Consider the following 57671-nt stretch of genomic DNA (forward strand, 5'->3'; position numbering starts at 1 on the left):
AAATCAGGGAAAATGACTGCTTGTGTGGTTATCTGAAAGGGAATATCAAGAGAAAGGTGAAAAAAGTAAAAAGATAAACCCACTTTTATCAAATTATTTTGAAAAGGTGGGTTTGTCAGTGGTCTGAGGCGGTGAATACCGCCTTATTTCTTACTGCATAAAATCAAATTTACTGCGTTGTGTTGCCCGCATTAGCAGGTTATCCGCACTTTCTTCCGCTTGTTTGCCGAATTTTTGCAGCAAGGATTTTTTTCGAGCGAATTTCACACCGATAACCGCTTTATCTTTAATGGCCTGCATAATCAAATCGTCACTGGTAGCAATTTCATCTACTAACTGCAATGCTAAAGCCTGCTGACCAAACCAATGTTCGCCAGTGGCTACTTTGTCGATATCCAAGTGCGGTCGGTTTTGCGATACAAATTGTTTGAATAACGCGTGGGTTTCTTCTAATTCTTGTTGGAATTTTTGTTTACCTTTTTCAGTATTTTCCCCCAGCACGGTGACAGTGCGTTTATATTCGCCCGCGGTCATTACATCCACATCTACGTCGTGTTTTTTCAATAAACGGTGTACGTTCGGCACTTGAGCCACCACACCGATAGATCCCACAACGGCAAAAGGTGCAACCACAATTTTATCCGCTACGCACGCCATCATATAACCGCCGCTGGCAGCCACTTTATCTACCGCCGCAGTCAGTTTGATGCCGTGTTGTTTTAAACGCTGTAATTGTGATGCCGCCAAGCCATAACCGTGTACCACACCGCCGGGGCTTTCCAAACGCAATAACACTTCGTCTTGTTCCGGTTTGGCTACGGCGATAATAGCACTGATTTCTTCCCGTAATGCAGTAGTTTCCGAAGCGGTGATATCCCCTTTGAAATCCAGCACATAGATACAAGGTTTTTTATCTTCTTCAATAGCTTCACCACGTTTGCGTTTGGCTTTCTCTTCTTTAAGTTTGAGTTTGTCGGCTTTTTTCCGGGCTTTTTCCGCCTGTTTCAAGGCTTCTTCCGATAAATGAAAATCCGCCAGTTTCTTGCCGTTTTCTTGATACTGCTCAGATAAATCAGTAAGCTGCAATTCGCCCTGCTGTTTGGATTTTTTCTCTTTTAAGCTGACAATCACGGCAATGCCGACAATAATCACCAATAATACGGTTAAAATTTCTAAAATAAATAAACCGTAACCAGTTAAGATTTCAGACCACATAACTCTTCCTTTGTTATTCTTTTGTTATTCTTTATTTCTTACGTTCAACCCATTTGCCGTCAAGATAATCCACAATCCATTTAGTGGCTTTGCCGTCTTTTTCGGATGTCACATATTGACGTTTTTCTTTGCGGCTGAAACGCACAATAGCGTCGTTGCCGTCCGGATCTTTTTGCGGTGCTTCGGCAAGATACTGTAATTTTTCCGGCAAACGATCACGATATAAATTGAGCTCCGCTACTTTTGGTGCACGGGTTTCACGGGATTTCGGAAAGTTATGGGCGGACATGAACACACCGCTGGCACCATCACGTAATACAAAATACGCGTCGGATTTTTCACATTTCAATTCAGGAAAATGCACAGGATCTTCTTTCGGCGGTGCGACTTCACCGTTTTTCAAAATTTTGCGGGTATTATCGCAGCTTGTGCAAGCCATATATTTACCGAAACGACCTAATTTTAAGTGCATATCCGCACCGCACTTGTTACATTCCACCACCGGACCGTCATAGCCTTTGATTTTAAATGAACCGTCTTCAATCACATAACCGTCGCAATTCGGGTTATTACCGCATACGTGTAATTTTCGATTGGCATCAATCAAATAGCTGTCCATTGCGGAATCGCACTTCGGACAACGTTTGCGTGCCATTAAGGCTTTGGTTTCCGTGTCTTCGTCTAACACGTTTAATAATTCCGCTTCCGGAATTAAATTTATGGTGGTTTTGCACCGCTCTTTTGGCGGCAAGGCATAGCCGGTACAGCCTAAAAAGACACCAGTGCTGGCTGTACGAATCGCCATTGCACGACTACAAGTCGGGCATTTGATTTCCGTCGGCACAAGACTGTTCGGCTTCATACCGCCTTCGATTTCATCTAATTCCGCTTGAGTTAATTGTGCTGAAAAATCTTTAAAGAATTGGTTGAGTTCATCTTTCCAATTTTTCTCACCATTGGCAATTTTGTCCAAGTCATTTTCCATATTGGCCGTGAAATCATAATTCATTAAATTGCCGAAGGATTGATTAAGTCGATCAGTGACGATCTCCCCCATTTTTTCTGCATAAAAACGGCGATTTTCCGTGCGAACATAACCACGTTCCTGAATAGTGGAAATAATTGTCGCATAAGTTGACGGACGACCTATACCGCGTTTTTCCAATTCTTTAACCAATGCTGCTTCCGTAAAGCGTGCCGGTGGTTTGGTAAAGTGTTGGGTCGGTTGCACTTTTTTCAATCTTAATTTTTCATTTAATTCCACATCAGGCAACACTTGATCTTCTGACGATTTACCCAATGCCGGTAAGACTTTTGTCCAGCCATCGAAACGCAAAATACGGCCTTTGGCTTTGAGTTCATAATCTCCTGCCGCCACAGTTAATGTAGTGGAATCATATTGTGCTGCCGGTAATTGGCAAGCCACAAATTGACGCCAGATCAAATCATATAAACGCACGGCATCTTTATCCATTCCGCTTAAACTTTCCGCCGATACATTCACATCAGACGGACGGATTGCTTCGTGTGCTTCCTGTGCATTTTCTTTGCTCGAATAGAAATTCGGTTTAGTCAGTTGATAGTCCGCACTGAAATGCTTACCGATATAAGCACGAACCATATTCAATGCGTCTTGGCTTAAATTAGTAGAGTCCGTACGCATATAAGTAATGTAGCCGGCTTCATACAAACGCTGTGCCAACATCATGGTTTTTTTCACACCGAAACCTAAACGGGTGCTGGCGGTTTGCTGCAGCGTGGATGTGATGAATGGTGCTCTCGGGCGGGAACTGGTCGGTTTGGTTTCCAGTTCAGACACTACATAATCGGAATTTTGTAAAAAATCCACCGCACTTTGGGCTTGTTGTTGATTTTTCGGCTCAAATTTTTTGCCTTTAAACTGTACTACATCAAGCTGTAACGGCTGTTTGCCGCTGTTAGCAACATCAACGGTCACTTCCCAATATTCTTCCGGATTAAATGCTTTGATTTCGCGTTCGCGTTCCACTAACAGCTTCACCGCCACGGATTGCACACGACCTGCGGATAAGCCTCGGGCTACTTTTTTCCATAACAGTGGCGACACCATAAAGCCTACTACACGGTCTAAAAAACGGCGGGTTTGTTGAGCATTCACGCGGTCAATATTAAGTTGTTCCGGCTTATCAAATGCGGATGTAATAGCATTTTTCGTAATTTCGTTAAACACCACGCGGCTGAAACGGCTGTCATCGCCGCCAATCACTTCACGCAAATGCCAGGCAATGGCCTCCCCTTCTCTATCCAAGTCGGTTGCGAGATAAATATGATCGGCTTTTTTAGCCAGCGATTTTAATTCGGATACGACTTTTTCTTTGCCCGGTAGAATTTGATAATTCGCTTTCCAGCCGTGATAAGGATCGATTCCCATCCGTTTCACTAATGCTGCTTGATCTTTTTCTGCTTTAATTTTTGCTTTTTCTTCCGCACTCAAGCCTTTTGTAGATATGGGTTTGGCTTTTTCTCCGGTGCTGGAACCTGCCATCGGCAAATCGCGGATATGCCCCACGCTGGATTTTACCACATAATTACTGCCTAAATATTTATTGATTGTTTTTGCTTTCGCCGGTGACTCCACAATCACTAATGATTTACTCATTATTTGTTACCTAATTTAATTTTGTGTAAAATTAATAGTCTGTTGATGTTTGTTTATTATTTGAGCTAATGGCTGAAAATAGCCCTATCCTTACGGGTTATGCTTAAATAATAGACAAGTATCAACAGCTCCTATAAATTGTGCTGAACAATAGCAAGGATTAATCATAATTACAACCCGAAAGGCAATAAAATGGATAAACTGAATGCAATTTCTGTGTTTTGTCGTGTAGTAGAAACCCAAAGTTTTACAAAAGCAGCTGAAAATCAAGGTATTTCCGTGGCCATGGCAAGTAAATTGATCTCTCAATTGGAAGATCAATTGAAAACCCGTTTACTGCATCGCACAACACGCAAAATTACGCCGACAGAAACCGGTCAACTTTATTATCAACGCTGCCAACCTATTTTAGCCGAACTGGAAGAAGCGGATTTAAGTATTAATGAAACAACCAACGAACTACAAGGCACATTGATGATCTCCATACCGCGGGATTTCGGGATTCGTTTTATTAGCCCTAATCTCTCAAGATTTATTCAGTCACATCCCAATTTACACGTACGAATCGAATTCAATGACAATAAAGTTGATTTAGTGGCAGAAGGCTTTGATTTGGCACTACGCATAGGGACATTAGCCGAAAATACCATGGTCGGTAGAAAAATTGCCTCTTCCAATATTCATATTGTCGCTTCACCGGACTATTTAAAAGAACGCGGTGTACCCAAAACACCTTACGATTTACAACATCATGATTGTTTATTATATGATTCAATCGGTGATCAAATTTGGTTATTTAATAAAGATAACCATACTTATGATGTCAAAGTCAGCCCTAAATTCTCTTGTAATAGCGGTATTTCTCTAGTCGATTTGGCAAAAGAAGGACTCGGTATTATCAGAGTTCCTTCCTTTTTAGTAGAAGAAGAACTGCAAGCCGGTTCATTGGTTGAAATTTTATCGGAATATAAACAGGACACCATTGACCTTAATTTTGTGTATCCGCACCGTCGTTATTTGCCTACCAAAGTCAAAGAATTCATGCGTTTTATCGAAGAATTAAAACAACAATACGGATATCAATAAATTATTCTAATATTGCGGGCGGCTGCCGTTTAATCCGAGAAAATCACCCACTTCATGTTCCAGTTGGCTCATGGCAATTAAGGCTTCTTGGGTTTGCCTGGCTTCTTCTTCGTCAATAATGCTCATGGCAAATCCTACATGCACTAAAACCCATTTGCCCAGCAAATTTTGCACATCATCGTCGCACACCAAAGAAATGTTCACTTCCCGTTGCACGCCGCAGACATCCACGGTGGCAAGTTGCAATTCATTATCACCGATTTTGACGATTTGTCCCGGTACGCCTAAACACATAAACGATCCTTATTTTAATTGGTCAGCATGTTTTTAAATATATGCCGACGATTTTCATTTTTCAAGCTGTTTTCCGTGTGCTGTTTTATCGGCAAGGATAATGCCATTGTTAAGCAATCTTTCGCAAGCTGCCGGGCTTGTGCATTAGTCAAGGATTTATCCAATGGCGAATGCAGAGAACAGCTGAGATATTGCGGGATTTCCGCCATGCCGCTGACGGTAAAAGTCAGTTTTTTGTAAGGCAATTCCACAATCAATTTTTCGCCTAACTCACGAATCGGCCATTGTTGTTGCGGCCCGGGCAAAATCACCAAACTAATCATCCAAGGAGCAACAATAGTGGTAATCCATTGATTTTCAAATAACACGGCTTTCGGACAATAACATTGCACTGCCGCATGAAAAAACGGCAAATCCTGCATATTTACGACAGTTTGTTCTATTGCCGCTTGCAATAAAGAGGACGGGTCGGTTTCAAACCCGTCGCAATAATCTGTAAGTGCGGTCTCTTTTTGCCATGTTTCCTGTTTTAGGTTTTCCTGTTTATACACGAATCCCCCACTGCTGTAAGACTTGGTTCAGCTGTTCAAAAATATGCGGTAGCTGATTTTGCACGGTTTGACTTAAACCGATTTTGGATTCTAAACTTTCCGGTTGAATGCCGATTAAACAAAGTTTTTTCGGAAATTCGTCCGTCAGTTTCAGTGCTGATAACACATCACACACGCCTAATTGGTGAGGTGATATTTTCCGTGAAAAAAATACCGGCACAGCGTTATCATACATCACCACGATTTCACCGGGTTGCCTGCCTGCCAGCACTGCATCAATGATGATCATATAATCGCGATTTGCCATGCAGTCCAGTAATTCCATGCCACATGTGCCGCCGTCTACAATATCAAAGTGCGGTGCAAAATTCGGATTTTTTTCCAAATCCTGCACAGCATAAACACCAATGCCTTCATCAGCCAACAACGTGTTGCCCACGCCTAAAATTAACGGTTTCATCCAATACCTTCGCTATAACACCTTAACTTCCGTCACTTCGCCATTTTCCGTATTCACCACGTGCACCGCACAGGACATGCAAGGATCGAATGAGTGAATGGTACGTACGACTTCCAACGGTTTCGCCGGATCCGCCACCGGTGTCCCGATTAAGGATAATTCATAAGGACCTAAAGCATCATCTTGGTTACGCGGACCGGAATTCCAAGTAGACGGTACTACAGCTTGATAATTTTCGATTTTTCCGTCTTTAATAACAATCCAGTGAGAAAGCATACCGCGTGGAACTTCACCGAAACCGACACCTTTAAATTCGCCTTTCATCGGGAAATTCGGTTTTAAATAAGCAACCGTGTCGCCCGTACCGATGTTATCCACCAATAATTGCCACTGTTGTTGCAAAATATCATTTAACACACAACAATGCACGGTACGGCCGATAATACGCCCTAAGGTGGAATGTAAGTCGTTTAAACCTAAATTACTGTTGGTTAAGCTGTCATATAACCCTTTTAATTCGGTAAAATGTTTCATGGTCATCGGCTCGCCGATGGTCACGTTGCACATCAAATAAGCTAACGGTCCCACTTCTACCACTTTGCCGTAGAATGACGGTGCTTTCACCCAAGAATATTTACCGTCTTCCTGCCAGCCGGTATATTTCGGACGGGTTAAACCGGCCCAAGGTTCCAATGTTGTATCGTCTTCATACCAAGCATGTTTACCGCTTTCTTTGATACCTTTTAACAAGAAGTCATCTTTATGATCAGAAATTGCACGGAACGTCGCCGTATCACCGTTTTCAATATAACCACCTTGCAAAACGAATTGTTTGTTTTCGCTATCTAACGGATATTCCGGCACGGTTAAATAATTGCCGGATGTTCTGCCAAGTTGCAGCCATTCGGGATAATAAGCCGCGATAATCGCCGTATCCACTTTATATACTTGATTAACAAAATCACTTAAGTTATCGATACAGGTCTTAACAAACATCAAACGTTCTAAATTCAGTACGGCTTGAGAATCTAAGTTGATTGGGTTTGCCACTCCGCCGATAGCCAGGTTTTGAATATGCGGCGATTTACCGCCTAACAAAGCCACCACGCGGTTAGCATCACGCTGACATTCAAGTGCTTGCAGATAATGGGAAACGGCGATCAAATTCACTTCCGGCGGTAATTTCATTGCCGGATGACCGAAATAGCCGTTGGCAAAAATACCGAGTTGACCGCTTTCTACCAGAGCCTTAATTTTATTTTGTACATTACGGAATTCATTTTCACTGTTGCGTCCCCAAGTGGAAACGCCTTTCAACATTTCTGCCGCTTTTGCCGGATCCGCTTGTAAGGCCGATGTAATATCGACCCAGTCCATCGCCGAAAGCTGATAGAAATGCACAATATGATCGTGCATACTGTGAGCGGCTAAAATCATATTGCGGATATACTGTGCATTCACCGGTACTTTAGCATTTACTGCATCTTCTACCGCTCTCACGCTGATAATGGCATGTACCGTGGTACACACACCACAAATACGCTGCATAATCATCCATGCACTACGGGGATCGGAACCTTTAACAATATTTTCCATACCACGCCACATTGTGCCCGATGACCATGCATTCGTCACTTTGCCGTCTTCAATTTCGCAATCGATGCGTAAATGCCCTTCGATACGGGTGATAGGATCGATTGTGATACGCTGTTTTGTCATAGATTCACTCCACTCATTTCTTTACTGCGAATCGCTTTTTCCGCAATGATATGTTCAGATTGCTCTGTATTGGCTTCTTTAAGTATCGGCAACACAGGGAATAAACGAATAATTAAAATATAAGCACAAACTTCGATAGATACGAAACCGATTGAAATCAATAATTCTTGTGCTGACGGGAAATATTGATAGCCGTTACCCGGATCATACATGATCAAGGAATAGTTCATCCGCCATAATGCCGCCCCCAGCAACATACTTAATGCAGAAACAAACAGCCAGCGACCGTCGGATTTTTTCTCCCCCAAGAATAAGGTCAACAACGGCAAAACCATCAACCAAATTTCCATCCAGAACATCCAAGCTTCAAATTTATGCCAGGTATCGCCGCCCATCACATAGTGCAATTTGTTGTGGTAGATCATCTCACCAAAACGGGCAACCAAGAACAAACCGATTAAAACCGCTGTAACTCCAGCTAACTTGGTGAATAAATGTCGCTCATCCGGCGTTTTACCGGCAAGCCCCGCACGCACTAAAGATCCTTCAAAAATCACAATAGAAAAGCCCATAATAAACGCTGTGAGCAAGGACAAAATCGGCAACACTTCATAACTTTGCCATACCGGATGCACTTTATGCCCGGCCACAATCATCAAAGATCCCATAGATGATTGATGCATCATCGGCAATAATGCCCCTAAGGCAATCACAAAGAACATGATTTTATTTAAGCGGTTAAACAATTTTTTCAAACCGAAATAACCAAGCCATACCGGCGCGAACTCTAATGTCACCACACCAATATAAATAGTCATACAAAGTGCGGTCTCAAATAACACAGAATTGGTGTTAAACTGCCCCGGCAAAAAGAAATACGGTAAATGCCAGTAACGCCCCATATCAATGGTAATGGATAAACCGCCAAGACTATAACCGAACAAGCTCGCCAGCAATGCAGGACGCACTAACGCATGATATTTCCCCTTATTGAAAATATACACCGCCCAAGCCAATGCCCAACCACCGCAAGCAAATCCGGTTCCCACCAATAAGTCGAAAGCGATCCAAATCCCCCAAGGATAACCGCCGTTCAATGCTGTGACGGAACCAATCCCAAAGAATAAACGTTTAACGATCAATAAAATACAAATAACGGCTAACGGAGCAAAGAAAAGTACTGCCGCACTGACTAATCTGCCCCCCACCGGACGTGGATTACTCATGATGTTCTCCTTCCTTCTCCTGTTCTGCCAACATTTCTTTGCGGTTTGCTTTCAATTTTTGAATCATTGCTTTGATCTTATCGCCGTGCATATTTTTGTAGGTCATCATACTTAAACCGGCTAAACCTAATAACGGTAATGCCATGCCGCGATATAAGAAATGTTGTAAATGCGCTGCGCGGGAACCGGTAGCTTCGCGTTCTAACGGCGGTAATCCCAGATTATCCGTCGGCACGGCACTCAGCACCAGCACTTGTGTGCCGCCACCTTCAAATTCACCGTAAATATGCTGTTGATAAAACGGTACAGTGCCACGGTAAGTATCCGTGCTGTTTACTGATTGGCGCGGATAGTCATAATCCGTACCGCGTAACAAACGCAAGCGACGTTTTGCTTCAGCCATTAACTCTTCGCGAGTGCCGAAAATAATTGCACCGGTCGGACACACATGACAACAACCCGGCAATTCGCCTTTATCAATACGTTCCACGCCTTTTTGATTGCATAATTCGCATTTGCTGATTTGTCCCAGCGGGTTGTTGTAGTCATATTTCGGTACATCAAACGGACAGCCCACCATACAATAACGACAGCCGGTACAAATATCCGGATCGTAACCGATAATACCGGTTTTCGGATCTTTGGTTAAGGCCTGCACCGGGCACACCGCTACACAGTTTGGATCCACACAGTGCATACATTGTTTTTTAATGTAAGCATAGCCATTTTGCAGTTGATCTTTATTGACACCGTCACCGTCCGACCAAACTTGGATCACATTACGGGTGAACGGCGACAATTTATCATTGTTCGACCAAGTCTGCTCGCCATCAGGATTGACAGCCGTACCGTTGACATTCTGACATTCTGCCACACAGGCCTGACACCCCACACAAAGCGTGGAATCATACAACATTCCCACCGCACTTGAAGGCAACAGGTCCAAAGGTGTTTTTTCATCAGCATATGCCGTTGTCACCGGCACCATTCCGCCTATTCCTGTCAGCAAACCGGCTTTTAGAAATTTGCGTCTGTCCATATTAGTCACCTGAATGCGTTTGTTCGGCTCTCGCCGCGTTTTCCCGATCTAAACGAGCCTGGCGCTGTATGCTTAACTCTTTTAAGGTTACCACGCTCACACCGGCTAAAATCGCCGCTGCACCGCCTAATAAGGCAATCGCCGTCATGGACGCACCTTCGCCTTCGATGTTTTTCACATCAGGTTTATTGACTCGCGGTGTCGGATTTTCTACATTAGCTAATTGGAAAATATCTTTGGTAAAGCCGATGCCTTTTTCGTTACAACCATAGCACGGATGCCCAATCCCGACCGGCCAATTATTGCCGCCCACATCACAAAATTCCAATGTGGAACAGTTGCCATAGGTTTCCGGCCCTTTACAGCCCAAGTGATATAAGCACCAACCGTGACGATGGCCGTAATCGCCATATTCTTTGGCGAAACGCCCTGCATCAAAGTGCGGTCTGCGGTAGCAATTTTCATGAATCAAACGGTCGTAAGCGAATAATGGACGATTGAGTTTGTCCATTTCCGGCAGTTTTTTATAGGTTAAAATATAAGCCACTGTAGCTAAGAAATTATGCGGATTCGGCGGACAGCCCGGTATATTAATAACCGGCAAACCGGGAAGCACTTCTTGCAGGCTCACCGCACCGGTCGGATTACCACCACTGGACGGTACACCGCCCCAAGATGCACAAGAACCGATAGCAATAATTGCAGCAGCATCTTTAGCAGCATGTTTGATATGATCCACAATAGGTTCACCGGCAACCATACAATAAATGCCGTTATCTTTAATCGGAATAGAACCGTCCACCACTAATACATATTTACCTTTGTATTTTTCAATGGCGTTGTGTTTGTTTTCTTCCGCCTGTACACCGAAAGCTGCAGAAAGCGCTTCATGATATTCAAGGGAAATGGTATTTAAAATCAAATTTTCTAATGTCGGGTGAGTGGAACGCAACAATGATTCCGTACAGCCCGTACATTCCTGAGCACCGATCCAAATCACCGGTGGGCGTTGCGGACTGGTTAATGCGGTAGTCATTTCCGCACCGGCTTTAGCGCTTAGTCCCATGGTAGCCGCAAGTGCGGTACACATTTTCATAAAATCACGGCGGGATATGTCTGAGAGAGAGAGAAATAAATCGTTAGATACTTGCATATGCACTCCTAAATCCACTTACTTTTTATATGGATATTGGAAGTATAATACTTTCTTTTGTTATAAAAAAGATGATTTTAATCAAAAAACGGAATATTTACTCACATCTAGGTATATGTTTTATGTCATTAAAAATTAAAAAATCCTACCGCACTTTTATGCTATAATCTCAACAATTTTTCTAATAATAATGAGAAACAAAATGACGACAGAAATTCAAAAAATTGATCCCGATACAGCGATTGATCTGGCCTACGATATTTTCTTGGAAATGGCAGCGGAAAATCTCGATCAAGCGGATATCATGCTGTTTAACTTAGAATTTGAAAAACGCGGTGCTGTCGAATTAGTGGAAACATCCGACGATTGGGATATGGAGATCGGCACATTAATCGATCCTGATGAATATGCGGAAGTTTGGGTCGGATTAGTGAATGAACAGGATGAAATCGACTATATATTTGCCCGTTTTCTCATTTCCCACCGAGAAGAAGAACGAGAGTTTCATATTATTTGGAATGAATAATTTCTCTTTAAGAAAAAGAAAAAAGTCCGAATAAATCGGACTTTTTTATTGATTATTTTCAGAAATTATTCAACTTCTAAAATACGGCAGGTATTTGCGGTATCACCAATTTCCGCACCTTGTGTTAATAACACTAAATCGCCCGCAACTAAGAAACCTTTGTCTTTCAACAATTCAATTGCTTCTTGAACACCTTGAATTGAACGGCTAGTCGCTTCACAATATACCGGAGTTACGCCACGGTATAGCGCACATAAGTTCAACGTTGATTCATTACGTGACAACGCAAAGATCGGTAAACCGGAACTGATGCGCGACATTAATTGTGCCGTACGACCGGAATTTGTCATTGCAATAATCGCACTTACACCATTCATATGGTTTGCTGCATACATCGCAGATAAAGCAACCGCTTCTTCGATAGTGTTGAATTTTCTGTCTAAACGGTGTTTAGATACATTAATGCTTGGCATTTTTTCCGCACCTAAACATACTTTAGCCATCGCCGCTACAGTTTCGGAAGGATATTGACCCGCCGCAGTTTCAGCAGAAAGCATTACTGCATCCGTACCGTCTAATACCGCGTTCGCTACGTCCATAACTTCCGCACGGGTCGGCATCGGATTGCTGATCATGGATTCCATCATTTGTGTTGCAGTAATTACAACACGATTTAATTGACGTGAACGACGGATTAATTTTTTCTGTACTCCCACTAATTCAGGGTCACCGATTTCCACACCTAAGTCACCGCGGGCCACCATGATAACATCGGAAGCTAAGATAATATCATCCATCGCCTCATCATCAACCACAGTTTCAGCACGTTCAACTTTTGCCACGATTTTTGCTTTTAAGCCGGCTGCTTCCGCTAATTCACGCGCATAATTCAAGTCTGCACTTGAACGCGGGAAAGATACTGCCAAATAATCCACACCAATGCGTGCTGCAGTTTTAATATCTTCTTTATCTTTTTCAGTTAATGCATCTGCGGATAAGCCGCCGCCTAGTTTATTAATACCTTTGTTATTGGAAAGCGGACCGCCCACTGTAACTTCCGTAAATACTTTCGCCCCTTCGGTAGCGGTTACTTTTAATTGCACACGACCATCATCTAATAATAAAATATCTCCTGGAACTACATCTTGCGGTAAGGTTTTATAATCTAAACCAACCGCTTCTTGATTACCTTCACCTTTTGGTAATTCTGCATCAAGAACAAATTTATCGCCGATATTTAAGAAAATTTTGCCTTCTTTAAAAGTAGATACGCGAATTTTAGGACCTTGCAAGTCACCTAAGATCGCGACATTTTTGCCTAATTTTTTCGCAATTTCACGTACTCGTTGCGCACGACCAATATGATCGTCCGGTGTACCATGGGAGAAGTTCATACGAACTACATTAGCACCGGCTGCAATAATTTTTTCTAAATTATTACCGCGGTCGGTAGAGGGCCCCATTGTACATACAATTTTCGTTCTTCTTAGTCTTCTAGACATTCGTTACTCCGTAAGTGACTTGTTTAATTATGGAAATAAAACTCAATGATATTTCTAAATGTTCTTAGAAATAAGAATTCGATCTATTATACGCTGAAATTAAAATGAGATCGAGATCACAAAATACGAAATTTACCGAAAAACCACCGCACTTTTTGTGATCTAGTGCAAAGAATTACGATCTAAGGCAAGACAATGCTCTGTTTTCACGTTATGATGAATAAGATTAATCACTAGCAATAAGGATGTAATTATGCAAAATTGGACACCTGATATGTGGCAAGCTGCCGGCATTGGGTTAATTATAGGGCTTATTATCGGCTATTTCTTCATTCGTTTTACCAAAGGTTCCGTGAAAAAACAAACTCAAACGGAATCCGAATTAAAACAAGTAAAAGCTCAAGTGGAAACACAAAAATCCGAATTGGAAAAACATTTTGCCGAAAGTGCCGATTTGTTGAAAACCTTAGCTCAAGATTACCAAAAACTTTATAAGCATTTGGCGGCGACTTCCACAACATTGTTGCCGGAATTGGCAAATAAACCGCTGTTTAATCAAAATCTGATTACTGATAATACACATAATTCGGCGGAGCCGGCAAATGTACCGGTCAAAGATTATTCCGAAGGATCTTCGGGTATTCTTAAGGCTGAAAAATAACGATTTCGGGGCAATGTTACATTGCCCTTTTTCTCGGCAATCCGTAAAAATTTCAAAAATCCTACCGCACTTTTTTTATTTTTCTTTGTCTTAGTCCTTGCAATTCGGATGGATATGCCTCACATACATCCTGCAATTTACTTTAAAAGGAAAGAACATGAAAAAAAGAAATTTTGTATTATCCGGGATCGCTCTCGGTTTAAGCGTATTAACGACTTCTGTGGCTGTTAATGCGGAATTACCGCCTTTACCTAATTTAACCGTGGGCAATCAAACTAGCGCACCAACACTGGCACCGATGTTAGAAAAGGTACTTCCTTCCGTGGTCACTATCGCAGTTGAAGGTCAACAAAAAGCCCGTTCGCGTATGAATGATATTCCGGAAGAATTTAAATTTTTCTTCGGCGATCAATTCCCCGATGCTTTTGGCGGCGGCAATAATGGCCGTAGTTTTAAAGGCTTAGGTTCCGGCGTAATTATCAATGCGAAAAAAGGTTATGTATTAACCAACAACCATGTAGTACAAGAAGCGGATAAAATTACGGTAACATTGCAAGATGGTCGTGAATTTAAAGGAAAAGTATTAGGGGCGGATCCTTTATCGGATATTGCTTTAATCCAAGTGGAAAAGCCGACGAATTTAACGGAAATTAAATTTGCCGATTCCGATAAATTACGTGTGGGTGACTTTACCGTGGCAATCGGTAATCCGTTCGGTTTAGGTCAAACGGTTACATCCGGTATTGTGTCGGCATTAGGCCGCTCTACCGGTTCCGACAGCAATAGTTATGAAAACTATATTCAAACTGATGCGGCGGTAAACCGCGGTAACTCCGGCGGTGCGTTAATCAATCTAAACGGAGAATTAATCGGCATCAATACTGCAATTATTTCTCCAAGCGGCGGTAATGCGGGAATTGCTTTTGCTATTCCAAGTAATATGGCGAAAAACTTAGCGGATCAAATTTCCGAATTCGGTGAAGTTCGTCGCGGTATTTTAGGAATCAAAGGCGGTGAATTGAATGCGGATTTAGCCGAAGCCTTTGACATTACCGCTAAACAAGGTGCATTTATCAGCGAAGTATTGCCGGGTTCCGCTGCTGAAAAAGCAGGATTAAAAGCCGGTGATGTGATCACTGCACTGAACGGTCAAAGACTCACTAGTTTTGCTGAATTACGTGCCAAAATTGCCACTTCCGGTGTGGATAAAGAAATTAATTTGACTTATTTGCGTGATGGTAAATCCAATGATGTTAAAGTGAAATTACAGCAGGATGACAATGCACCGACGGCAGAATCCGGTTCAATCCCGGCATTAGAAGGTGTGGATTTAACCAACTATAATGAAAACGGTCGCAAAGGTGTCGAAATCATAAATATTGCTCAAAATACGATAGCATCACGTTATGGCTTGAAAAAAGGCGATGTGATTATCGGTATCAATCGCGATAAAGTCGAAAACATCGGTCAATTGCGTAAAATCTTAGAGAGCAACCCCTCTGCGATTGCACTCAACATTCTACGCGGTAGCAATAATTTCTATTTATTGATTAAATAATCATATGCACTCAAACGGGCAAGTATTTGCCCGTTTTTTATGCCAACACTTCACAACTGGTGTAATGGACAAAATCGGTTTTACTGTTTCGGTAAAATAGCAGAAAAAAAGTCTCGGATCACACCGAGACTTGAACGTAGTTAAAGGACTACATATTTGAATGAATGAAAAAACATCAAATGAACATAGAGGATATTTACTACTAAAAAAACTGCCAATCGCCATTCACAGCCGAACCTAATACGCTAAAATCATTCTTAAAGACAGTGAGATTAGCAATTTTACCGACTTCGACGGAACCTAATCGGTCATCGACTTTAATCGCTTTGGCCGGATAATAATTACACATGCGTAATGCTTCATCGAGCGGAATATTCACTTCACGCACCGCATTTTTGAGTGATTCGATCATAGTGATGGAGGCACCGCTCAATACGCCATTGGCATCAACACATTTACCGTCACGGACATAAATAGTTTTGCCCACAAAGCTGAAGGATTCAACATCCGCTCCTGCTGCCGCCAATGAATCGGTCACGATACAAAGCTTATCGCCTTTTACTCGTTTAGCAATTTTGACATTAGCAAAATCAACGTGCAAACCATCTACAATAATGGCCGTATAAATATCATCGGAATCCAACACAGCCCCCACAACCCCCATTTCTCGACCTGAACTTACAGGCGACATGGCATTATGTAAATGAGTAGCAAAGGTTGCCCCTTTGGCAAATGCTTGTTTGGCAATCGCATAACTTGCATTTGAATGCCCTACCGATACCACAATGCCTTGTTTCACAAAATCAGGAATATATCGCGATGTCGGATTTTCCGCTGCAATGGTAATTTTGCTGATCACATGCGCATTGGCAAGAAGAAAATCTTTCATCTCAAGACTGATTTCTCGGATATACTGCGGCTGATGAGTGCCTTTTTTCTCAATGCTGATGTAAGGTCCTTCCAAGTGCAAACCTAAAGCCTGATTTTTATGTTTGGCTAAATAATCTCCCATAATTTTGACCGCACTTTTCATATCTTCGTCCGGTGAAGTAATAAAAGTCGGTAAAAAGCTGGTTGTACCCGATTTCAAATTGGTTTGCTGCATAATTTCAAGGGTTTTAACGCTGGTATCATCATTAAACATTACGCCACCGCAACCATTAAGTTGTAAATCAATAAATCCTGCGGTGAGATTATGACCGCCTAAATCCATTTTTTTCATTTCAGAGGGTACATCTTCTTCTCTGACTATCGCTGTAATTTGTTCGCCTTCCACTATAACGGCATAACCATATAAAATGTCTTTAGCAGTATAAATTACGCTATTTGTTAATGCATATCCCATTGTTTTATCCTTACTTTTATAACACGCTATGGATTGCTCTAGCTTCCAATTGAGTAAAATATTTTACGGTTTTTACTTTCAATTCTTGAGTCGCCGGTTCATCTGCGACAAAAATCGCATGGCGATGTAATTGTAATGCACTAATAGTCCATAGGTGGTTTACACTACCTTCGACACCTGCTTGTAACGCTAATGCTTTATTATGACCAGTAATCAATAACATTACTTCTTCGGCATCCAACAATGTGGCAACACCGATGGTCAATGCATATTTCGGTACTTTATTCACATCATTATCAAAGAAACGGGAATTGGCGATTAAGGTATCTTCCGTTAATGTTTTGATACGGGTGCGAGAACTTAAAGATGAAGAGGGTTCATTAAAAGCAATATGACCGTCCACACCGACACCGCCCATAAATAGATTGATTTTACCGTAAGATTTAATTTTTTCTTCGTAACGACGGCATTCTTCATCATGATCATCGGTATTACCGTCTAAAATATTAATATTTTGCGGTTGAATATCCACATGATTAAAGAAATTATTATACATAAATGAATGATAACTCTCAGGATGCTCTTTCGGTAATCCTACATATTCATCCATATTAAATGTCACCACATGTTTAAAGCTCACTTCACCAGCTTGATAAAGTTTAATCAATTCATGATAAGTTTTTAACGGCGTTCCACCGGTAGGTAAACCCAATACAAACGGACGCTCTGCCGTCGGATTAAAATGATTAATGCGATCCACGATATGACGAGCAGCCCATTTACTGACTTGATCCGCATTTTGTAATGGAATTAAACGCATATTCTTCTCCTTAGTTATCGGAGCATATGCCTATACCATACGCCCCTACAATTTAATTACAAAAATTTTTCTTTCAGTTCTTTCGCTTTCGCTAATTGTGCATCAGTCGCTTTTGCAGTCATTGGTTCGCGACAGAATCCTGCATTCACGCCGTTTAGTTTCAACAATTCTTTAATTGTCAAATATAAGCCGTTTGCCAAGATACCTTCGATCAAATCATTAGTTACATGTTGAATTTCCAATGCTTCCGCCACTTTGCCCGCTTTGGTCAATTCAAAGATTTGACGAGCACGCACACCGTTTACGTTAAAGGTACTGCCGATTGCACCGTCAACACCTAAAGAAGCGGCCGGTAGCATCATTTCATCAAAACCTGCCCAAATTAAATGATCCGGATAAGCTTTTTTCAAACGTTCTAATAAATAAAAGTCACCTGCCGTAAATTTCACGCCTAATACTTTTGGATTTTTATATAATTCGCCAAATTGTTCTACACCGATATTCACACCGGTTAAAAACGGAATGGAGTAAACTATCATATTATTGCCGGTTTCCGCAATAATGGTTTCATAATAATGTTTGATTTCCGGAAAGCTGAATTTGTAATAGAAAGGAGTCACTGCCGATAAGCTGTCATAACCTAATTCAGTGGCATATTTACCCAATTCAACTGCTTCTTTTAAGTTTACGCTCCCCACTTGAGCAATTAATGCAACTTGGTCTTTCACTTCATCTTTTGTAATGCGGAAAATTTCTTTTTTCTCCGCCGTAGAAAGCATAAAGTTCTCACCGGTACTACCGCCTACATAAAGACCGTCTACTTTCATTTTGTCAATATTGTAGCGAATAATCTCACGTAAGCCTTGTTCGTTGACTGAACCATCTTCATTAAATGCGACTAATAACGCACTAAAAATACCTTTTAAGTCTTTCATTTTTTCTCCTAATTAAGAAAATTAATTCACACGTTGTTCAATAATAACATTTACAGTTTTTTGTTTTGCTTCGATTGCTTTTACTTCTTCAAACTGAACAATCAAAGCATAAATCAAATCCAATACAAATAATTGCGTAATTTTGGTACCGATAGAATCCCCTTGTAATTGTCCTTGTCGGTTACCGTTATGCAACACATAATCCGCAATTTTAGTTATAGGTGAGCGTAAATTATGGGTAATCGCTACGGTTGTTGCCCCCACCGATTTCGCAATACTCAATGCTTGTGCAATTTCATTAGAATATCCGGAATGACTAATACCGATGACAACATCCTCTTTATTCATTAATGATGCCTGCATATACATAAAATGATTATTGCTGGTCGCATCAACCTGAATACCGATACGCATAAATTTATTCTTAGCATCTTCCGCCGTAATGCCGGAGGATCCCATACCAAATACAAACAACCGTTTGGATTGACGGATTGCCTGCACTACTTTTTCTAATTCATTAAAATCCAATAAATTAATTGTTTCACTAATCACATTGTTAATTACGGTTTGTAATTTCAATGCGATTTGTTGGGAATCATCATCTTTACTGATTTCAGTATCCAATAATAATTGCTCTTTTTGATCTTGAGTTGCCAGCTCGATAGCCAACTCCATTTTAAAATCACTGAATCCTTTAAAGCCCAAAGTTCGACAAAACCGAATAAAGGTCGCTTCACCGACATCCAACCAACGAGCCACACCAGACAATGATGTTTGGCTGATTTTATGCGGTGATTTTAAAATTTGCCCAGCAATACGTTTTTCCGTTTTGGTCAAACTGCTTTGTAACGCCTCTATTGTATTCAGAATGTTTCCGCTTTTATTAGTCGCCATATTTGACTCCTACACTTTATTGATTAATTTCTAGGCTTTTATCAGCCATTGCTTACCCCATACAGCAGCACCGATTAATCCTGCATCGCCGCCATATTGTGCGGCCTCTATCGGACAATAGTAAAAATGCGGCATTTGAACTAAATATTCTCTGACTAATGGTAAATAACCTTCCGCTAAACCGACACTGCCGCCAAGCACTACCTTTTGCATATCAAGGCTAATCACCAAATCGGCAATTAAATTTGCTATAGCTTTTGCCGAACGGTGCACAAGTGCGGTCGCTTTTTCATTATTTTGTCGAAATAACTCAAACACTTCTTTTGGGGTACAAGGATTATCCCATTGTTGAGCCGCCGCTTCAATAGCCCGTCCTGAAGCAATTGCTTCAACACAGCCTTGACGACCACAACCGCACATTGACCCGTTAGGATCCGCCAGACTATGTCCGATATGGCCGGCAATACCATTCGGTTCGGTTAATAATTGCCCGTTTAAAATGATACCGCCGCCAACACCGGTGGATACCGTAATAAACGTGAAATTTTGCACCGCACTTTGATCTTGCTCTTGATACTCGGCACAAGCTGCGGCTTGCACATCATTCAACAAAAATACCGGTTTATTCGTATGCCGGGCAATACTCTCTTTGAGAGGAAATTCAGCCAAACCACCCAAATTTTTTGGATTTAATGCGGTTAAAATGCCGTTGTTGATAATGCCGGTAGAAGCAACAGAAACATAATCAAATTGTTTATCATAACTTTCCACCAACTGTTTTAATGCTTCGTGCATCTCAGTGGCAGCATTATCTTGCGGTGTAGTAATTTGCTGACGTTGGGAAACCTGATTGTTTTCCACCAAAGCCGTTGCAATTTTTGTTCCGCCAATATCTATCGCTAAACAACGCATAATATGTTCCTTTTTGTTTTTACAGACGGCATATTACGCCGTCCGATTATTCCGACGATCTTTATTTTGCCGATTTCACCGCATCCGCAAACCAACTCACGATATGTTCCAAACGCGTTAACGCAGATCCCACAGTAACACAGTTTGCACCAATTTCAATAGCGGTTCGAGCCAATTCCGGCGTATTGTAACGTCCTTCAGCCATCACAAAACAGCCTGCCGCTTTCAAATCTTTTACTAACTGATAATCCGGTTCATCCGGCACTGTTCCTGCGATATAACCAGACATCGTGCTGCCTACAATATCGAAACCGAGTTGCTGACAATACAAACCCTCTGCTAAATTAGAGCAATCCGCCATAGCCAAACACCCCATTTCTTTAATTTTTTTCACCGCACTTTTGATATCCACCGGACGCGGACGATTCGTTCCGTCAACAGCAATAATATCGGCTCCGGCCTTTGCAAGCTCTTCAATATCTTGTAAAAACGGCGTAATACGAACCGGGCTGTCCGGCAGATCCCGCTTAACGATACCAATAATCGGCACATCAACTAAAGGACGTGTTGCTTTTAAATTTTCTATCCCTTCAATGCGAACACCTGCTGCACCGCCGACAACAGAAGCCTGTGCCATAGCAGCAACAATTTCCGGTTTATCCATTGGACCATCGTCCACCGGTTGACAGGAAGCAATCAATCCCTGATCAATTTTTTCTAAAATTCCTAAATTTGAAAGATTTGACATATTTACTCCATTACAAAATTATTCAACCAGAGTGTTTCTTCAAACTGTGTTTAGCATATTCCTACTTTTTTCAAATAACAAGTTATTTATAATTATTTTTATGGAGTTTTAGGGAACAAATTTTCAAAAATGTGATCTATCTCTCATTTCTGAAACAAAACTTCAAAAACCATTTGAAAAATGATTTTTTTACTTTATTGTATTCAGCAAATAAAATTGTAATCCATTTAACCATAGGAGAATCAAGATGAAATTTAACAAATTATTACTTGCCGCTTTATGTGCCGGTGTGGCAGGTTCGGCTTTGGCGGCAGACTATGACTTAAAATTCGGTATGGTTGCCGGAACAAGTTCTAACGAATATAAAGCCGTGGAGCTTTTCGCCAAAGAAGTGAAAGATAAATCCAACGGTAAAATTGAAGTATCCATTTATCCAAGTGCTCAACTTGGTGATGACCGCGTAATGATGAAACAATTAAAAGACGGTGCATTAGATTTCACTTTAGGAGAATCTGCCCGTTTCCAAATTTTCTATCCTGAAGCGGAAGTTTTTGCATTGCCTTATATGCTGCCTAATTTTGATGTGGCAAAAAAAGCATTGCTGGAAAGCAAGTTCGGTCAGGGGTTACAACAAAAAATCGAAAACGAATTGGGTATGAAAATTATCGGTGTGGCTTATAACGGAACCCGTCAAACCACATCAAACCGTGCAATTAATTCAATTGCTGATATGAAAGGCTTGAAATTACGTGTACCGAATGCGGCAACCAACCTTGCATTTGCTAAATATGTAGGTGCATCACCGACACCAATGGCATTCTCTGAAGTATATCTTGCATTGCAAACCAATTCTGTTGACGGTCAAGAAAATCCATTACCGACTATTCAAGCACAAAAATTCTATGAAGTGCAAAAATACTTGGCAATGACTAATCATATTTTAAACGATCAACTTTATTTAGTCAGTAATGCCGTGATGGATGAGTTGCCGGAAGACTTACAAAAAGTGGTAAAAGATGCAGCACAAAGTGCGGCGGAATACCACACTAAACTATTTATGGATGGTGAAAAAGAATTAGTCGCCTTCTTCCAAGAAAAAGGCGTGACAGTGACTCAACCGGATCTTGTTCAGTTCAAAGAAGCGTTACAACCATATTATGATGAGTATTTGAAAAAGAATGGCGATTTAGGTAAACAAGCCATTGAAGAATTTTCAGCATTAACGAAATAATACGGGCTAGGATCTTATTTCTAAATACGGAATAAGATCCTATATTTGGTTCATTCGAGGTATCTATGAAAGTTTTTAACAAATTAGAAGAATGGCTTGGTGCATCCTTATTATTAGTCATCTTTTTGATTTTAGTTGGCCAAATTGTTGCTCGACAAGTTTTTGATTCGCCGATTATTTGGAGTGAAGAACTCGCAAGATTATTATTTGTCTATACCGGCTTATTAGGTATCAGTATGGGTGTACGCAGTCAACAACATGTGTTTATTGACTTTGTCACGAACTTTATGCCTGATACATTAAAACGAATTTCAAATTCCTTTGTACAAATATTAATTTTTATCTCTATTGTGATGTTTATTCACTTAGGTTTTAAAGTATGGCTTGATGCCAGTTTTGAAATCGTATCCTTAGGAATTTCCGAAAAATGGCTCTATGCGCCATTGCCTTTCATATCCTGCTTAATGCTATTCCGTTTTTTCCAAACACAAGCGGAAAACTTTAAACATAAAAATACATTTATTCCTGCAGCATTGTATATCATAAGTGCGGTCATTATTTTCTCACTTTTATATTCGCATCCTGATATCTTTAAAGCGTTACGTATCACTAATTACGTTAAATTAGGTAGTAATGCGGTTTATGTTGTCTTGGTCGTTTGGTTAATTATCATGTTTCTGGGCACGCCGGTAGGTTGGTCACTTTTCATTGCCACTCTGCTTTACTTTGCTATGACTCGTTGGAATGTGGTAAATTCGGCCTCCTTAAAATTAGTAGATAGTTTAAACAGCTTCCCATTACTCAGTGTACCATTCTTTATCTTAACCGGTATTTTAATGAACAGCGGCGGTATTACCGACCGAATCTTCAACTTTGCCAAGTCCTTGTTAGGTCACTATACCGGTGGTATGGGACACGTAAATATCGGTGCCAGTCTGATTTTCTCCGGTATGTCCGGCTCCGCATTAGCGGATGCGGGTGGTTTAGGTCAATTGGAAATCAAAGCAATGCGTGATGCCGGCTATGACGATGACATCTGCGGCGGTATTACGGCAGCCTCTTGTATCATCGGACCATTAGTGCCGCCAAGTATTGCCATGATTATTTACGGTGTTATCGCTAACGAGTCTATTGCAAAATTATTCGTCGCAGGTTTTGTACCGGGTGTATTAATCACCATCGCATTAATGAGCATGAACTACTTCGTTTCTAAAAAACGTGGTTATCCAAAAACTCGCAAAGCGACCATGGAAGAAATCTGCACATCATTTAAAGGTGCAATCTGGGCAATCCTCACACCAATTTTAATTATCGGCGGTATTTTCTCAGGTTTATTCACCCCGACAGAAGCAGCGGTAATTGCAGCACTCTACTCCATGATTGTCGGTAAATTTGTGTATAAAGAATTAACCTTAAAAACCTTATTCAAAAGCTGTATTGAAGCGGTGGCAATCACCGGTGTAACCGCACTAATGGTAATGACCGTAACATTCTTCGGTGACATGATCGCCCGTGAGCAAGTTGCAATGCGTATTGCGGGAGGTTTCATGGCATTTGCCGATTCGCCTACCATGGTTTTAGTGATGATTAACTTACTGCTGTTATTCCTTGGTATGTTCATTGATGCCTTAGCTTTGCAATTCTTAGTGTTACCTATGTTAATTCCAATTGCAGTGCACTTCGGTATCGACCTGGTATTCTTCGGTGTAATGACAACTTTGAATATGATGATTGGTATCTTAACACCACCGATGGGAATGGCTTTGTTTGTAGTAGCACGTGTAGGTAATATGCCGGTGAGCACGGTAGCAAAAGGCGTACTTCCATTCTTAGTACCGATATTCATTACACTGGTATTAATTACAATCTTCCCACAAATCATCACGTTTATACCGAATTTATTAATGCCGTAAAAATTAACCGGGGAATTTCCCAAACTCCCCAAAACTTAAAACACCGTTCGCAGGTTTTATGAATGGTCAATTTATCTACTCAACAATGAGGTACTTAAATATGAAATTTACAAAATCAGCTCTAACTTTCGCAATCGCAGCTGCTATATCTTTCTCTGCTCAGGCTTCACAGTATCCGGATCTACCGGTTGCCATTAAAAATGGTGCCGGTGCATTAGTAGGTGATACCGTGTATGTAGGCTTAGGTTCCGGCGGTGATAAATTCTATGCCTTAAACCTTAAAGAAAAAGATGCGCAATGGAAAGAAATTGCGGCATTCCCGGGCGGGAACCGTAACCAACCTGTTGCAGCAGGTGTTGATGGCAAATTATATGTATTTGGCGGATTCTTCAACACAGACGCACAAGCAAATAAAACGTTCAATGATGCTTACAGCTACAACCCCGCAGACAACACCTGGACTAAATTAACCACTCGTGCACCTCGCGGGGTAGCAGCAGGTGTAAGCTCCGTAGCAGATAAAAACAAAATCTACTTTATCGGCGGTGTAAACGAAAACATTTGGGATGGATTATTCCAAGATGTAAAAGCCGTTGGCGATGGTGATAAAGAAAAAGAAAAACCGGTATTTGATGCATATTTCAACCTACGTGCTCAAGATTTCTTCTTTAATGATGATGTAATGAGCTATGAACCGGCAACCAACATATGGCGTAATGAAGGTAATTTCCCTTACGGCGGGCGTGCAGGGGCAGCAGTCGGTTTGAAAGACGGCAAAATCCTTGTTGTAAACGGTGAAGTGAAAGCAGGTCTTCGTACAGATACCACAGAAATCGGTACTATCGGTAAAGACGGCATAAAATGGAAACAATTAGGTAAATTACCGGCTCCGAGCGGCTATGACAAGCAAGACGGTATTGCAGCTGCAATGGGTGGCTACTCCAACGGCACATTTATTGTAACCGGTGGTGCAAACTTCCCCGGTGCAAAAGCACATTATGAAAAAGGCATAAATGATGCACACCGTCAACCGGGCTTGAAAAAAACATGGCATAACGATGTTTATGCACTGGATGCTAAAAAAGGCACTTGGAAAGTCGTGGGTACACTCCCTGCTCCGATCGCGGCGGGCGTTGCGGTGTCTTATGACAATAAAGTATTACTTATCGGTGGTGAAACAGAAGGCGGCAAAGCTTTGACGTCTGTACAAACGATGAGTTATAACGGCAAAACTTTGAAAGTTGAATAATCAAAGTATGCCTCTCTTAAGTAAGTAAAATAAGTCGTAAAACTTAAATCAACTAACTATAAGGAAATCATTATGAAAAAAACAATTATTGCTTTAGCAGTTGCAGCACTGGCCACGGGTTCAGCGAATGCGGCCGTTATTTATGAAAAAGACGGCACTAAAATTGATTTAGATGGTCGTGTTCACATGGAAATTCAAAATATCAAAGATCAACGTACCGACTTACGTGATGTGGGTTCTCGTTTCCGTGTACGTGCATACCAAGAAATTGGTGCAGGTTTCTCTGCATACGGTGGTGTTGAAATGCGTTTCTCTAATGATAATCAAATTGGTGGAAACTTCAGAACTCACCGTTTATATGCCGGTTTTATCAATCCTGAAATCGGTACATTAACATTTGGTCGTCAATTGCATTTAGGCGACCATGTACCAAAAGCTAACTACACCTATGAATGGGGCGGCAATACATTCTTTGATGCACACAAAAAAGCAGCCCATTTTATGTCGGCTAAATTTGCCGGTGTTCGTTTTGCCGTAGATTACTACTTCGGTAATGCTGCAAAAGCGAATAATACCTCTAGTGGTGCCGGTGCAGCTTGGGATGAAGGACAAGGTTATGGTGTAGGTTTATTCTATGATGGGAAATGGGATGATTTTGCAGTTCGTTTTGGTTCAAACTATAGCGAAGTTACACAATCTGAAACAGGATTAAAAGCCAAAGAGTATAAACTAAAACGCGGTGGTATTGGTTTTGATGTAAAATATAACATTGTTACATTAGGTTTTGACTGGGCATTCGGTAAAGCTGAAGGTAACAATCAATCTAAAAATATTGGTTTCCAAAAAATCTTCAGCTATAACACACCTCTGAATAAACATAATCGTTTCTTAATCGGTTTGAAAGTAGATGTTACGCCACAAAATGCCATTTATGGTGAATACTATTTCAGTAAAGGTAAAGAAGCTCGTCCTTCTCCAGCCGATATTAAGTCAAATGGTTGGATGCTTGGCGTTGATCACAGATTCAACAAATATGTCGCTGTGTATTTAGAAGGCGGCACCGGTAAAGTTAAACAAGATGGTATTGAATTGAAGAAAAACCATCGAGTGTTAGTAGGTTCACGCATCATGTTCTAATCATCTGATTAATGCTTAACATAAATCATGTGATTTAATCGCCGGTCTGACCGCATAACATAAAAAGTGCGGTCAGTTTTTGGTAAAAAAAGCCCTGTTGATGACAACAGAGCTTGAGTTTTTTTAAGGCTTATTTTCCGGTTCACAAGCTCAAGTTTACCTATGGAAATATAAGTCTCGTAGCTGTTCCGTTTCAACTATTAGAAATACCATTCCAAATTAAGCTGTACTTCCGTTTGTTTGTAAGAGTACACATAGTCCGCATTGCTCTTATTCCGAGTATGTCTTACTAATATATTTGGTGTCATGCCATAAAAACGCCATTGCGGCATTCTTAAAATAGCCAAATAAATTTGCTGATTATCACGACGTTTTTCCCCTAATACGGCATGATATTCCTGATAATCATAACGTCGCAACAATGCCAGTAAGGTCGTATTTAGCCCGGAATCAAATTGATAACTAATCCCTAAGCGAATACCCGCCATATGATAAGCCTGAGTTTTGTCGGTTGTATTACGGTGTAACCAGTCCACGCCGCTAAATACTGTGGTTTTCGGTGTTAATAGATGATACCAGGTAGCAAATAATGAGATGAGATTTGCCGTTTCCAATGATGTGTAATGATCGCTGAAATATTGTTTCTTCTGTTCAAACTGTATATTTCCTATATTGCGAGGTGATATATTTTGTGTCCAATCAATATGTCCGCCCAGAGCATGATAATGACGGTTATTACCAAACGTATTGAATTCTGCTAAAGGTGCTACGGTAATGGAAGTATCAGCATTCTGATAGTTATATCCGGCATAAACCTTGGCGGTATTTTCATTATATTCGTGATGATTCGGATAAAACTGCCCGTAACTGTTCAGATAAAATTCTATGCCATGATGACCTGAAAGGGATATTCTTCGTTGCAAACTCAAATCATAACGCCAGCCACCAGCATTTACCGAATCCGGAGCGCGTTGATTCACAATACATTGTGAAGCGTTATACAGCAAACATACCGACTTTTGGGAAGATTGATTGATGTTTTCGTTATACTGGTAACCGAATGTTAATGCACCTTGCCAGGATTCACGGTTCGCAAGTGCCTGCTGATAATCCTTTATTGTGGCAAGTACGCCCTCAGGTAAATCCTGTATTGCGATTTTGTTAAAAAGTGCGGTTGATTCTATATTTTTTTTATTTTCAAACAGGATACGGGCCAAATCCAACTGACCACGTAAGAAATCCGGTTCAGCTTGCAGTAATGCCCGATAATTCGCTTCTGCTTCCTTTAAATGACCTTTTTCTCGAGCCAATGCCCCTTTAGCAAACCAGACCAATTCAAGTTTATGTTCGGGAAAACTTTCATACTGCGGCAAAAATTTTTCCACATATTGCCATAACTGCTGATTTATAGCGATATACAGTGCCTGCCCGACAGCATCCATATTATGTTCCACTTCAAAGGATTCCCCTGCTAAAGTGATTTCATTGGTTTTCGGTCTATCGTCACCTACCGTTTGTTGTTCCCGCCGTTGTTGTGCAGATTGATGAGCATGCTGTTGCCATAATTTAATCGCCTCATGTTCCTGCACATCTGCGGACACGGCAACATGACTGATGAAACATAATAAGCTTGTATAAATAAAAAAACGCTTTTTCATCAAATATCTACCTTATGGTTGAAACCTCGCCATTTATGGCGGATAATTTAATTGAGAGAGGTGTAACCTCTTCCAATTCAGAGCAACACATAGAACCTAGCTCTTGTAAGACTCTGTGTGTTGAAACATATATGAAATAAAAGAGGGAATTGCTTCCCTCAATATCATTAACGACTATTTTTTAGTACCGCCAAATGCAGTATCGTATTTGTTATTACCATTAAATTTGGCATAACCGGCTAAAGCTGCAGCATCTTTGCCAAAGAAATGACCTTTAGTCTCCCCTTTTATGCTTCCATTGGCATAAGCATCGCCAGAAAAACTTGCATTAGATTTAATTGTCGCATTTTCAACTTTTACTGTTAATCCGGATTTAGCAATAGAACCATTAAGTTTACCTTTACCGAAGTCCGCAGTCATTTGACCTTTTAATACCGCTTGGTCTAAGTCTGAGTTATTATTTATGCCAACAACTTCATAAACAGCGACACCACCTGTTGGCATAGCTTCTGTTTTGTTATTACCAGCATAGTACACAACGCGGTCTTTATCTGCGTTGCCGCCTTTTGCCAGCCATTCTCCAAAGTAAAGTTCTTCGGAACCTACTTTTTTAAATGCAAAGTTACCTAATTTGTCATGAAATCCAGGCACCCAACTAGGCAAGTTGCCCATTTTTAAGACCACAACACCATTTTTATCTACACCGCCAAATACTTTTAACCATTGTGTATTTTTGGTGATATTAGTTAATGATTTGAAACTGGTGACTTTTTTAGTTACCCCTTTTACATTTACGCCAGGTAGCCCACCGTCATCTTTATGGAACCAACCATTGTGCGGAGTTGAACCGTTTTTAGGAAATTCTAAGGCTAACTTGTCATTAGAAATACCTGATGTAACGGTTGCAGCTTGGGCAGTTGCAATAACTGAAAATCCCGCTAAAAGTGCGGTAGCTAAAATAGATTTTTTCATATAAAATCTCCTTTCGTGGATATTTATCCATAGTTAATATACATACTTTGTTGATATTGATGACAAAGTATGTTCCTCAAGGCAGTAAACATTGTGCCTATACAACGGTTTACTGCCTTTTTTAGAAAGGCATATAAATGACTTTCTAAAACTTTGCCGTTAACCCAAGTTTTATCGTTCTGCCCGGAGCCGGGATCATTGAACGTGTCATTGGGTCAAGATAATAACGATCTGTTAAATTGGTGCCGACTAATTCCATAATTAAATTTGGCGAAAATTGATATTTAATATAAGCATCCACAGTTAATACCGGCTGCCAAGACATTGGTCGGTTCCAAATAGCATCATCTAAGATTTTTTGTTCCCATAATCTGTCTTCATCTTTATTTTTGGCTTTGCTGTGATATAACCAGCGTGTGCCGATTTCTAATTTACGCTCGAAGAAACGTGCGCCTAAATTAGAACTGATAGAATATTTCGGTTGTAATTGAGTACGCAGATAGCCCCAGGCAAACCCGCCTGTTATGCAAGTCGGCACTCGTAGTTGAACCGGATCCAGTTCCACTGCAGTATTGGCATCACAGACTTTATTTTTAAGATGATATTCAATACCGAGATCGCCAAAGAAATCCCCATTATCATAACGGGCTTGTAGTTCAATACCTTCCAGCTTACGTTTATCCAATTGCACAAAACGAAATTCTGTATCTCGGTCTATTACATCTTTAGTTTCATTATGGTAATAGCTTAATTTAATATCCGCTTTGGTTGGTGTGCTGAAATAATGACTAAAATCATGCACATAACCCAATTCAATATTACGTGCTTTTTCCGGTTTTAATTTAGCATTTTTAAAACGTGCCGAGGTATCCGCACTGGCGGAAAAGCCAACTGTGGTTTCAAAGATACTCGGCATACGTGAATATTGGGTATAACGTAAATATGCACGAGAATGCTCCGTTAAAAACACCGTAGCAGAAAATGCCGGAGAAAAGGCATGTCCACGTTTTTTCTCTACTTTTGTTAATTTATCGCCTTCTTTCATGACTTCACTAAATGGAAAAACAGTACTACCTAATTCATATTTATCAACTATCTTCCCTGTAATCGGATCTTGCACTTTCTCATTTTTTAATGAGCCATTATAAAAAGGATTATCTTCTCGATGTAACCGTCCATCATCACGATAATGCCAATATATTGTTTTGACTTTATAACGTTTGCCATCCGAAATTGAGCTTGCCCCATTCTCCAATTTTTCTATCTTTGCCCGTAAATCATCAGAATCACCGCTACCTTCATCCAATTGTTTTTGCAATGATTGATATTGCTCCCATTCATCTTTATTCATCACTTCATTATATTCAAAATACTGCCCAACATTAACTCTGGGGGTTGAACCAGAAAAATAAGGTTTATACAATTCCCCTGATTTCACTAAATAATCTAAATAGTCATCAAAAGACCAGTATTCGTTATAACGCGCCCCGGCCGTTAACATAAGCCAGTTGGTCGGGCGGTAATTAAAATTAAATACGATATCCCATTCCTGACGGCGACCGGCACGCGGCGGGCTTTCATAAGTGCTGCTTGGGTTAGGTTTAGCATTAAAGTGGCTGCTGGTTAAACGTTCCTTTTGAAAAGCGCCGGAAATCGTTAAATCCAGTTTATCCGTTAAATTCATTGTATTGCTTAAATTAAAACCTCGGCGCGTATTATAAGCATTCACTTGGGCGGCATTCACATAACTGTATTTACCATTCGTATTAGGATTTTTCTCAACTAACGGATTGCCGATTCTGGCTAAACATTCACGGTCAATAATAAAATACTCATGTGGTGTTGCAGGAGAGGGATTGAGATGCACGCAATCACTGGTCGCCAATGTCCAATCTACATCCATAGAATTCGCTTCGCGTGGATTCCCTCCGGATGTATTGGTATCACTATCGGTGCGGGTATACCATACGCCGGCTTTAAAATTAATCCATCGATTATCCGGGTTATACTCATAATTCAAATTAAAGGCATTTTGTTTTACGGTCGCAAGCGGCCATTGCGGAACAAATCCATGAAATGCTTTAAAATCCAAACGGGAAGGCATAATTTCACCGTAGATGATTTTTGTTTGACGATAGCCCATCTTTAATGTTTGTTTATCCGTTAAACGAATCGTATTTTTCAGCAAATAAGATTCCATTACACTAGATGTGTTCGGTACTTCTGTATGCGGTTTGTAAATTGATGCGGCAAAGGGCAAGTTCGGTTCGATCTGTTTTAATTCACGTCCTGATTTTTGGTCAATTTCCGCTTCATAATTATGCGCGCCACCTCTACCGGCAAGATAATTTCCTTTACTGCGGTAGCTATATGCGGCAAGTAAATCAAACTTATCTTCTCTTAGCCCGACAGCAAGCCGTATCGCATTATCTTTAAAATATTTGCCTTTAGTTTTCGGTTTCACCAATGTGACGGCAGAAAAATCGCCGGGCGTACCATCACCGACTACGCGGTAGTCTTGGCCCCATTTAAAATCCGGAACACGCTCTTTAACCGAGTTATTGCTGGTTTCCAGTTTAAGTTCAGCCCCGACTTTCTTGCCTGGTTTGAGAATATCATCGACATCAATCGTACGCATTTTTACTGCACCACCAATACCGGAATTATTACCGGATGCCAATTCAGGACCTTTTTCAACGGTAATACCACCGATTAAATTCGGGTCAAGATAATTACGGTTATTTGCCCCGTTATAACCACGCCATGTGGTCAAAGCTTGTTCTGTGCCATCAATCGTAACAGGAATTCGCCCCTGCCCTTGCACGCCACGAATATTCGGATCAACCGCACCGCTATTACGGGCATCGCCGCTATATACACCATTGAACCCTTGAAATAAATCCGCAGGAGCTGCCCCTTTATAACGTTCCACCGTTTCTTTACCTGCATACATATTGGTGATATTACGTAGATAAACCTCATCTCTACCCTGTTCATCTTTTTGCTCGGCAGTCGCCGTGACGGTAATAGTGCTAAGTTGTTCACTATTTTCTGCAAAAACAAAAGGAACCCATGTACACACATAGGTTCCCAGTAGAAATTTATAGTATATCTCTTTGTTACCATCCATATCGTACCTCCCTCCATTAGGATTTTATTTGCGATCAAATAAAATGATAATTATTATCATTTGACTTATGAAATGGGATGATACCCTATAATTAAAAAAATTCAATAAGAAATGGAAAATATTTTCTATATCAATTTTTATGGCAGGCAGAACTACACACAGGACAGCAGTGCTGTAATCGCTAATAATGGTGTAGTAAATATTTATGCTGAAAACGATGTTTAAAACGGGAAACTGTCAGATTAGAGTACAAACGCTCGAACATTTTGCGGTAGATGATTTTATCCGCCTCTGCTCAATTTGGCTATCTGAAACGGTTATTCGTACTGTTGTTTTGCGGCTTAAGCAACCGTACTCTTGCATGCTTGAGGAGTTTATAAATCATCGGACGTGACACGCTATAGCGTTTCGCTAAGGAAGTTATGCTTTCCTTGTTCTTATGGTAAGCGTGCCAAATCACTCCTTTTTGGAAAGGCAATAGTTTTGTATTTATTACAGTATTTTTTTCTATAATACTGTAAACAATGCCAGGCTAGATTACAATTATCTATCAGCATATTCTTGACTATTGATCCACATATGATCTTGCTCCCAAGTGAATCGCCATTTACGTACCGGTCCTGCCATTACATTGAGATAATAATTATTATAACCGGCGATGGTAGCCACCGGGTGATAACCTTTCGGCACTTGAACCACATCACCGTCATACACTGCCATACATTCATCTAATGAGCGGTCATCGGTATATACCCGTTGTAAGGCAAAACCTTGTGAAGGTTCAAAACGGTGATAATAGGTTTCTTCCAAATAGGTTTCCGTTTCGCTGTTTTTGTTGTCGTGTTTGTGGCTTGGGAACGAACTGGTGTTACCTTCATCAGTAAACACTTCCACCACTAATAAGCTGTCAGCGATTTCAGTTTCCGGCAGGATATTATGTACTAAACGCTTATTATTACCGTAACCGCGTTTTTCTACCCCCACATCACTTGGTGCAATTAAACGCACCGGTAAATTACCGTTACTTGGAGCACGACATACGGCTAATTCCAAATAGCTTTCCGGTGTAATTGTCACTGATTTGTTGTGCGGTATATACACCGAATAAGGCGGAATTCGTTCAAACGGCGTATTCCGATTACCGATATGTTCAAATTTGTTGCCATCTGTTTCAACCGTTGCACGACCTGCGACTAATACCAAACAGGCTTCCGTATCTTCCGTATTTAGCGTAAGCGTTTGATTCTGTTGTAGATGATACATTTCAAAGCCCACATATTCCCAACCGGCACTTTGTGGAGTGACTTTTTGTACCTGGCCGTTTGGTAGCGGATTATTTTTTTGCGATTTAGATAATAATTTGCTCATAGTTTACCTCTGTTTACCACATTAACTAATTGGATTAAAACTGTTCAAATTTCACCAAATCATACCGCACTTAATAAAATTCGCCAGAATATTTTGTCAAAATTGTAATCTAGATCACAAAAATGAAATTTTTATTTCACTTTAATGCAAAACGGATTGAAATATTTATTTTATTGATCTAACCTTAGTGAACACAATCTTTGGTAACAACGGTAAACAATATTTTTTAATCATATCTGATATTAATAAGGAGTAAAGAATGGAAACGGTTTTAAACTTTATTAACGGTAAACAAGTTGCAAGTAAAGGGACCAAAGCTTGGCCTATTTATAATCCTGCAACCGGAGAACAAATCCGTCAGGTATTCATGAGTACGGCGGAAGAAGTAAATGAAGCTGTTGATGTGGCTCATGCTGCATTTCCGGCCTGGTCCGCTACACCGCCTTTACGTCGTGCTCGTGTAATGTTCAAATTTAAAGAATTATTAGAAAGAGATTTTGATAAACTTGCTCGCGTGATTACCGAAGAACACGGTAAAACCTATTCCGACTCCATCGGTGAGCTACAACGCGGTTTAGAAGTGGTTGAATTTGCCTGCGGTATTCCACACTTATTAAAAGGTGAGTTTTCTGAACAAGTAGGTAAAGGTATTGATGTACATTCCACTATGCAACCATTGGGTGTAACCGTAGGTATCACACCATTTAACTTCCCGGCAATGGTACCGATGTGGATGTTCCCGGTTGCAATTGCTTGCGGTAATACCTTTATTTTAAAACCGGCCAAAGCGGATCCGTCTTTATCTATTTATTTAGCTGAATTATTAAAAGAAGCAGGTCTGCCTGACGGTGTATTTAACGTGGTACATGGTGACCGTAACGATAATGAAATCTTAATGAATGACCCACGTGTTCATGCTGTAAGTTTTGTGGGTTCAACTCCGGCGGCTGCCCACGTGTATGCAACATCAAGCAAAAACGGTAAACGTGCTCAAGCATTAGGTGCTGCAAAAAATCACGCTATCGTGATGCCGGATGCAGATATCTCCTCTACCGTTAATGCTATATTAGGTGCAGCTTATGGTGCCGCCGGTGAGCGTTGTATGGCATTGCCGATTGTGGTAACTACCAATGATGATGTAGCCGATAAATTGGTAGCTGCATTAAAATCTAAAGTAGAAACCTTGCGCTATGGCCCGGGCATTCCGAAAAATGGTGAAAAAGAAGTGGATTTTGGTCCGTTAATTAGCCAAAAACACTTAGATAACGTCACCGGTTATATCGATCAAGGTGTAAAAGAGGGGGCTACTTTAGTGGTTGATGGTCGTGGTAAAAAACCTGCAGGCCATGAAAACGGTTTCTTTATCGGCGGTACATTGTTCGACCACGTAACCAAAGATATGGTGATCTACAAAGAAGAAATCTTTGGTCCGGTACTTGGTATTGTGCGTGTTCAAAGTTTTGAAGAAGCACTGCAATTAATTAATGAGCACCCTTACGGTAATGGTACGGCAATCTTTACTAAAGATGGCGGTACGGCTCGTGAATTTGCTTATCACGTACAAGCCGGTATGGTCGGTATTAATGTGCCGGTTCCCGTGCCGATTGCATTCCATTGCTTTGGTGGTTGGAAACATTCCGCTTACACTCAATTAAATGCTTATGGTCCGGATAGTGTACGTTTCTACACCAAAATGAAAACTATCACGACTCGTTGGCCAAGCGAATATCATATTGAAAACGCAGCATTTAGTATGCCAACCTTATAATTAATTAAGGATTAAAGGGAAGATTTTATTCTTCCCTTTTTTTACATTTTTCGCCCATTCAAGGAGTTTATTATGAAACAGATTCGTGTCGGTTTAATTGGTACAGGTTACATCGGTCGTTGTCATGCTATTGCTTATGCACAAGCCCCAACGGTTTTTCCATTGGAAGCGGAATTAGTGTTGGAATATTTAGCGGAAATCACACCGGAATTAGCAGCTCAAAAAGCCAAAGAGTTCCGTTTTAATCGCTCTACCGGCAATTGGTTGGATGTGGTGCAAGATCCCAATGTGGATGTAGTGGATATTTGCACACCGAATTTCTTACATAAAGAAATTGCTCTTGCCGCTATTGCTCATGGAAAACATGTGTATTCGGAAAAACCCCTTGCACTCACTGCTCAAGAGGCAAAAGAAATGTATAATGCAGCAAAACAAGCCGGCGTGAAAACTCTTGTGGGTTTTAACTATATTAAAAATCCGACAACCCAACTGGCTCGTGAAATTATTGAAAAAGGTGAAATCGGTGAAATTGTGCATTTCTACGGCACACATAACGAAGATTACCTTGCCGATCCGAATACGCCTCTTGATTGGCACTGTATACGTGAAAAAGCCGGTCTTGGTGCATTAGGCGATTTAGGTGCTCATATTGTGCAAATGTCGCAGTATCTCGTTGGAAGCTATATTCAAAAAGTTATCGGTGATATGGAAACTGTGATTAAAACTCGCCCGAATCCGAAAAATATTGCGGAACAATTAGCGGTGGAAAATGAGGATCAAGCCACCGCACTTGTGCGTTTTGCCAACGGTTGTATGGGAACCATTGAAACTTCACGAATCGCTTGTGGGTATAAAATGGGATTAAGTTATGTTATCATCGGCACAAAAGGCACGATTAGTTATACCCAAGAACGCATGGCGGAATTAAAAGTGTATTACCATGGTGACGATCCGAGCCGCCAAGGATTTAAAACTATTTTGATCGGTCCGCTCCATCCGGATTACAAAAACTTCTGCATCAGTGCCGGACACGGTATTGGCTTTAACGATCAAAAAACGGTAGAAATTCGTGATTTAGTCAACAGGCTTGCTAAAAATCAAGATATGTATCCGGATTTCGAAGAAGGTTACAAAGTTTCACGAATTTTAGATGCAATTACTCTTTCTTGTGAGCAAGAACGATGGGTAAATGTAGAAGAAATTTAATTTTAACACATTCAAAAAATGCGAAAATATAGGATTTACAATCCATGCAAAATAATTCTCAATTAATCAATCTGCAAAATGAAATCCGGCAGAGATACGATTCTTTAAGTAAGCGACTAAAGCAAGTTGCAAAATATGTACTAGACAATAGTAATAGTGTTGTGTTTGATACAGTTGCTGTTATTGCCAAAGAAGCCGATGTACCACCATCTACATTGATTCGTTTTGCCAATGCTTTTGGATTTTCCGGATTTAACGATATGAAACAAATTTTCCGTGAAAATCTCATGGAAGAAACCACAAATTATGCCCATAGAGTTCAGCTTTATCAAAAGCTGGAACCTAACAATAAAGTTCAATCCGCTAACGGTGTACTTGATATTTTTGTAAAAGCAAATATACAAGCATTGCAGCAGTTAGCTCACCATATTGCTCCCGAGCAACTGAAAAAAGCAGTGGAAATTTTAAATAACGCACGCAATATTTTTATTGTAGGATTAAAACGCTCTTTCAGTATTGCCTGTTATCTTGATTATGCACTGCATCACTTAGATTGCAACTCATTTATTATAAATGGACTCGGAGGGATGTTTGATGAACAACTAAGCCGTATACAAGCGGGCGATGTAGTTGTCGCTATTAGTTTTTCACCTTACGCCAAAGAAACCTTAGATATTATAAATATCAATGCAAAAAAAGATGTAAAACAGATTGCCATTACCGACAGCCAGATTAGTCCATTACTTGCATTTAGCGATATCGCATTCATTATTAAAGAAGCTCAAGTAAATGGTTTTCGCTCACAATGTTCCAGCATGGCTTTAGTTCAGACCCTGGCGATTAATTTGGCTTTATATAAAAATAAACATATTGTTTCATAACGAAATGTCTTATTCAAAATTTCAGGTATAATAGACAAAAATAAAAGGAGAAACCTGTTCAAAATTTCTCCTTTTTATCAACATTAATTTTGTCCTTACGCCATCATTTACGATTTTGCCACAATTTAATTAAGCGACTGTAACGAGCTGATACTTCTTTAATTAGAGCCTCATCGTCCAGTTTTCCGGCGAACCAATCAGCAGACGGTTGTCCGAAAATAGTGCGACCTACTGCAAAGCCTTTCACAAGCGGTGCGTTTGCAGAGTTTTTGAATACTTGCTCAAAGACCGCTTCCGGTGCATCTAAACCGAGAATGAGAATACCGCGGCAGAATTTGTCGTTGGCTTCAATTACTTTGCTGATGTCAGCCCAAGCATTTGCACTCACCCCCGGCAGTTTCCACCAATCCGGTTTAATACCTAAGCTGTAGAAGTGGGTGAGTATTTCAGCGTAATAGGCTTCGTTTTGCTCCATATCCGCAGGCAGAATAATCTCGATTAAGAGTTCGTGACCGGTACGGCAACAGGCTTGATACACTTCTTTTAATTTGTGATCTTGTGCATCTTTAAGTTCTTGGCTATCTTTCGGGTGATAGAATGCCAAACATTTTACCGTATGTTCTAACGGCCAGCTTGCTAATTGTGAACCGAGATCGCCGTGTTCTAATTGTAACGGACGGGAAGACGGTTCTTCAATAGGACGACCAATCCACCAACCTTTACCGGTAATAGCGTTTAAAGCTTCTTGTCCGTAGGTAGTGTCCGCTAAAATACCGGCGTGACCTTTGCCTAAACCTTCTGCCGCTGCGGTATCTTCCGCCGCTTTTAACAATAAGGTTTTGAGTTTCGGAATACGTTTCACATCCGCACCGCCTTTAGCTGCCATATCTTCCAATTGTTTACGATGGTCGAAAGCGAAAATGCAGAGATCATCCCATTGTATTTTACGTGTGGTCACACGATGTAAGTGATTTAAGCGTTCATCTAAATCCGGACGCGGTACAGATTCCGCACGTGAGAGATAGTCGTCTAATTCAAGTTTAGTCGGCATTGCAGGTGAGCAACCATGGCGAGATACCACTAATGCACCACAAGCATTGGCATAGCGACAGGATTGTTCCCAACCTTCGTTATTGATATAACCGCGAATTAAGCCTGACATAAAGGCATCACCGGCACCGAGTACGTTTAACACTTCCACACGCACGCCGTACACATTTAAACCACCGTCTAAATCATCGGGCAATGCACCTTCAAACACAGAGCAACCTAAAGCACCGCGTTTACATACTAATACCGCATCACTGAATTTACGCACGTTTTTCAATGCGGTTAATGTATCTGTTGAACCGCCGGCGATATGGAATTCTTCTTCCGTTCCCACTAACACATCAAAGTGATGTAACACTTCTTGCAGAGATTTAGTCACCGCTTCAGAGTCAATAAAACGGGTTTCACCGTCGCCAAGAGAGGTTAATCCCCACAGCACAGGGCGGTAGTCTATATCAAGTAAGCGTTTAGTACCGTTACGACCTGCGTATTCAAGCGCGGTCAATACGGCTTCACGGGTTTTCGGGTGAGATAAGTGCGTGCCGGTAATAGCAAGAGCCTTAGCGGAAGCAATATATTCTTCACTGAAATCATCTTTGGTAATTGCCATATCCGCACAATTATCACGGTAAAAAATCAATGGAAAGGTATCTTGGTCTTTAATGCCTAAGATAACCAATGCGGTGAGACGTTCTTTATCGGTAATTAAGTGGCTGGTATCTACGCCTACACTTTCTAATTCTTGACGTAAGAAACGTCCCATATGCTCATCACCCACACGAGCGAGCATGGAAGATTTCACTCCTTGCACCGCCGTCCCGTAGGCAACATTGCCAGAAGAACCGCCGAGATATTTGGAAAATGTTCCCATATCTTCTAAACGGCTACCAATTTGTTGACCGTATAAATCTACTGCTACACGACCTAAACAGATTAAATCAAGCGTTTTTTCAACTTTCATAGTATTATTCCTTTTGTAAGTTTAAACGATAATTTTTATGTTTTTACAACGGTCTTTTCCGTTTATTATTCGGCGGAAATGCCTTTGCGTTGGTTAAGTTTATTGACCATTAACTCTTCCATTTTTTCCAGTGATACGCCTTTGGTTTCAGGCACATAACGGATTAGGAAGAAAAAGCCGATAATACAGCAGCCGGCAAAAATCCACATCGGGAATGCACCGTTAAATTTCTCAAGTAAATACGGGTTTTCATTCATCATCGGAAAACTTTGTGAAACCACGAAGTTAAAGATCCAGTTGAATGATACGGCGATAGCCAAGCCTTGAGCTCGCATATGGTTCGGGAATATTTCACCGATTAACACCCACATACCCACACCCCAAGAGAAAGCGTAGAAAATCATAAAGAAAATCATACCGAATAAGGCTAAATATCCCGGATTTTGTGTGTACATAGCATAAGAGGTAATTAACAGACCCAATGCGGCACCGACCGCACCGGTTTTCATTAATGGCAAACGACCGAGTTTATCAAACAAAATCGCACCGATACCGATACCCGCAAGTTGCGCAACTCCAATCCAAATGGTTTGGAACATAGCTTCTTCAATATTGCCAGTGATGGACTTTAATACTGTTGGTGCATAATACATCATTACATTTACACCGCTTAATTGTTGGAATGTAGCTAAGGCACAGGCGACGATAATAATGAATAACGCTCCCGGACGGGTTAAATCCAGTTTTTGTTTTGCCACTTGACCGTCTTTCATCATAGATTGTTTAATTTCCGCCAAGAGGTTTTTAGCGTGTTCAGGGTTGGAAATTTTTGAAAGTGTTACAAGCGCCAAATCATCACGACCTCGCATTACATCCCAACGCGGTGATTCCGGAATAAAGCCGACCACTAAACAAAATAATATGCAAGGAATCACTTCTGAACCGAGCATATAACGCCAACCGACATTAGCAAGCCATTCTTCCGTCATCCCTTGAGCAATTTTATAGTTTACATAAAAAATCACGATTTGACCAAATACCAAGGCAAAGTTATTCATTGCTGAAGCCGTACCGCGATAATCTTTCGGTGCAACTTCAGCAATATACATCGGTGAAATAGCTGCCGCAATACCGACCGCCACACCGCCTATCATGCGATATACCACAAACCAAGAGAATACCTCAGCGAGAGCAGAACCCACAGCACTGATGGTAAATAAAAGTGCGGCGATAATTAAGGTTTTTTTACGCCCGATTTTACGAGCAATTTCTCCGGAAACCAGTGAACCGATTACGCAGCCTACCACGACATTAGATACTGCCCAACCGGTCTCACTAGGCGATAAATTGAAGTAGGTTTTCAATGCATCCACTGCACCGGAAATTACAGAAGTATCATAACCGAATAATAAACCACCTAAGGACGCCACCGCACAGATACGGATAATATAACTAAGATTGTGTTTTCTCTGCATTTTTGCATTCATAATTGTACCTCTTACATTACACAACTATTTTTACTGTTACACTTTATTTATAGTTAAATTGAAACATATATTTCAATAAAATCAACTATTGAAATAAATATTTGAGATCCAGATCACAAAAAATCATATTTTATGCTTAAACCCGCAGGGAAATATTGATTCAATGCGGTTAATGATTTGCGTTTATCTTCAATTTCATATTCTCTTAACATTTAAGCCGAATTATTTAGACAGAAAAAATAAAAAACAGGGAAAATAATCAGGGTTTTAGTGATCATTTTCACAAAAATGAAATTTTTTTCTAAATCTATTTATTTTGAAAAAATCTTCGTTATACACTGACAGCACTAAAAGGAATGCTGCAAAGAATCGATTTAATTCTTTTGGCAAAGGTTTAACAATAGCAAAAGCAGAGGTAATTTATGAAAATTGCATTTGATGTTGACGTGCTGGCAAAACAAATGGGTATTAGTGATATGGTGTATAAAGTCGCTGATTGGGGATATAAATACATTGAGCAATCACCGCATCCTCGTATTAACCCATTCTATAAACACCCACTATTTTCTCGTGAATGCGAAAAAGAATACCGCACAGTGTTGCAACGTACCGGTGTAGAAATATCATCGTTTATTACCGTATATCGTTGGTCGGGTCCGACGGAAGAACAGCGTCAACACGCTATCGCTAACTGGAAACGGATGATTGAAATTGCCGACAGTATGGATGTGCGTGTGATTAATACAGAACTTTCCGGTGATCCGCGCCAACCGGAAATTTGTAACGGTATGTTATTCCGCTCTATTGAGGAATTATTACCACTGTTTGAAAAATATAATATTCGTTGCGAAATTCAATCTCACCCATTCGATTTCTGCGAACTCAATAATGAAACAGTAGATATGGTGAAAGCATTCCGTAGCGATCATCTTAAATATGTGTATTCCAGCCCGCACGGCTTCTTCTATGACAAAGGCAAAGGCGATGTGCGTGCCATGTTGGAATATGCCGGTGATGATCTATCACATATTCTATTTGCCGACACCTTCAATCAAACTTTGGATTGTCGTTATATTGTGAATCCGCCGGGTTTTGATCAAGGTTGTTGTACGGTGCATCAACATTTACCGATGGGACAAGGTGATGTAGATTTCGATGGCATTTTTGAAACCTTAAGAAAAACCGATTTCGCCAACCGCACTTACAAAGTGGGCGGAGAATCCATCGCTTGCGTTTCAATGTTTGGCTTCCCTGAAAAAATGGATGTAGAAGCACCAAAAGCACTTGAGCGCATCAAAAAAGAATTAGTTAGTGTGTAAATAACTCCCTAAGATAAGATTATTCCATGGTCAATTCACAACTGAACTGGAAGATTCAGACGTAAAGTATAAAACTAGCACAGATAAAAGGAGAAATTTTAAACAAACCACTCCTTTTATTTTTACGCAAAAACATAAAATATCATCCTCTGTTCTTCATTTTTTTCGTTATCCCAAAAAGAGGGAAACCTAACATATCATAGAATCATATTTAAAAGTTTACGCTCGTCTGATGGTAAAACACCAAAATTCTTCTTGTAGCATTTGGTAAAATAATCGCTGTTATTGAAACCGCAAAGTCCTGCTATTTCCGTAATGGAATAATCCGAGTGGTGTAATTTTTCTTTCGCTGACAACACTCTTAATCGATTTAAATAATTCACCGGCGACATCCCGGTCAGCTCGTTTAATCTTCGGGTAATGGTTTTATAGGTAATAAAAAAATGCTCCGATAACCATTGCCAATCTATTTGTTCTGCATAATGTTGTTGTAGGTAGATCAGTAAATTACGCATTTTATATTGAGTATTATTTTTCTGTATTAATTCTTGTCCGGTAATAATGGTTTCCAAAATTTGCATAAACAATGCTTCAATTTTAAATCTGCGAACATCTTGTGAATAGCCATCACATTCCGGTAACTTTCTGATTAACTCAACGCAGTATTCTTTTTCTTTCGGCATAAGCCAAGTAATTTGTTGATCTTCTTTGATATATACTTTTTCTAACAGCGGTATGACTTGGTTTAAATAATGAAATTGATAACCGGTATTAATCTGTAAATTCATTAACTTCAACGTGCCTAATTCATTATAAAAATGCCGATCATCTTCTTTTACCAAAAACACATCACCTTCTTGAATAAAGTAAGGTGCACCGTTAAATACTTGTAATCCGTATCCTTTATCCACAATCACCAGTTCGGCAAATTCATGGGTATGCTCAATAATGTTAATTTCAGGATCCGTATAACTAAAACTTAATAACTCATTGTTATCTCTAAAATAATCTTCAAATAAAAATTTTTCTACATTTGCCATCAGTTATACTTCCCTATTAAAATCTATCTGTCGTATAACAAATTATAGTTGAATTTGGAGTGGCAAATAGTCGCCACTCCGTTTTTGTACTTATTATTTTTTCTTATAGAAATCTGGTGTCGCCGGCATCGTAATCGGTTCTACATTGCCGGTTTGTTGTGCCTTCACACAAGCATCCGCCGCCACTGCTGCCGCATAGCCGTCCCATGCGGTTGCACCTAAGGTAAATTTGCCGGAAGTCACGCCGTCAATAAAGGCTTGTAATTCAACATCATAAGCCTCAATGAAACGTTTTTTCCAGTCCATTAAAATGCCCCGTTGCAGATTTGCCTCTTTACGCATGGTCACTTGATTTGGTTCCGGTAAATACGCGATACCCTCTTCACCGATAACTTCACATTAAATATCGTAACCGTATTGACAATTCACGAAAATTTCCGTGTTAATCACGATGCCTTTTGCGGTTTCCAAAATCACAATTTGCGGATCGTCCAAGTGACTGGAGGCTTTGCTGGTTTTACGTGGATAAATCACTCGAGCGGACACATAATCATCGTCCAATAACCAACGTAACACATCAAGCTCATGAATAAACGTATCCACAATCGCCATAGGTGTGGTGTAGCTATCGCCCACTTCCGGATTGAAATGTTTGCAGTTAAGCAATAACGGTTGACCAACTTCACCGGCATCTAATGCCGTTTTTAATTGGCGATAGGTGTTGTCGAACGGACGCATAAAACCCACTTGCACCAAACGTTTACCGTGTTTTAATTCCGCATCGACAATTTTTTTACAACCTTCTGCTGTCACCGCTAGCGGTTTTTCGCAGAATACCGGTTTTTTCGCATCAATAGCGGCAAGTACAAATTCTTCGTGCGACGGCCCCCAAGATGTCACTACAACGGCATCCACTTCCGGCGATTTAATTAACTCATGGGCATCAGCATAAAATTTTGCATCAATACCAATACGAGCTACTGCGGCTTTTGCCCCCTCTTCATTAATATCATTCACTGCCACTACTTTTGAGCCGATTAATTTATGGCTTAAACGTTCGATATGTTCTTGACCGATAGCACCTGTACCGATTACACCGATTCTTAATGTCATATTAAACTCCTTAATTTATCCTGTTTTTTTAATTAGCTACAAATATATGCAATGCTATCATTAATGGCTTTTTCTACATCTGCCGCTGTCCAATCCGCAAGACTTGAAGCGAACGGTTCAAAAGCGTAAATGCCTTTATAGCCTAATTTTTCGATTTCCAACACTTGTTCTTTGGATTTCATTACGTCTTTTTGGCTCGGCATAATACGGTCTTCATCCAATAAAGTTGCAAGCGAACGGGTTGCTTCTACACCGGAAAGATGTACTAAACCCACTTGATTAATATTCACCGTGCTACCGTAATCTGCAATCGGGAGTTCTGCAAGATGATGATGGAATGTATCCAAGGTCATTTTAAACGGCGAACCCACCGCTTTAATTAACTCGCCGGCAAGGGTGAATGAACGCAAGGAGCTCACAGGAAAACCGAGTGGTTCAACTAAACCTTCAATGCCGTATTTTGCGAAAAGTGCGGTAAAATATTGAATAGAATCTGCCGTATCACCAATACGCTGAGCAGTAGAACGACTGTCCGGCTCGTTATACGGACACATAATGACCGCTTTTGCGCCTACGGCTTTGGCGGTTTCCAGCATTTCGATGGCAACTTGAGTGACTTGTTCACGTTTAGACGGCAAATTAAACGGATACAACGCATTAATAGTCACCACTTCTATATTGTATTTTTTTGCTAAAACATTAAATTGCTCGGGCGTTAGATCATCTAAAATTTTGCCGCTCGGCATATCATTGCGGATTTCTACTTTATTTAGACCGCACTTTTGTACCACTTGGAAAAATTCTTCAATGCTCAAACTCGGAGCGATTTTGCGATTCACACAAAAACGACTTCTTTCAATACTCATACAACTCTCCTTAATGTCAGGTTAATCCGAATGATCTTGTACAACAGATTATTTTTTGTTGATGGTTGTTATGTTAGAGTTTGGCAAAAAAATATTCCTGTGTAATTTGGACAAAAAATTTGAAAAAACGGACAAATTAGTCGGATTAAGCAGAGCTATTTCACAAATTTAGAAAAACTAAGTTCTACACCTGTTCAAATATGTCAATTTCACTAATTAAAAATTCTCCAACGTTACATCTCAAAGCGTCCAAAATCCTTAGCAGCACAGTATTTGTGGCTTATTGCTAATTTTCTTACAGAAGTCTTCAAAATCATCAAAAATACTGTTACATATCAAGTCTATCCCAAGCTCATGTTCCCGAAAACCTCAAATAAAATTGAAGGTTCCTTTGCTCATTTGAAGCAAAAATTACGTTGTCATAATGGATAATCAAGAACTCAGAAAGAAAAAATGATGGATGAAATTTTAGGTGTTTAAGTAGTAAAAATAATGGTCAAAACAGTTTATATTTTGACCATTACAAATGTCCTTTATGTCTCATGTGCCTATTTTAAGCCACTTCACTTAATTTTACCGGACGACCTTCATCTAAAGATTTTTTCGCCGCTAATGCGATAAGTACCGGTTGTAAACCATCGTTACCGTTGACTAATGTCGGTTTATCATTCACCACGGAATCCACGAAACACATCATTTCATCGGCAAAAGATTGCATATAGCGTTCTAAGAAGAAGTATTTCGGTTTTTCCGCAATCACACCGGCTTCACAAGAATACACTGCGGTTGAATCCGTATCATTACGAGTTTGCACCGCACCTTTAGAACCGAATACTTCCGCACGTTGATCATAACCGTATACCGCTTTACGGCTGTTGTCGATCACACCGATTGCACCGTTGGCCAGTTTTAAGGTAATTACTGCGGTATCAATATCACCGGCTTTACCGATTTCAGGATTGACTAACACGCCACCCGCTGCATAGACTTCTGTGACTTCGCTACCTGAAAGATAACGAATCATATCAAAATCGTGAATGGTCATATCAAAGAACATACCACCGGATACTTTTACGTATTCGATTGGTGGTGCATCAGGGTCACGAGAAGTCACGCGAATCACGTGCGGTTCACCAATATCGCCTGCCACTACACGATCTTTAATAGCTTTAAAGTTATGGTCGAAACGACGGTTAAAGCCCACTTGGAATTTCACACCGGCTTTTTCTACTGCCGCTAACACTTCACGAATTTTCACCGGATCCGCATCCACCGGTTTTTCACAGAATATGTGTTTGCCCGCTTGCGCTGCTTCAATGGAAATCGGAGCATGGGTGTTGGTTGAAGAACAGACTAACACCGCATCAATTTCAGGATCTTGTAAGATTTTTTTATAATCATCATAGACATTCGGAATGCCCATTTCTTTTGCCCAAGTTTGTAATTCTTCGGTAACACGAATATCTGAAATGGCTTTAATTTCCGCCCCTTTCACATATTTAGTGATACTTTGTGAATGAACACGACCGATACGACCTGCACCAATAATACCTACTTTAATCATGATTAAATCCCCGCTACTTCACGAATATATTTACGACCTTTAATTGCATATTTCAATGGATTGGCAAGAGCAGGATCTTGTTCTGCTTCTACAACCATCCAACCTTTGTAATTGTGCTTATCTAAAATATCAAAGATTGGTTTGAAATCAATGACGCCATCACCCGGTACGGTAAAGGTGCCTTTTACCACTCCTTCTAAGAAACTCAAATCTTTGGCTTTCACTTCCGCTACCACTTCATCACGCACGTCTTTTAAATGCACGTGGCAAATGCGGTCGATATATTTTTCTAACACATCAAGCATGGCTTGTTGAGAACCTTCAGAATAGTAAAGATGGCCTGAATCGAATAATAAATACACATCATCATTCACTTCTGCCATATAACGATCGACTTCCGCAGGAGTTTGAATACCGGTCCCCATATGGTGATGCAAGCACACTTTCATACCTTTTTCTTTGGCTAGACGACCTAATTCGTTATAGCCCTCTGCCAATAATTTCCATTCTGCATCAGTGAATACGGTTTTTTCTTTGAAAATGGATTTTTTCTGACCTTGAATACTGCGACTTTGTTCGGAACATCCAATTACTTTCGCCCCCATTTCGTGTAAGAAATTCATGTGTTCAATAAAGCCTTGGATAGTTTCTTCTTTTTTGCCGTCAACGAAGAATGTACTAAACCACGCATTACAAATTTGAATGCCACGGAGTTCCAATTTTTCTTTTAATACTTTAGTGTCACGCGGATATTTGCTACCCACTTCACTACCGGTAAAACCGGCAAGTGCCATCTCACTCACGCATTGTTCAAAGGTGTTTTCTTTACCGATTTCCGGTAAATCGTCATTGGTCCAACCGATTGGAGCAATCCCTAATTTCACGTTTTCTGCTTTCATAATCAATTTCCTTTTGTTGATTAAGTGATAAATTCAGCCAGTTGGCAAAATAAGTGCGGTCTATTTTGCCCGAATTTTTTATCTCAATTTTTAGTAGCGACGAGCTTCGCTTCTGCGTTGGCGTAGCTCTTCGTAGGCTTCTTTCACTGTGTCTTTTTCTGACACGGAAGCCAAACCTACGTTCCACCAGTCGCCGTAACCGTGCACCATGGTTTTTGGTAATACTTTCACATCAATTAAGGTAGAAACCGTTTGTTTTTTCGCATCTTCAAGTGCGGCATAAAGCTCTGCTTCGGTTTTCACTTTATAGGTTTTACAGCCGTAAGATGCCGCATTCATGGCGAAATCAACCGGCACAAAACCACCGTCTAATTGGTTGGTTTCTTTATTTCTGAAACGGAATTCCGTTCCGAAACTGTCCATTCCGTGTCCGATTTCCAAGTTATTGATACAGCCGTTAGTCATATTATCGAATAACACGATATTAATTTTTTTGTGTTCCTGGATAGAGGTCACTAATTCCGAGTGCAACATCATGTAAGAACCGTCGCCCAATAAGGCATAGACTTCACGCTCCGGATTGGCTATTTTCACCCCAAGCGCCGCATTGACTTCATAGCCCATGCAGGAATAACCGTATTCAAGGTGATAGGTGTTAGTCCCTTTGGATTGCCATGTGCGTTGTAAGTCGCCCGGTAAGCTGCCCGCAGCACCGACGATCACCGCCGTATCATCAACAGTTTCATTTAAAATACCCAACACACGAGATTGAGTCATGCTGGATCCGGTGAGTTTGATGAATTCATCAAACACGGCATCTGTATCTAAGCGGTCATCCACTTCCGGCACAAAATCTTTACCGGTGTAAACAGCGTGATATACGCGATCTAATTCGATCGCAAATAATTCGCGCACTTGTGCAACCCGCCCTCCCCATTGAGCAGAATAACCGGTCGGTTTTAAAAGTGCGGTCAATTGTTCTAACGTTTCTTTGGCATCTGCGGTGACTTGTACGCCATCTAATTTATAGGCATCGAAACGTGCGGCATTGATGTTCAAATAAGTTACATCCGGATTTTGGAAAATCCATTTTGACGAAGTGGTAAAGTCGGTATAACGGGTACCGATGCCGATAATTAAATCCGCCTCTTTAGCCAATAAGTTGGCACTTAAACAACCGGTTTCACCTACCCCGCCTACATTCAAATAATAGTCGGAAACTACCGCACTTTTACCGGCTTGAGTTTCTGCAAACGGAATATTGAAAGCTTCGGCGAATGCTTTGAGTTGTTCAGCCGCTTCGGAATAACGCACACCACCACCGCTTACGATTAACGGTTTTTTCTTGGATTTAATTAACTCAACGGCTTGAGCAAGCATGGCTTTGGTTGGTGGCGTACGTTCAATACGGTGAATACGTTTTTGTAAGAAATAATCCGGGAAATCATAGGATTCGCCCTGCACGTCTTGTGGCAAACAAAGTGTTACCGCACCGGTATCTGCCGGATCCGTTAATACACGCATGGCATTAATACAAGCGGTCATCAACTGCTCAGGGCGATTAATGCGATCCCAATATTTACTCACTGCACGGAAGCCGTCATTGGTAGTGAGGGTCAAATCGTGGAATTGTTCCATCTGTTGCAATACGGGATCCGGTTGACGAGTGGCAAATGTATCACCCGGTAAAAAGAGTACGGGAATACGGTTAGCGGTCGCGGTTGCTGCCGCAGTAATCATATTTGCCGCACCGGGTCCCACAGAAGAGGTACAAGCATAGATTTTTTTACGTAAATTCTGCTTTGCGAATCCCATTGCCGCGTGTGCCATGCCTTGTTCATTACGCCCTTGGCGTAAAATTAAATCGCCGCTGTCTTGTTCTAAAGCTTGTCCCAGCCCTAATACATTTCCGTGTCCGAATATACCAAAAATACCTTCAACAAATTTCGTTACTTTGCCGTCAAATTCAACATATTGATTATCAAGGAATTTAATGAGTGCTTGAGCAACGGTTAGTTTGACTGTTTTCATCTTATACTCCTAGGATGTAATGAACTATGAATTCGTTTGAAACAAGTATAAGTAAATTTATTTCAAATGAAATGATTTTGGAAAAAAAATTTCATTTTTGTGACAGAGATCAAACATTTTATGAGAAAAATAAATTTTTTGATTTTCAAATAAACGGAATGCGTGTTGAAAAACGATTTAATTTTTTGATATTCATCACATATTTCATATTTAATGGTTTTCAAATGAAAAAAAATCAGAATAATGAAAAGGTCTTTAACTAATCCAAAAGGAGTATTCAAAATGAAATTAAAAGGTCTTGCTGTTGCGATAACGTTAGGATTATCATCTTTCGCAGTAGCTGCACAAAATAACTTGCCGAATATCACAATTTTAGCCACCGGCGGTACGATTGCCGGCAGCGGTAAAAGTGCGGTGGATTCTGCTTATAAAGCAGGCCAACTCACTATTGATACACTTATTGAAGCGGTGCCTGAAATGCAGCAAATTGCCAACATTAAAGGTGAGCAAATTGTGAAAATCGGCTCGCAAGATATGAGTGATGATGTGTGGTTAAAACTTACTAAAGCCATTAATCAGCAATGTGCGAACACCAATGGATTTGTGATTACTCACGGCACGGATACCATGGAAGAAACCGCTTATTTCCTTGATTTAACGGTGAAATGTGAAAAACCGGTGGTTTTGGTCGGAGCGATGCGTCCGGCAACAGAGAAAAGTGCGGACGGTCCGTTGAATTTATATAACGCTGTGGTGGTTGCTGCGGATAAAAAATCTGCCGGTCGCGGTGTACTTGTAGCGATGAATGGTGAAGTATTGGGAGCGAGAGATGTGACCAAAACTAGCACGACAGCGGTACAAACCTTTGATTCACCGAATTTCGGATCGCTCGGTTATATTCATAACAGTAAAGTGGATTACGAACGTTCACCGGAAAGCAAGCATACGGTCAACACGCCGTTTAATGTGGATAATTTGAATGAATTACCAAAAGTGGGTATCGTCTATGCTTATGCCAATATGCCCACAGAACCATTAAAATCCTTGTTGGATGCCGGTTATCAAGGTATTGTCACCGCCGGTGTAGGTAACGGTAATGTGAATGCGGCAAATTTTGCTTTATTGGAACAAGCAGCTCAAAACGGCGTTGCGGTAGTGCGTTCTTCCCGTGTACCGACCGGTTATACTACTCGTGATGCGGAAGTGGATGACTCTAAATACGGTTTTAGTGCTTCAGGAACGCTTAATCCGCAAAAAGCACGTGTGCTATTACAATTAGCCCTCACTCAAACCAAAGATCCGAAAGTGATTCAGCAATATTTTGAAGATTTCTAATAATTAACTTGATTTAAAAGTGCGGTGGATTTTTCAGAAAATTCACCGTTTTTTATTCCTCATAGCCCTATGGATTTTGATTGATAATTCATTTCGGAATATAAAAGTCACTTTGGTTAGGCTAATTTTTATTGCATAATAATGAGTAATTCATTAGGAGCAAGCAATGCTTGAATAAAGGATATCTCATGCTGCAATACACTCTTGCCGAGCAAAAAATTTCTATTTTTGAAAACTGTCAACAGCCCAAATTGTTATTTATTGCCAATACCTGTGATGAATCGGGTATGCACCCGAGAATGTTGCATAAACATGATGACCATTTGGAAATCGTATTTGTAGCCAAAGGTTACGGTAATTATATGATTGACGGTCAGCAATATGATACTAAAGAAGGGGATATTCTGATTTTTAATCAAGGTGTGATTCATGATGAAATGGCACAGTTAAATTCCACGATGACTTTCTATTGTTGCGGCATTACGAATCTGAAATTAAAAGGTTTGGCTCAGAATTGTTTATTTGATGTGGATGCTCCGGCAGTGATTCAAAGCGGTGAATATAAGCCCATCATTGAACAATTATTATCCTTAATGTTTACTCAGGCGAAAACACAGCACAATTATACGCCGGAATTTTGTCATCATCTGTTAGTATCATTGCTAGCGGTGATTGTCAATTTACCGAAAACAGCGATTAAAACAATTTTTTATAAAAAACTCACCTTAGTCGATCAAGTGCGGGAATTTTTAGAACGACATTATGCGGAAAATTTGAGCTTGCCCGACATTGCCGCACGTTTTAATGTAAGTACCTATTACCTTTCCCATTTGTTTAAAGCCAAAACCGGTTTTTCACCCATTCAGTATTTAAACCGCTGCCGTATTGGAGAAGCTCAATCTTTACTGCAATTTTCTAAACAAAGCATTACCCAAGTTGCTTCTACGGTGGGCTATGAAAACACCAATTATTTTACCGTAGCCTTTTCCAATGCTATCGGTATCTCGCCGAGTGCTTATCGTAATTTATGGGCAGGAAAAAATAAGTAATAGCAAAATTTTGAAGGTCCATTACAGAATTTGTGATACAGATCGCAAAAATTTTGCTAATTTTCCTTGTAAAAAAACAACAAATCAAATTTTCCTCCGATTTATCTCTCCTATACTACACATAACAAATTAATCGTTCACTCTCATTTCAAAATGTAAGGAGAAGTATATGGTAGTAAGAATCGGTGTAGTCGGAACCGGAGCAATCGGCCAAGATCATATTGTGCGTTTAAGCGGCAAGATTGCCGGTGCCAAAGTAGTGGCGGTTAACGACATCAGTTCGGATAACGCAAAAATAGCGGCGGAAAAAGCCGGCGGAGCAAAAATTTATCAAGATCCGCACGCGCTAATCAAAGCAGATGATGTAGATGCAGTGGTGGTCACCTCTTGGGGTCCGAGCCACGAAGAATTTGTAAGCGCCGCCATTCAAGCCGGCAAATATGTTTTCTGTGAAAAACCGCTAGCCACTACGGCACAGGGCTGTAAAAATATTGTGGAAGCGGAATTAAAACGCGGCAAGCGCTTACTACAATTGGGTTTTATGCGTCCTTTTGACCGCACTTACCGCACCTTAAAAGAAGCCTTAAACAATAATATAGTCGGTCGTCCGTTAATGGTTAACTGCAAACATTTCAATCCTGCCGTGCCGGACAGCTATACCACGGAAATGGGCGTTGTGGACAGCCACGTACACGAAATCGATGTACTACGTTGGTTACTCAACGATGACTACAAATCAGCCCGAGTGCAATTCCCTCGCAGCACCTCTCGTGCCAAAGAAGGTGTAAAAGATCCGCAAATCGTCACTTTGGAAACCAAATCCGGCATTATTATCACCACTCAAATTTTTGTAAATTGTCATTACGGTTACGATATTCACTGTGAAGTGATTGGTGAAGACGGTATTGTCAGCCTGCCTGAACCGAATCTGGCCTGGGTGCGTAAAGACGGACAATTACAGCGTGAAATCTTTATGGATTGGAAAAAACGTTTTATCGAAGCCTATGATGTAGAACTACAAGCCTTTGTTGACGGTGTAATTAAAGGTGAAATCACAGAAGGAGCAACCGCTTGGGACGGCTATGTAGCCTCCGTCACCGCCGATGCTTGTGCAAAATCACAAAAAACCGGCAACGCAGAACCGATAGAATTGCCTGAAACACCACTGTTTTATGCAAAAAATCAATAAAAAACCACCGCACTTTAAACTTAAAGAAGGAGCATACCATGATGGAATTATCTTTATGTACCGACGTACTCGGCAATCTTTCTTATCCGGAAATGTTGAACAAAGTAAAATCCTACGGCATTAATGCTGTGGAAATGTGTGCCGGTGGGTGGTCACCTTGTCCACACGTGAAAACCGCAGAACTATTGGCTGATCCGCAAAAATTAGCGGATTTCAAAGCGGAATTGGATAAACGCGAAATGAAAATTGCCGCTCTGAACTGCTCCGGTAATCCGCTTTGTCCGGGAGAATTAGGTGAACTACACACCAAAACCGCTTACGCCACCGTGGAACTTGCCGGTAAATTAGGGGTGAAAAAAATCGTAATGATGAGCGGCTTGCCGGCTGCCAGTGCGGAAGATAAAACCCCGAACTGGATCACATCAACCATTTCCTGGCCGGACTATATGCCGGCAGTGGTAGATTATCAATGGAATCAAGTGGCGATTCCGTGGTGGAAAAAATTTGTTGAACACGCTAAAAAACACGGTGTAGAAAAAATCGCTTTGGAAGAATTTCCAAGCCAATTAGTCTATAACCCGTCAACCTTGCTTCGCTTGCGTAATGCAGTGGACAATATGATCGGTATGAATCTTGACCCGTCTCACTTAATTGCAATGGGAGCCGATCCGATTGCGGCAATCCGTGTCTTAGACGGTGCGATTTATCACGTACACGGAAAAGACACCCGTATCGAACGCGGCCTTTCCGACATCGACGGTTTATTGGAATACAAACCGGTGACAGAATCCAAAGATCGTACTTGGAACTATGTAGCAGTAGGCTGCGATCAAGAGCTGAAATGGTGGAAAGAATTTTTCTCCGTGCTTAGTATGCACGGTTACAACGACTACGTTTCGTTAGAAATGGAAGATCTGACGATGTCCGTAGAAGCTGGATTACGTACTTCAATTGATGCATTAAATGCAACATTGAGTAAATAATCAGGCTTAATTTCACGTTAATATGTTTAAAAGATCAAAAGCGGCTTAACACACCGCTTTTTAATAAAATGAATTTTATCAAATTGATATTTTAAATCCGCCATTTATTTTGAAATTTGTGAAATGGCTCTGTTTAATCCGATTTATTTAGCCTATTAATCTATTTTTTCGTCCAAATTAAGCGGGACGATTTAAACTGCAAATTTTAATATACCGCTGATAATCAAATAAACAGTCAAATAAACACAAGGAGATCTTTATGCAGGCAAATGTAGAAAAACGCCATAATATGAAGTATATCGTGATGATTAGTATCGTAGCCTCCTTAGGCGGTTTATTGTTCGGTTATGATACTTCCGTTATTTCCGGAGCTATCGGACCATTAAAAGAATACTTTAACCTGAACCCTGCCGAAACAGGATGGGCAGTGTCTAATGTGGTTATCGGCTGTATTATCGGTGCTTATGTTTCCGGTGAGATAGCTCGTAAATTAGGGCGTAAAAAAACCTTAATTATCGCCGCACTTTTATTTACTATCAGTGCTATAGGTTCTGCACTCGCCACTAATTTCGTTTGGTTTGTTATTTATCGAATGATTGGCGGTTTAGCGGTAGGTATCGCATCAGCTATTTCACCAATGTACATATCCGAAGTTGCCCCGAAAAATTACCGTGGCACGGCAACAGCCATGAACTCTTTTGCTATTGTATTCGGTCAAATCTTGATTTTCTATATTAACTACCAATTAGCACAGGGTATGGCAAGAGAATGGTTGGTTAATCTCGGCTGGCGTTATATGTTGGGTTCTGAAGCAATTCCTTGCATTATGTTCTTATTGGCAGTTGCTTTTATTCCGGAATCACCTCGTTGGAACGCAATGCGCGGACGTGATGATTTGGCTTTTGTTACGCTTTCTAAAATTTCCAACCCGACCCATGCACAAAATTTACTCACAGAAATAAAATCCTCAATCGCCCGTGAAGACGGTCAACGGCAAAAACAAAAATTGGATTTTAAACGCGACGGCACAATGTTTATTCTAATGGTCGGTATCGGCATTGCAGTGATCTCACAACTTAGCGGTATTAACGTAATGATGTACTATGCACCGCTTGTGCTTGAGCGTGTGGTCGGCAGTGCGGAAGAAGCCTTGTTCCAAACCATCTGGATTGGCGTAGGTCAATTGGTAGGGGTAACTATCGGTTTCACTTTATTTGACAAAGTCGGTCGCTTGCCATTAATGAAAAACGGTGTTTTAGGCTCTATCCTTGGCTTATTAATCACTTCTTATGCGATGTACACTCAAAACCCAGGCTACCTTGCGTTAATCGGTATGTTTATCTTTATGGTGTCTTTCGGCATGTCTTGGGGTGTCGTTATGTGGGTACTGTTAGGTGAAATATTCCCGAACCATATGCGTGCTCAGGGTATGGGCGTTGCAGTGGCCTTTCGTGTGGATCGCCAACTTCGTGGTTTCCCAAGGCTTCCCGATGATCAACGAAAATCAATACTTGGTTGAAAAATTCAACGGCGTTTTCCCGATGTGGTTATTCGCCGGCGTGGCAACCTTGGGCTTCTGGTTCTTGGTTCGTTGTCTACCGGAAACCAAAGGCGTATCTTTGGAAAAAATGGAACAATTAATGTTGGATAAACGCGACGGTAAAATCTAGTGTATCAATCCCATTTGTTTAACACAAAGTGCGGTGGATTTTGAAAAAGTTTTGAAACTGACCGCACTTTTATTTTCAAAAATTCTATTTTTGAAAACAATAACTTGCCGAAATTATTTACATTACCGGTACGCAGGATATGGAGTAGTATTTCCCGCGAATGATGCATAAACACGAAAATCATCTGGAAATTGTGTTTGTGGCAAAAGAGCGGGGCAATCATATTATCGGCAGTACAAAATATGAAACCCGTGAAAGGGATATTTTGATTTTCAATCGCGGTGTGGTGCACGATGAAATAGCTCAGGTGAATTCCGATATGCCGACGTATTGTTGAGATATCGTCAATCTGCATATTAAAGGAATGGCACCCAATTGATACGCAACTGCGTTACAGCTATCGGCATTATAAATCCGACCGGCGTAAAATTGCCGAAGCGGACGATATAGAAGCAGACGATATAGATGTTGTCATATAGTCTACATATTTGGTTAGAGCGTAGTATAAAGGAGAAAAGAACAAACTTATCGTATAAAAGTATGTACAAAAATTCTATTTACTATATTATGATAATGAAAATTATTCTTAATTAAAGGATTTTATTATGTATAGTAAAAATGTTTATGGAAAAATAAAGCTGTCTTTATATTACAGCCTGGTCTCCTTTCCGCTTATCGTACAAGCCTCTGATCAACCAACTAATCAGTCCACGGCTTTACCTGTAATCAATGTTGTTTCTGAAAATGAAAAAAGTGAGAAAACCCTGATTGCCGGACGTTCTGTCTTAACGCTAAAAAACATAGAGCAACAACAATCGGATAATGCTGCCGATTTGGTAAGTATTTTACCGGGTACAAATATGGCGGGTGGGTTTCGTCCCGGCGGGCAAACACTAAATATTAATGGTATGGGAGATGCGGAGGATATCCGAATACAGCTTGATGATACTCCTAAAAACTTTGAACGTTATCAACAAGGAGCCTTGTTCATTGAACCGGAATTACTTCGCAAGGTAACGGTAGACAAAGGTAATTATTCGCCACAATATGGTAACGGTGGTTTTGCCGGAACGATTAAATTTGAAACCAAGGAGGCTAATGACTTTTTAGCTGATAATCATAATTTTGGTGGTTTATTAAAATATGGCTACAATACAAATAACGCTCAAAGAACTTACAGCGGTGGAATATTTTTCCGTAATCCGGAAAAAAACTTTGACGGCATCATCTTTGCTTCTTCACGGGAAGCACATGATTATAAACGACCAAATAAAAGTAACATCAAATATTCTGCCAATAACCAAAAAAGTGTTTTATTTA

The 57671-nt window shown here is 40.6% G+C and carries 47 protein-coding genes and 1 pseudogene (1 of these 48 running past the window's edge); 20 read left to right on the forward strand and 28 right to left on the reverse strand.

Going from position 1 to position 57671, the window contains the following annotated elements; all coding sequences use genetic code 11:
- Positions 1 to 150: 150 nt before the first annotated feature.
- Together sohB and topA are read right to left on the reverse strand one after the other, a co-directional pair.
- Positions 151 to 1215, reverse strand: a complete 1065-nt coding sequence (gene sohB, locus EDC44_RS07995) for a protease SohB (RefSeq protein ID WP_131977136.1) — start codon at positions 1213 to 1215, stop codon at positions 151 to 153.
- Positions 1216 to 1246: 31 nt separating this feature from the next.
- Positions 1247 to 3853 (reverse strand): type I DNA topoisomerase, encoded by a 2607-nt coding sequence (topA, locus tag EDC44_RS08000; protein WP_131977138.1) that lies wholly within the window; start codon positions 3851 to 3853, stop codon positions 1247 to 1249.
- A 192-nt stretch (positions 3854 to 4045) separates the two neighbouring features.
- Between topA and EDC44_RS08005 the strand changes: the two genes are divergently transcribed.
- Positions 4046 to 4939: a LysR family transcriptional regulator gene (locus EDC44_RS08005; protein ID WP_131977140.1), complete on the forward strand. Its 894-nt coding sequence runs from the start codon at positions 4046 to 4048 to the stop codon at positions 4937 to 4939.
- Between the two features lie 6 nt (positions 4940 to 4945).
- Here EDC44_RS08005 and hybG read toward each other — a convergent pair whose 3' ends face one another.
- From hybG to hybO, 7 genes are read right to left on the reverse strand one after another with little or no spacing between them, the layout of a single operon-like run.
- Entirely contained in the window at positions 4946 to 5233 is a 288-nt protein-coding gene (gene hybG / locus EDC44_RS08010; RefSeq protein WP_131977142.1) for a hydrogenase maturation factor HybG, read from the reverse strand.
- 14 nt (positions 5234 to 5247) lie between these two features.
- Positions 5248 to 5784, reverse strand: coding sequence for a hydrogenase-2 assembly chaperone (hybE, locus tag EDC44_RS08015; RefSeq protein ID WP_131977144.1), 537 nt, complete (start codon positions 5782 to 5784; stop codon positions 5248 to 5250).
- Complete coding sequence (locus tag EDC44_RS08020; RefSeq protein ID WP_131977146.1) at positions 5777 to 6244, reverse strand: HyaD/HybD family hydrogenase maturation endopeptidase; 468 nt, start codon at positions 6242 to 6244, stop codon at positions 5777 to 5779. The genes hybE and EDC44_RS08020 overlap by 8 nt, the downstream gene beginning before the upstream one ends.
- A gap of 12 nt (positions 6245 to 6256) precedes the next feature.
- On the reverse strand, positions 6257 to 7963 hold the full coding sequence (hybC, locus tag EDC44_RS08025) for a hydrogenase 2 large subunit (RefSeq protein WP_131977148.1): 1707 nt from the start codon (positions 7961 to 7963) through the stop codon (positions 6257 to 6259).
- Positions 7960 to 9189, reverse strand: coding sequence for a Ni/Fe-hydrogenase cytochrome b subunit (gene hybB / locus EDC44_RS08030; RefSeq protein ID WP_131977150.1), 1230 nt, complete (start codon positions 9187 to 9189; stop codon positions 7960 to 7962). Before hybB ends, hybC begins: the two co-directional genes overlap by 4 nt.
- Positions 9182 to 10228: a hydrogenase 2 operon protein HybA gene (gene hybA / locus EDC44_RS08035; protein ID WP_131977152.1), complete on the reverse strand. Its 1047-nt coding sequence runs from the start codon at positions 10226 to 10228 to the stop codon at positions 9182 to 9184. The genes hybB and hybA overlap by 8 nt, the downstream gene beginning before the upstream one ends.
- Position 10229: 1 nt before the next feature.
- Complete coding sequence (hybO, locus tag EDC44_RS08040) at positions 10230 to 11381, reverse strand: hydrogenase 2 small subunit (protein ID WP_131977154.1); 1152 nt, start codon at positions 11379 to 11381, stop codon at positions 10230 to 10232.
- Positions 11382 to 11583: 202 nt separating this feature from the next.
- On the opposite strand from hybO, the gene EDC44_RS08045 reads away from it, so the two are divergent.
- Positions 11584 to 11907, forward strand: a complete 324-nt coding sequence (locus tag EDC44_RS08045; protein ID WP_131977156.1) for an HI1450 family dsDNA-mimic protein — start codon at positions 11584 to 11586, stop codon at positions 11905 to 11907.
- Positions 11908 to 11972: 65 nt separating this feature from the next.
- On the opposite strand, the gene pyk is transcribed toward EDC44_RS08045, so the two are convergent.
- Entirely contained in the window at positions 11973 to 13409 is a 1437-nt protein-coding gene (pyk, locus tag EDC44_RS08050; RefSeq protein ID WP_131977158.1) for a pyruvate kinase, read from the reverse strand.
- A 253-nt stretch (positions 13410 to 13662) separates the two neighbouring features.
- Here pyk and EDC44_RS08055 point away from each other — a divergent pair, with 253 nt between their 5' ends.
- Complete coding sequence (locus EDC44_RS08055; protein ID WP_131977160.1) at positions 13663 to 14070, forward strand: Z-ring associated ZapG family protein; 408 nt, start codon at positions 13663 to 13665, stop codon at positions 14068 to 14070.
- Between the two features lie 157 nt (positions 14071 to 14227).
- Positions 14228 to 15628: a DegQ family serine endoprotease gene (locus EDC44_RS08060; RefSeq protein WP_131977162.1), complete on the forward strand. Its 1401-nt coding sequence runs from the start codon at positions 14228 to 14230 to the stop codon at positions 15626 to 15628.
- A 202-nt stretch (positions 15629 to 15830) separates the two neighbouring features.
- On the opposite strand, the gene nagA is transcribed toward EDC44_RS08060, so the two are convergent.
- The 6 genes from nagA to EDC44_RS08090 all read right to left on the reverse strand — a co-directional run bounded on the left by nagA (position 15831) and on the right by EDC44_RS08090 (position 21282).
- Positions 15831 to 16973 (reverse strand): N-acetylglucosamine-6-phosphate deacetylase, encoded by a 1143-nt coding sequence (nagA, locus tag EDC44_RS08065; protein WP_131977164.1) that lies wholly within the window; start codon positions 16971 to 16973, stop codon positions 15831 to 15833.
- 16 nt (positions 16974 to 16989) lie between these two features.
- A complete protein-coding gene (gene nagB, locus EDC44_RS08070) occupies positions 16990 to 17793 on the reverse strand; it encodes a glucosamine-6-phosphate deaminase (protein WP_131977166.1) in 804 nt (267 codons plus the stop codon).
- Between the two features lie 56 nt (positions 17794 to 17849).
- The gene (gene nanA / locus EDC44_RS08075) at positions 17850 to 18728 is read right to left on the reverse strand and encodes an N-acetylneuraminate lyase (protein WP_131977168.1); all 879 of its coding nucleotides are present in this window, start codon (positions 18726 to 18728) and stop codon (positions 17850 to 17852) included.
- Between the two features lie 21 nt (positions 18729 to 18749).
- Positions 18750 to 19622 (reverse strand): MurR/RpiR family transcriptional regulator, encoded by an 873-nt coding sequence (locus EDC44_RS08080; RefSeq protein WP_131977170.1) that lies wholly within the window; start codon positions 19620 to 19622, stop codon positions 18750 to 18752.
- Between the two features lie 30 nt (positions 19623 to 19652).
- Complete coding sequence (locus tag EDC44_RS08085) at positions 19653 to 20534, reverse strand: N-acetylmannosamine kinase (protein WP_131977172.1); 882 nt, start codon at positions 20532 to 20534, stop codon at positions 19653 to 19655.
- Between the two features lie 61 nt (positions 20535 to 20595).
- A complete protein-coding gene (locus tag EDC44_RS08090; RefSeq protein ID WP_131977174.1) occupies positions 20596 to 21282 on the reverse strand; it encodes an N-acetylmannosamine-6-phosphate 2-epimerase in 687 nt (228 codons plus the stop codon).
- Positions 21283 to 21529: 247 nt separating this feature from the next.
- On the opposite strand from EDC44_RS08090, the gene EDC44_RS08095 reads away from it, so the two are divergent.
- The 4 genes from EDC44_RS08095 to EDC44_RS08110 all read left to right on the forward strand — a co-directional run bounded on the left by EDC44_RS08095 (position 21530) and on the right by EDC44_RS08110 (position 26812).
- A complete protein-coding gene (locus EDC44_RS08095; RefSeq protein WP_131977176.1) occupies positions 21530 to 22513 on the forward strand; it encodes a sialic acid TRAP transporter substrate-binding protein SiaP in 984 nt (327 codons plus the stop codon).
- Positions 22514 to 22578: 65 nt separating this feature from the next.
- Complete coding sequence (locus EDC44_RS08100; RefSeq protein WP_131977178.1) at positions 22579 to 24426, forward strand: TRAP transporter large permease; 1848 nt, start codon at positions 22579 to 22581, stop codon at positions 24424 to 24426.
- A 100-nt stretch (positions 24427 to 24526) separates the two neighbouring features.
- Positions 24527 to 25675, forward strand: coding sequence for an N-acetylneuraminate epimerase (locus EDC44_RS08105; protein ID WP_131977180.1), 1149 nt, complete (start codon positions 24527 to 24529; stop codon positions 25673 to 25675).
- 72 nt (positions 25676 to 25747) lie between these two features.
- Complete coding sequence (locus tag EDC44_RS08110) at positions 25748 to 26812, forward strand: porin (RefSeq protein WP_131977182.1); 1065 nt, start codon at positions 25748 to 25750, stop codon at positions 26810 to 26812.
- Between the two features lie 200 nt (positions 26813 to 27012).
- On the opposite strand, the gene EDC44_RS08115 is transcribed toward EDC44_RS08110, so the two are convergent.
- The 4 genes from EDC44_RS08115 to iolB all read right to left on the reverse strand — a co-directional run bounded on the left by EDC44_RS08115 (position 27013) and on the right by iolB (position 33940).
- Positions 27013 to 28470 carry a surface lipoprotein assembly modifier gene (locus tag EDC44_RS08115; protein WP_131977184.1) on the reverse strand — a complete coding sequence of 486 codons (1458 nt, stop codon included), beginning with the start codon at positions 28468 to 28470 and terminating at the stop codon, positions 27013 to 27015.
- A gap of 174 nt (positions 28471 to 28644) precedes the next feature.
- The gene (locus EDC44_RS08120; RefSeq protein ID WP_131977186.1) at positions 28645 to 29442 is read right to left on the reverse strand and encodes a Slam-dependent surface lipoprotein; all 798 of its coding nucleotides are present in this window, start codon (positions 29440 to 29442) and stop codon (positions 28645 to 28647) included.
- Between the two features lie 145 nt (positions 29443 to 29587).
- Positions 29588 to 32572 carry a TonB-dependent receptor domain-containing protein gene (locus EDC44_RS08125; RefSeq protein ID WP_131977188.1) on the reverse strand — a complete coding sequence of 995 codons (2985 nt, stop codon included), beginning with the start codon at positions 32570 to 32572 and terminating at the stop codon, positions 29588 to 29590.
- 543 nt (positions 32573 to 33115) lie between these two features.
- Positions 33116 to 33940, reverse strand: a complete 825-nt coding sequence (gene iolB / locus EDC44_RS08135) for a 5-deoxy-glucuronate isomerase (RefSeq protein ID WP_131977190.1) — start codon at positions 33938 to 33940, stop codon at positions 33116 to 33118.
- Between the two features lie 259 nt (positions 33941 to 34199).
- Between iolB and EDC44_RS08140 the strand changes: the two genes are divergently transcribed.
- The 3 genes from EDC44_RS08140 (at position 34200) to EDC44_RS08150 (ending at position 37795) form a co-directional block, all read left to right on the forward strand.
- Positions 34200 to 35708: a CoA-acylating methylmalonate-semialdehyde dehydrogenase gene (locus EDC44_RS08140; protein ID WP_131977192.1), complete on the forward strand. Its 1509-nt coding sequence runs from the start codon at positions 34200 to 34202 to the stop codon at positions 35706 to 35708.
- A 72-nt stretch (positions 35709 to 35780) separates the two neighbouring features.
- Positions 35781 to 36914: a Gfo/Idh/MocA family protein gene (locus tag EDC44_RS08145; RefSeq protein ID WP_131977194.1), complete on the forward strand. Its 1134-nt coding sequence runs from the start codon at positions 35781 to 35783 to the stop codon at positions 36912 to 36914.
- 44 nt (positions 36915 to 36958) lie between these two features.
- Positions 36959 to 37795 carry a MurR/RpiR family transcriptional regulator gene (locus tag EDC44_RS08150; protein WP_131977196.1) on the forward strand — a complete coding sequence of 279 codons (837 nt, stop codon included), beginning with the start codon at positions 36959 to 36961 and terminating at the stop codon, positions 37793 to 37795.
- Positions 37796 to 37898: 103 nt separating this feature from the next.
- On the opposite strand, the gene EDC44_RS08155 is transcribed toward EDC44_RS08150, so the two are convergent.
- Entirely contained in the window at positions 37899 to 39806 is a 1908-nt protein-coding gene (locus EDC44_RS08155) for a bifunctional 5-dehydro-2-deoxygluconokinase/5-dehydro-2-deoxyphosphogluconate aldolase (protein ID WP_131977198.1), read from the reverse strand.
- Positions 39807 to 39871: 65 nt separating this feature from the next.
- Positions 39872 to 41293 carry a sugar porter family MFS transporter gene (locus EDC44_RS08160; RefSeq protein ID WP_243647923.1) on the reverse strand — a complete coding sequence of 474 codons (1422 nt, stop codon included), beginning with the start codon at positions 41291 to 41293 and terminating at the stop codon, positions 39872 to 39874.
- A gap of 422 nt (positions 41294 to 41715) precedes the next feature.
- Here EDC44_RS08160 and EDC44_RS08165 point away from each other — a divergent pair, with 422 nt between their 5' ends.
- The gene (locus tag EDC44_RS08165; RefSeq protein WP_131977200.1) at positions 41716 to 42612 is read left to right on the forward strand and encodes a sugar phosphate isomerase/epimerase family protein; all 897 of its coding nucleotides are present in this window, start codon (positions 41716 to 41718) and stop codon (positions 42610 to 42612) included.
- A gap of 197 nt (positions 42613 to 42809) precedes the next feature.
- On the opposite strand, the gene EDC44_RS08170 is transcribed toward EDC44_RS08165, so the two are convergent.
- From EDC44_RS08170 to iolD, 6 genes and pseudogenes are all read right to left on the reverse strand, one after another.
- Complete coding sequence (locus EDC44_RS08170) at positions 42810 to 43652, reverse strand: helix-turn-helix domain-containing protein (protein ID WP_131977202.1); 843 nt, start codon at positions 43650 to 43652, stop codon at positions 42810 to 42812.
- 93 nt (positions 43653 to 43745) lie between these two features.
- Positions 43746 to 44765, reverse strand: a pseudogene (gene iolG, locus EDC44_RS08175) (bifunctional inositol 2-dehydrogenase/D-chiro-inositol 1-dehydrogenase).
- A gap of 32 nt (positions 44766 to 44797) precedes the next feature.
- Positions 44798 to 45631 carry a TIM barrel protein gene (locus EDC44_RS08180; RefSeq protein WP_131977204.1) on the reverse strand — a complete coding sequence of 278 codons (834 nt, stop codon included), beginning with the start codon at positions 45629 to 45631 and terminating at the stop codon, positions 44798 to 44800.
- 553 nt (positions 45632 to 46184) lie between these two features.
- The gene (gene iolG, locus EDC44_RS08185) at positions 46185 to 47195 is read right to left on the reverse strand and encodes an inositol 2-dehydrogenase (protein WP_131977206.1); all 1011 of its coding nucleotides are present in this window, start codon (positions 47193 to 47195) and stop codon (positions 46185 to 46187) included.
- Positions 47196 to 47197: 2 nt separating this feature from the next.
- Complete coding sequence (iolE, locus tag EDC44_RS08190; RefSeq protein WP_131977208.1) at positions 47198 to 48094, reverse strand: myo-inosose-2 dehydratase; 897 nt, start codon at positions 48092 to 48094, stop codon at positions 47198 to 47200.
- A gap of 90 nt (positions 48095 to 48184) precedes the next feature.
- The gene (gene iolD, locus EDC44_RS08195) at positions 48185 to 50125 is read right to left on the reverse strand and encodes a 3D-(3,5/4)-trihydroxycyclohexane-1,2-dione acylhydrolase (decyclizing) (protein ID WP_131977210.1); all 1941 of its coding nucleotides are present in this window, start codon (positions 50123 to 50125) and stop codon (positions 48185 to 48187) included.
- A 282-nt stretch (positions 50126 to 50407) separates the two neighbouring features.
- Here iolD and ansB point away from each other — a divergent pair, with 282 nt between their 5' ends.
- From ansB to EDC44_RS08225, 8 genes are all read left to right on the forward strand, one after another.
- Positions 50408 to 51460, forward strand: a complete 1053-nt coding sequence (gene ansB, locus EDC44_RS08200; RefSeq protein ID WP_131977212.1) for an L-asparaginase 2 — start codon at positions 50408 to 50410, stop codon at positions 51458 to 51460.
- Between the two features lie 188 nt (positions 51461 to 51648).
- Entirely contained in the window at positions 51649 to 52509 is an 861-nt protein-coding gene (locus EDC44_RS08205) for an AraC family transcriptional regulator (RefSeq protein ID WP_131977214.1), read from the forward strand.
- A 169-nt stretch (positions 52510 to 52678) separates the two neighbouring features.
- On the forward strand, positions 52679 to 53698 hold the full coding sequence (locus tag EDC44_RS08210) for a Gfo/Idh/MocA family protein (protein WP_131977216.1): 1020 nt from the start codon (positions 52679 to 52681) through the stop codon (positions 53696 to 53698).
- Positions 53699 to 53736: 38 nt separating this feature from the next.
- The gene (locus tag EDC44_RS08215) at positions 53737 to 54681 is read left to right on the forward strand and encodes a sugar phosphate isomerase/epimerase family protein (RefSeq protein ID WP_207896750.1); all 945 of its coding nucleotides are present in this window, start codon (positions 53737 to 53739) and stop codon (positions 54679 to 54681) included.
- A 259-nt stretch (positions 54682 to 54940) separates the two neighbouring features.
- Entirely contained in the window at positions 54941 to 56200 is a 1260-nt protein-coding gene (locus tag EDC44_RS08220; RefSeq protein ID WP_279388374.1) for a sugar porter family MFS transporter, read from the forward strand.
- Positions 56172 to 56351 carry an MFS transporter gene (locus tag EDC44_RS13325; RefSeq protein WP_279388375.1) on the forward strand — a complete coding sequence of 60 codons (180 nt, stop codon included), beginning with the start codon at positions 56172 to 56174 and terminating at the stop codon, positions 56349 to 56351. Before EDC44_RS08220 ends, EDC44_RS13325 begins: the two co-directional genes overlap by 29 nt.
- Before the next feature lie 160 nt (positions 56352 to 56511).
- A complete protein-coding gene (locus EDC44_RS12975; protein ID WP_165870245.1) occupies positions 56512 to 56688 on the forward strand; it encodes a hypothetical protein in 177 nt (58 codons plus the stop codon).
- 268 nt (positions 56689 to 56956) lie between these two features.
- Positions 56957 to 57671, forward strand: partial view of a TonB-dependent hemoglobin/transferrin/lactoferrin family receptor gene (locus tag EDC44_RS08225; RefSeq protein ID WP_131977217.1) — the 5' portion only. 1547 nt of this gene lie beyond the right edge of the window; 715 of the gene's 2262 nt are visible here — the first part of the coding sequence; the start codon lies at positions 56957 to 56959; the stop codon falls past the right edge of the window.

The organism is Cricetibacter osteomyelitidis, from assembly GCF_004340985.1.
Taxonomy (GTDB): Bacteria; Pseudomonadota; Gammaproteobacteria; order Enterobacterales; family Pasteurellaceae; genus Cricetibacter; species Cricetibacter osteomyelitidis.

Excerpts from the sequence above, each read along its gene's own strand:
- sohB (WP_131977136.1), bottom strand. The coding sequence starts at position 1,215 with ATGTGGTCTGAAATCTTAACTGGTTACGGTTTATTTATTTTAGAAATT.
- topA (WP_131977138.1), bottom strand. The coding sequence starts at position 3,853 with ATGAGTAAATCATTAGTGATTGTGGAGTCACCGGCGAAAGCAAAAACA.
- EDC44_RS08005 (WP_131977140.1), top strand. The coding sequence starts at position 4,046 with ATGGATAAACTGAATGCAATTTCTGTGTTTTGTCGTGTAGTAGAAACC.
- hybG (WP_131977142.1), bottom strand. The coding sequence starts at position 5,233 with ATGTGTTTAGGCGTACCGGGACAAATCGTCAAAATCGGTGATAATGAA.
- EDC44_RS08020 (WP_131977146.1), bottom strand. The coding sequence starts at position 6,244 with ATGAAACCGTTAATTTTAGGCGTGGGCAACACGTTGTTGGCTGATGAA.
- hybC (WP_131977148.1), bottom strand. The coding sequence starts at position 7,963 with ATGACAAAACAGCGTATCACAATCGATCCTATCACCCGTATCGAAGGG.
- hybB (WP_131977150.1), bottom strand. The coding sequence starts at position 9,189 with ATGAGTAATCCACGTCCGGTGGGGGGCAGATTAGTCAGTGCGGCAGTA.
- hybA (WP_131977152.1), bottom strand. The coding sequence starts at position 10,228 with ATGGACAGACGCAAATTTCTAAAAGCCGGTTTGCTGACAGGAATAGGC.
- hybO (WP_131977154.1), bottom strand. The coding sequence starts at position 11,381 with ATGCAAGTATCTAACGATTTATTTCTCTCTCTCTCAGACATATCCCGC.
- EDC44_RS08045 (WP_131977156.1), top strand. The coding sequence starts at position 11,584 with ATGACGACAGAAATTCAAAAAATTGATCCCGATACAGCGATTGATCTG.
- pyk (WP_131977158.1), bottom strand. The coding sequence starts at position 13,409 with ATGTCTAGAAGACTAAGAAGAACGAAAATTGTATGTACAATGGGGCCC.
- EDC44_RS08055 (WP_131977160.1), top strand. The coding sequence starts at position 13,663 with ATGCAAAATTGGACACCTGATATGTGGCAAGCTGCCGGCATTGGGTTA.
- EDC44_RS08060 (WP_131977162.1), top strand. The coding sequence starts at position 14,228 with ATGAAAAAAAGAAATTTTGTATTATCCGGGATCGCTCTCGGTTTAAGC.
- nagA (WP_131977164.1), bottom strand. The coding sequence starts at position 16,973 with ATGGGATATGCATTAACAAATAGCGTAATTTATACTGCTAAAGACATT.
- nagB (WP_131977166.1), bottom strand. The coding sequence starts at position 17,793 with ATGCGTTTAATTCCATTACAAAATGCGGATCAAGTCAGTAAATGGGCT.
- nanA (WP_131977168.1), bottom strand. The coding sequence starts at position 18,728 with ATGAAAGACTTAAAAGGTATTTTTAGTGCGTTATTAGTCGCATTTAAT.
- EDC44_RS08080 (WP_131977170.1), bottom strand. The coding sequence starts at position 19,622 with ATGGCGACTAATAAAAGCGGAAACATTCTGAATACAATAGAGGCGTTA.
- EDC44_RS08085 (WP_131977172.1), bottom strand. The coding sequence starts at position 20,534 with ATGCGTTGTTTAGCGATAGATATTGGCGGAACAAAAATTGCAACGGCT.
- EDC44_RS08090 (WP_131977174.1), bottom strand. The coding sequence starts at position 21,282 with ATGTCAAATCTTTCAAATTTAGGAATTTTAGAAAAAATTGATCAGGGA.
- EDC44_RS08095 (WP_131977176.1), top strand. The coding sequence starts at position 21,530 with ATGAAATTTAACAAATTATTACTTGCCGCTTTATGTGCCGGTGTGGCA.
- EDC44_RS08100 (WP_131977178.1), top strand. The coding sequence starts at position 22,579 with ATGAAAGTTTTTAACAAATTAGAAGAATGGCTTGGTGCATCCTTATTA.
- EDC44_RS08105 (WP_131977180.1), top strand. The coding sequence starts at position 24,527 with ATGAAATTTACAAAATCAGCTCTAACTTTCGCAATCGCAGCTGCTATA.
- EDC44_RS08110 (WP_131977182.1), top strand. The coding sequence starts at position 25,748 with ATGAAAAAAACAATTATTGCTTTAGCAGTTGCAGCACTGGCCACGGGT.
- EDC44_RS08115 (WP_131977184.1), bottom strand. The coding sequence starts at position 28,470 with ATGAAAAAGCGTTTTTTTATTTATACAAGCTTATTATGTTTCATCAGT.
- EDC44_RS08120 (WP_131977186.1), bottom strand. The coding sequence starts at position 29,442 with ATGAAAAAATCTATTTTAGCTACCGCACTTTTAGCGGGATTTTCAGTT.
- EDC44_RS08125 (WP_131977188.1), bottom strand. The coding sequence starts at position 32,572 with ATGGATGGTAACAAAGAGATATACTATAAATTTCTACTGGGAACCTAT.
- iolB (WP_131977190.1), bottom strand. The coding sequence starts at position 33,940 with ATGAGCAAATTATTATCTAAATCGCAAAAAAATAATCCGCTACCAAAC.
- EDC44_RS08140 (WP_131977192.1), top strand. The coding sequence starts at position 34,200 with ATGGAAACGGTTTTAAACTTTATTAACGGTAAACAAGTTGCAAGTAAA.
- EDC44_RS08145 (WP_131977194.1), top strand. The coding sequence starts at position 35,781 with ATGAAACAGATTCGTGTCGGTTTAATTGGTACAGGTTACATCGGTCGT.
- EDC44_RS08150 (WP_131977196.1), top strand. The coding sequence starts at position 36,959 with ATGCAAAATAATTCTCAATTAATCAATCTGCAAAATGAAATCCGGCAG.
- EDC44_RS08155 (WP_131977198.1), bottom strand. The coding sequence starts at position 39,806 with ATGAAAGTTGAAAAAACGCTTGATTTAATCTGTTTAGGTCGTGTAGCA.
- EDC44_RS08160 (WP_243647923.1), bottom strand. The coding sequence starts at position 41,293 with ATGAATGCAAAAATGCAGAGAAAACACAATCTTAGTTATATTATCCGT.
- EDC44_RS08165 (WP_131977200.1), top strand. The coding sequence starts at position 41,716 with ATGAAAATTGCATTTGATGTTGACGTGCTGGCAAAACAAATGGGTATT.
- EDC44_RS08170 (WP_131977202.1), bottom strand. The coding sequence starts at position 43,652 with ATGGCAAATGTAGAAAAATTTTTATTTGAAGATTATTTTAGAGATAAC.
- EDC44_RS08180 (WP_131977204.1), bottom strand. The coding sequence starts at position 45,631 with ATGAGTATTGAAAGAAGTCGTTTTTGTGTGAATCGCAAAATCGCTCCG.
- iolG (WP_131977206.1), bottom strand. The coding sequence starts at position 47,195 with ATGATTAAAGTAGGTATTATTGGTGCAGGTCGTATCGGTCGTGTTCAT.
- iolE (WP_131977208.1), bottom strand. The coding sequence starts at position 48,094 with ATGAAAGCAGAAAACGTGAAATTAGGGATTGCTCCAATCGGTTGGACC.
- iolD (WP_131977210.1), bottom strand. The coding sequence starts at position 50,125 with ATGAAAACAGTCAAACTAACCGTTGCTCAAGCACTCATTAAATTCCTT.
- ansB (WP_131977212.1), top strand. The coding sequence starts at position 50,408 with ATGAAATTAAAAGGTCTTGCTGTTGCGATAACGTTAGGATTATCATCT.
- EDC44_RS08205 (WP_131977214.1), top strand. The coding sequence starts at position 51,649 with ATGCTGCAATACACTCTTGCCGAGCAAAAAATTTCTATTTTTGAAAAC.
- EDC44_RS08210 (WP_131977216.1), top strand. The coding sequence starts at position 52,679 with ATGGTAGTAAGAATCGGTGTAGTCGGAACCGGAGCAATCGGCCAAGAT.
- EDC44_RS08215 (WP_207896750.1), top strand. The coding sequence starts at position 53,737 with ATGATGGAATTATCTTTATGTACCGACGTACTCGGCAATCTTTCTTAT.
- EDC44_RS08220 (WP_279388374.1), top strand. The coding sequence starts at position 54,941 with ATGCAGGCAAATGTAGAAAAACGCCATAATATGAAGTATATCGTGATG.
- EDC44_RS13325 (WP_279388375.1), top strand. The coding sequence starts at position 56,172 with ATGATCAACGAAAATCAATACTTGGTTGAAAAATTCAACGGCGTTTTC.
- EDC44_RS12975 (WP_165870245.1), top strand. The coding sequence starts at position 56,512 with ATGATGCATAAACACGAAAATCATCTGGAAATTGTGTTTGTGGCAAAA.